35 protein-coding genes, 4 rRNA genes and 1 CRISPR repeat array (2 of these 40 only partly in view) are annotated in these 57,671 nt (G+C 69.3%); of the genes, 22 read left to right on the forward strand and 17 right to left on the reverse strand.

Annotation, left to right across the window (positions count from 1 at the left end):
- From AC0VXQ_RS00555 to AC0VXQ_RS00615, 13 genes are all read left to right on the forward strand, one after another.
- Positions 1–1,468 (forward strand): 16S ribosomal RNA (locus AC0VXQ_RS00555) (it extends 63 nt beyond the left edge of the window).
- Positions 1,469–1,891: 423 nt separating this feature from the next.
- A 23S ribosomal RNA gene (locus AC0VXQ_RS00560) occupies positions 1,892–4,985 on the forward strand.
- A gap of 175 nt (positions 4,986–5,160) precedes the next feature.
- Positions 5,161–5,278 (forward strand): 5S ribosomal RNA (gene rrf, locus AC0VXQ_RS00565).
- A gap of 220 nt (positions 5,279–5,498) precedes the next feature.
- Positions 5,499–5,616 (forward strand): 5S ribosomal RNA (rrf, locus tag AC0VXQ_RS00570).
- Together the 16S, 23S and 5S rRNA genes form the textbook arrangement of a ribosomal RNA operon.
- A gap of 114 nt (positions 5,617–5,730) precedes the next feature.
- Positions 5,731–6,216 (forward strand): GNAT family N-acetyltransferase, encoded by a 486-nt coding sequence (locus tag AC0VXQ_RS00575; RefSeq protein WP_475528730.1) that lies wholly within the window; start codon positions 5,731–5,733, stop codon positions 6,214–6,216.
- Positions 6,217–6,543: 327 nt separating this feature from the next.
- On the forward strand, positions 6,544–8,589 hold the full coding sequence (locus tag AC0VXQ_RS00580) for a DUF6541 family protein (RefSeq protein ID WP_475528732.1): 2,046 nt from the start codon (positions 6,544–6,546) through the stop codon (positions 8,587–8,589).
- 83 nt (positions 8,590–8,672) lie between these two features.
- Positions 8,673–9,428, forward strand: coding sequence for a glycosyltransferase family 2 protein (locus AC0VXQ_RS00585; RefSeq protein ID WP_058730269.1), 756 nt, complete (start codon positions 8,673–8,675; stop codon positions 9,426–9,428).
- Positions 9,425–9,943, forward strand: coding sequence for a DUF2304 domain-containing protein (locus AC0VXQ_RS00590; protein ID WP_244884138.1), 519 nt, complete (start codon positions 9,425–9,427; stop codon positions 9,941–9,943). Before AC0VXQ_RS00585 ends, AC0VXQ_RS00590 begins: the two co-directional genes overlap by 4 nt.
- Positions 9,940–10,815: a glycosyltransferase family 2 protein gene (locus AC0VXQ_RS00595; protein ID WP_061225876.1), complete on the forward strand. Its 876-nt coding sequence runs from the start codon at positions 9,940–9,942 to the stop codon at positions 10,813–10,815. The genes AC0VXQ_RS00590 and AC0VXQ_RS00595 overlap by 4 nt, the downstream gene beginning before the upstream one ends.
- Before the next feature lie 13 nt (positions 10,816–10,828).
- Complete coding sequence (locus AC0VXQ_RS00600) at positions 10,829–12,262, forward strand: hypothetical protein (protein WP_174520384.1); 1,434 nt, start codon at positions 10,829–10,831, stop codon at positions 12,260–12,262.
- A 68-nt stretch (positions 12,263–12,330) separates the two neighbouring features.
- A complete protein-coding gene (locus AC0VXQ_RS00605) occupies positions 12,331–12,804 on the forward strand; it encodes a DinB family protein (protein WP_081101694.1) in 474 nt (157 codons plus the stop codon).
- Positions 12,805–12,965: 161 nt separating this feature from the next.
- Positions 12,966–13,517, forward strand: a complete 552-nt coding sequence (locus AC0VXQ_RS00610) for a hypothetical protein (RefSeq protein WP_131800610.1) — start codon at positions 12,966–12,968, stop codon at positions 13,515–13,517.
- Positions 13,518–13,541: 24 nt separating this feature from the next.
- Positions 13,542–14,027 carry a lamin tail domain-containing protein gene (locus tag AC0VXQ_RS00615; RefSeq protein ID WP_129358106.1) on the forward strand — a complete coding sequence of 162 codons (486 nt, stop codon included), beginning with the start codon at positions 13,542–13,544 and terminating at the stop codon, positions 14,025–14,027.
- Positions 14,028–14,121: 94 nt separating this feature from the next.
- Here AC0VXQ_RS00615 and gdhA read toward each other — a convergent pair whose 3' ends face one another.
- Both gdhA and AC0VXQ_RS00625 read right to left on the reverse strand, forming a co-directional pair.
- The gene (gene gdhA, locus AC0VXQ_RS00620) at positions 14,122–15,471 is read right to left on the reverse strand and encodes an NADP-specific glutamate dehydrogenase (protein WP_279752169.1); all 1,350 of its coding nucleotides are present in this window, start codon (positions 15,469–15,471) and stop codon (positions 14,122–14,124) included.
- A gap of 57 nt (positions 15,472–15,528) precedes the next feature.
- On the reverse strand, positions 15,529–15,888 hold the full coding sequence (locus AC0VXQ_RS00625) for an EamA family transporter (protein WP_081275584.1): 360 nt from the start codon (positions 15,886–15,888) through the stop codon (positions 15,529–15,531).
- 112 nt (positions 15,889–16,000) lie between these two features.
- On the opposite strand from AC0VXQ_RS00625, the gene AC0VXQ_RS00630 reads away from it, so the two are divergent.
- Positions 16,001–21,067 (forward strand): NAD-glutamate dehydrogenase, encoded by a 5,067-nt coding sequence (locus tag AC0VXQ_RS00630; RefSeq protein WP_475528739.1) that lies wholly within the window; start codon positions 16,001–16,003, stop codon positions 21,065–21,067.
- A gap of 229 nt (positions 21,068–21,296) precedes the next feature.
- On the opposite strand, the gene AC0VXQ_RS00635 is transcribed toward AC0VXQ_RS00630, so the two are convergent.
- Both AC0VXQ_RS00635 and AC0VXQ_RS00640 read right to left on the reverse strand, forming a co-directional pair.
- On the reverse strand, positions 21,297–21,500 hold the full coding sequence (locus AC0VXQ_RS00635; protein WP_058730262.1) for a cold-shock protein: 204 nt from the start codon (positions 21,498–21,500) through the stop codon (positions 21,297–21,299).
- Positions 21,501–21,825: 325 nt separating this feature from the next.
- On the reverse strand, positions 21,826–22,650 hold the full coding sequence (locus AC0VXQ_RS00640; RefSeq protein WP_224800000.1) for a class I SAM-dependent methyltransferase: 825 nt from the start codon (positions 22,648–22,650) through the stop codon (positions 21,826–21,828).
- A gap of 126 nt (positions 22,651–22,776) precedes the next feature.
- On the opposite strand from AC0VXQ_RS00640, the gene AC0VXQ_RS00645 reads away from it, so the two are divergent.
- Positions 22,777–23,487, forward strand: a complete 711-nt coding sequence (locus AC0VXQ_RS00645) for a TetR/AcrR family transcriptional regulator (protein WP_061225882.1) — start codon at positions 22,777–22,779, stop codon at positions 23,485–23,487.
- A gap of 210 nt (positions 23,488–23,697) precedes the next feature.
- Positions 23,698–25,470: an oleate hydratase gene (locus AC0VXQ_RS00650; RefSeq protein WP_475528746.1), complete on the forward strand. Its 1,773-nt coding sequence runs from the start codon at positions 23,698–23,700 to the stop codon at positions 25,468–25,470.
- 94 nt (positions 25,471–25,564) lie between these two features.
- Here AC0VXQ_RS00650 and AC0VXQ_RS00655 read toward each other — a convergent pair whose 3' ends face one another.
- The gene (locus AC0VXQ_RS00655) at positions 25,565–26,416 is read right to left on the reverse strand and encodes a 3-hydroxyacyl-CoA dehydrogenase (RefSeq protein ID WP_475528748.1); all 852 of its coding nucleotides are present in this window, start codon (positions 26,414–26,416) and stop codon (positions 25,565–25,567) included.
- A gap of 289 nt (positions 26,417–26,705) precedes the next feature.
- On the opposite strand from AC0VXQ_RS00655, the gene AC0VXQ_RS00660 reads away from it, so the two are divergent.
- On the forward strand, positions 26,706–27,113 hold the full coding sequence (locus tag AC0VXQ_RS00660) for a cupin domain-containing protein (protein WP_129358104.1): 408 nt from the start codon (positions 26,706–26,708) through the stop codon (positions 27,111–27,113).
- A 64-nt stretch (positions 27,114–27,177) separates the two neighbouring features.
- On the forward strand, positions 27,178–27,849 hold the full coding sequence (locus AC0VXQ_RS00665; RefSeq protein WP_196826329.1) for a GAP family protein: 672 nt from the start codon (positions 27,178–27,180) through the stop codon (positions 27,847–27,849).
- A 219-nt stretch (positions 27,850–28,068) separates the two neighbouring features.
- Here the strand turns inward: AC0VXQ_RS00665 and AC0VXQ_RS00670 are convergent, their stop codons facing one another.
- The 9 genes from AC0VXQ_RS00670 to cas7g form a co-directional block, all read right to left on the reverse strand.
- Complete coding sequence (locus tag AC0VXQ_RS00670) at positions 28,069–29,364, reverse strand: M20 metallopeptidase family protein (protein ID WP_475528751.1); 1,296 nt, start codon at positions 29,362–29,364, stop codon at positions 28,069–28,071.
- Between the two features lie 588 nt (positions 29,365–29,952).
- A complete protein-coding gene (locus AC0VXQ_RS00675) occupies positions 29,953–31,530 on the reverse strand; it encodes a PTS ascorbate transporter subunit IIC (protein WP_279752163.1) in 1,578 nt (525 codons plus the stop codon).
- 45 nt (positions 31,531–31,575) lie between these two features.
- Entirely contained in the window at positions 31,576–32,406 is an 831-nt protein-coding gene (locus AC0VXQ_RS00680) for a PTS sugar transporter subunit IIAB (protein ID WP_475528753.1), read from the reverse strand.
- A gap of 164 nt (positions 32,407–32,570) precedes the next feature.
- Positions 32,571–37,630: a CRISPR direct-repeat array (repeat unit 36 nt; unit sequence CCCTCAACGAAGGCCTCCCCACGAAGGGGAGGCGAG).
- Between the two features lie 202 nt (positions 37,631–37,832).
- Positions 37,833–38,135 carry a CRISPR-associated endonuclease Cas2 gene (gene cas2, locus AC0VXQ_RS00685; protein WP_198489631.1) on the reverse strand — a complete coding sequence of 101 codons (303 nt, stop codon included), beginning with the start codon at positions 38,133–38,135 and terminating at the stop codon, positions 37,833–37,835.
- Positions 38,132–39,748: a CRISPR-associated endonuclease Cas1 gene (gene cas1, locus AC0VXQ_RS00690; protein ID WP_358292183.1), complete on the reverse strand. Its 1,617-nt coding sequence runs from the start codon at positions 39,746–39,748 to the stop codon at positions 38,132–38,134. The genes cas2 and cas1 overlap by 4 nt, the downstream gene beginning before the upstream one ends.
- Positions 39,745–40,833, reverse strand: coding sequence for a hypothetical protein (locus tag AC0VXQ_RS00695; RefSeq protein WP_358292180.1), 1,089 nt, complete (start codon positions 40,831–40,833; stop codon positions 39,745–39,747). Before AC0VXQ_RS00695 ends, cas1 begins: the two co-directional genes overlap by 4 nt.
- Complete coding sequence (gene cas3g, locus AC0VXQ_RS00700; protein WP_358292178.1) at positions 40,830–43,766, reverse strand: type I-G CRISPR-associated helicase/endonuclease Cas3g; 2,937 nt, start codon at positions 43,764–43,766, stop codon at positions 40,830–40,832. The genes AC0VXQ_RS00695 and cas3g overlap by 4 nt, the downstream gene beginning before the upstream one ends.
- Complete coding sequence (gene csb2, locus AC0VXQ_RS00705) at positions 43,763–45,355, reverse strand: type I-G CRISPR-associated protein Csb2 (protein ID WP_279752159.1); 1,593 nt, start codon at positions 45,353–45,355, stop codon at positions 43,763–43,765. Before csb2 ends, cas3g begins: the two co-directional genes overlap by 4 nt.
- Before the next feature lie 4 nt (positions 45,356–45,359).
- The gene (gene cas7g / locus AC0VXQ_RS00710) at positions 45,360–46,583 is read right to left on the reverse strand and encodes a type I-G CRISPR-associated RAMP protein Csb1/Cas7g (RefSeq protein ID WP_279752158.1); all 1,224 of its coding nucleotides are present in this window, start codon (positions 46,581–46,583) and stop codon (positions 45,360–45,362) included.
- 304 nt (positions 46,584–46,887) lie between these two features.
- Between cas7g and AC0VXQ_RS00715 the strand changes: the two genes are divergently transcribed.
- Complete coding sequence (locus AC0VXQ_RS00715) at positions 46,888–47,979, forward strand: Fic family protein (RefSeq protein WP_279752157.1); 1,092 nt, start codon at positions 46,888–46,890, stop codon at positions 47,977–47,979.
- Positions 47,980–48,088: 109 nt separating this feature from the next.
- Here AC0VXQ_RS00715 and AC0VXQ_RS00720 read toward each other — a convergent pair whose 3' ends face one another.
- Complete coding sequence (locus AC0VXQ_RS00720; RefSeq protein ID WP_475528759.1) at positions 48,089–49,981, reverse strand: FAD-binding monooxygenase; 1,893 nt, start codon at positions 49,979–49,981, stop codon at positions 48,089–48,091.
- Positions 49,982–50,142: 161 nt separating this feature from the next.
- Here AC0VXQ_RS00720 and AC0VXQ_RS00725 point away from each other — a divergent pair, with 161 nt between their 5' ends.
- Positions 50,143–51,903, forward strand: coding sequence for a thiamine pyrophosphate-binding protein (locus AC0VXQ_RS00725; protein ID WP_318247407.1), 1,761 nt, complete (start codon positions 50,143–50,145; stop codon positions 51,901–51,903).
- Between the two features lie 118 nt (positions 51,904–52,021).
- Here the strand turns inward: AC0VXQ_RS00725 and AC0VXQ_RS00730 are convergent, their stop codons facing one another.
- On the reverse strand, positions 52,022–54,073 hold the full coding sequence (locus AC0VXQ_RS00730; protein ID WP_224800005.1) for a phosphatase PAP2 family protein: 2,052 nt from the start codon (positions 54,071–54,073) through the stop codon (positions 52,022–52,024).
- A 200-nt stretch (positions 54,074–54,273) separates the two neighbouring features.
- Positions 54,274–55,707 carry an MFS transporter gene (locus tag AC0VXQ_RS00735; protein ID WP_081101680.1) on the reverse strand — a complete coding sequence of 478 codons (1,434 nt, stop codon included), beginning with the start codon at positions 55,705–55,707 and terminating at the stop codon, positions 54,274–54,276.
- 176 nt (positions 55,708–55,883) lie between these two features.
- Between AC0VXQ_RS00735 and AC0VXQ_RS00740 the strand changes: the two genes are divergently transcribed.
- Both AC0VXQ_RS00740 and AC0VXQ_RS00745 read left to right on the forward strand, forming a co-directional pair.
- Positions 55,884–57,491: a fumarylacetoacetate hydrolase family protein gene (locus tag AC0VXQ_RS00740; RefSeq protein WP_224800006.1), complete on the forward strand. Its 1,608-nt coding sequence runs from the start codon at positions 55,884–55,886 to the stop codon at positions 57,489–57,491.
- Positions 57,470–57,671, forward strand: partial view of a GntR family transcriptional regulator gene (locus tag AC0VXQ_RS00745; protein ID WP_081046228.1) — the beginning only. The gene runs 530 nt beyond the window's last position; the window shows 202 of its 732 coding nt (coding positions 1–202); it begins with the start codon at positions 57,470–57,472; its stop codon lies off the right edge, out of view. The genes AC0VXQ_RS00740 and AC0VXQ_RS00745 overlap by 22 nt, the downstream gene beginning before the upstream one ends.

Consider the following 57,671-nt stretch of genomic DNA (forward strand, 5'->3'; position numbering starts at 1 on the left):
GAACGCTGAAGCCTGGTGCTTGCACCGGGTGGATGAGTGGCGAACGGGTGAGTAATACGTGAGTGACCTGCCTTTGACTCTGGGATAAGCCTGGGAAACTGGGTCTAATACCGGATGCGACTACTGCCCGCATGGGCTGGTGGTGGAAAGGGTTATGTACTGGTCTTAGATGGGCTCACGGCCTATCAGCTGGTTGGTGGGGTAATGGCCTACCAAGGCGACGACGGGTAGCCGGCCTGAGAGGGTGACCGGCCACACTGGGACTGAGACACGGCCCAGACTCCTACGGGAGGCAGCAGTGGGGAATATTGCACAATGGGCGCAAGCCTGATGCAGCGACGCCGCGTGAGGGATGACGGCCTTCGGGTTGTAAACCTCTTTCAGCAGGGAAGAAGCGGAAGTGACGGTACCTGCAGAAGAAGCGCCGGCTAACTACGTGCCAGCAGCCGCGGTAATACGTAGGGCGCAAGCGTTGTCCGGAATTATTGGGCGTAAAGAGCTCGTAGGCGGCTTGTCGCGTCTGCTGTGAAAGCCCGGGGCTTAACTCCGGGTGTGCAGTGGGTACGGGCAGGCTAGAGTGCAGTAGGGGTAACTGGAATTCCTGGTGTAGCGGTGAAATGCGCAGATATCAGGAGGAACACCGATGGCGAAGGCAGGTTACTGGGCTGTTACTGACGCTGAGGAGCGAAAGCATGGGGAGCGAACAGGATTAGATACCCTGGTAGTCCATGCCGTAAACGTTGGGCACTAGGTGTGGGGGACATTCCACGTTTTCCGCGCCGTAGCTAACGCATTAAGTGCCCCGCCTGGGGAGTACGGCCGCAAGGCTAAAACTCAAAGGAATTGACGGGGGCCCGCACAAGCGGCGGAGCATGCGGATTAATTCGATGCAACGCGAAGAACCTTACCAAGGCTTGACATACACCGGATCGTTCCAGAGATGGTTCTTCCCTTTTGGGCTGGTGTACAGGTGGTGCATGGTTGTCGTCAGCTCGTGTCGTGAGATGTTGGGTTAAGTCCCGCAACGAGCGCAACCCTCGTTCTATGTTGCCAGCACGTGATGGTGGGGACTCATAGGAGACTGCCGGGGTCAACTCGGAGGAAGGTGGGGATGACGTCAAATCATCATGCCCCTTATGTCTTGGGCTTCACGCATGCTACAATGGCCGGTACAATGGGTTGCGATACTGTGAGGTGGAGCTAATCCCAAAAAGCCGGTCTCAGTTCGGATTGGGGTCTGCAACTCGACCCCATGAAGTCGGAGTCGCTAGTAATCGCAGATCAGCAACGCTGCGGTGAATACGTTCCCGGGCCTTGTACACACCGCCCGTCAAGTCACGAAAGTTGGTAACACCCGAAGCCGATGGCCTAACCCTTGTGGAGGGAGTCGTCGAAGGTGGGACTGGCGATTGGGACTAAGTCGTAACAAGGTAGCCGTACCGGAAGGTGCGGCTGGATCACCTCCTTTCTAAGGAGCTCAACTTTGGTTGGCCCTGTTCGTGCCCGAGTGTGGTGCGTGGGGTTTGCTCATGGGTGGAATGTGCGCCTGTTCTTGTCATGCTGCTGGCTTGTGTGGCTGGTGGTGTGGTGAGTGGAGTGGATGGAGCATGCTGTTGGGTTTTGAGGCAATGAGCTTCTGACCCGTGCTGGTGATGGGTTTCCTGTTGCTGGTGTGGGTTGGGGTGGTTGTCTTGGGTTTGCCTGGCTGCTGCTGGTGCTATGCGTTGTGTGTGGTGTTGGTGGTGGTGTGGGTTGTTGTTTGAGAACTATATAGTGGACGCGAGCATCAATTTTATTCTGGTATGCCGTGTCTGGTGACTGCTGGGTTTCTGGTGGTTGCTGGGTGTGGTGTATCTGCGATTGTTGAGTGTATCTGTGATTATCTGTGTGTGGCTAAGTTGTTTAGGGCGCACGGTGGATGCCTTGGCACAAGAAGCCGATGAAGGACGTGTGAATCTGCGATAAGCCTCGGGGAGTCGATAACAGGACGTTGATTCGAGGATTTCCGAATGGGGGAACCCCGCCACTTGTCAAGGGTGGTGACCTGCACCTGAATGTATAGGGTGTGTGGAGGGAACGAGGGGAAGTGAAACATCTCAGTACCCTCAGGAAGAGAAAATAACTAATGATTCTGTGAGTAGTGGCGAGCGAAAGCGGATGAGACTAAACCTGTGGTGTGTGATACCGGTGAGGGGTTGCATCATGGGGGTTGTGGGAGTGATGCGTGCCAGTTCTTACCGGCTGGTGGTGTGGTGTGTTGCGGTAGGCGAAGCGCCTGGGATGGCGTGCCGTAGAGGGTGAGAGTCCTGTAGCTGAAACCGTGGCTGCTGCATGGTGTTGTTTCCCGAGTAGCACGGGGCCCGTGAAATCTCGTGTGAATCTGCCAGGACCACCTGGTAAGTCTAAATACTTTCTTGTGACCGATAGTGGATCAGTACCGTGAGGGAATGGTGAAAAGTACCCCGGGAGGGGAGTGAAATAGTACCTGAAACCGTGTGCCTACAAGCCGTCAGAGCCTTTTGGGGTGATGGCGTGCCTTTTGAAGAATGAGCCTGCGAGTTAGTGTTCTGTCGCGAGGTTAACCCGTGTGGGGTAGTCGTAGCGAAAGCGAGTCTGAAGAGGGCGTGTGAGTGGCAGGATCTAGACCCGAAGCGGAGTGATCTACCCATGGCCAGGTTGAAGCGTGTGTAAGAGCGCGTGGAGGACCGAACCCACTTCAGTTGAAAATGGAGGGGATGAGCTGTGGGTAGGGGTGAAAGGCCAATCAAACTCTGTGATAGCTGGTTCTCCCCGAAATGCATTTAGGTGCAGCGTTGCGTGTTGCTTGCTGGAGGTAGAGCTACTGGTTGGCTGATGGGCCTTATCGGGTTACTGACGTCTGCCAAACTCCGAATGCCGGTAAGTTTTAGCGTGGCAGTGAGACAGTGGGGGATAAGCTTCATTGTCGAGAGGGAAACAGCCCAGACCATCAACTAAGGCCCCTAAGCGTGTGCTAAGTGGGAAAGGATGTGGAGTTGCTGAGACAACCAGGAGGTTGGCTTAGAAGCAGCCATCCTTGAAAGAGTGCGTAATAGCTCACTGGTCAAGTGATTCTGCGCCGACAATGTAGCGGGGCTCAAGTACACCGCCGAAGTTGTGGCAACAGCGTTTTGTTGTTGGGTAGGGGAGCGTCGTGTGGCCGGTGAAGCTGCCGTGTGAACGAGTGGTGGAGGCTATGCGAGTGAGAATGCAGGCATGAGTAGCGAATGATGCGTGAGAAACGTATCCGCCGGATGATCAAGGGTTCCAGGGTCAAGCTAATCTTCCCTGGGTTAGTCGGGGCCTAAGGCGAGGCCGTCAGGCGTAGTCGATGGATAACGGGTTGATATTCCCGTACCGACGAAGGACCGTCCATACTGAGCTGGTGATACTAACCACCCGAACCACTGTGGCCGCATTTTGTGTGGCTTCTGGTGGGGAGCGTGGGGCCTGAGCCAGGGAGGTAAGCGTGTTAACAGGTGTGACGCAGGAAGGTAGCCGGGCCACGCGGTGGTTGTCGTGGTCTAAGCATGTAGGGTGGGGTGTTGTTAAATGCGCGCCCCGTGTGCCTGAGATGTGATGGGACCCCCTTTGGTGGGGGGATTCGGTGATCCTATGCTGTCGAGAAAAGCATCGGCGTGAGGTTCTAGTTGCCCGTACCCTAAACCGACACAGGTGATCAGGTAGAGAATACTAAGGCGTTCGAGAGAATCATGGTTAAGGAACTCGGCAAAATGCCCCCGTAACTTCGGGAGAAGGGGGACCTTGAGCGTGAACCGGGCTTGCTCCGGGGAGCGTGTATGGGTCGCAGAGACCAGGGGGAAGCGACTGTTTATCAAAAACACAGGTCCGTGCGAAGTCGCAAGACGATGTATACGGACTGACTCCTGCCCGGTGCTGGAAGGTTAAGAGGACTCGTTAGGCCCTTCGGGGTCGAAGCGGAGAATTTAAGCCCCAGTAAACGGCGGTGGTAACTATAACCATCCTAAGGTAGCGAAATTCCTTGTCGGGTAAGTTCCGACCTGCACGAATGGAGTAACGACTTCCCTACTGTCTCAACCATGAACTCGGCGAAATTGCAGTACGAGTAAAGATGCTCGTTTCGCGCAGCAGGACGGAAAGACCCCGTGACCTTTACTATAGTTTGGTATTGGTGTTCGGTGTGGCTTGTGTAGGATAGGTGGGAGACTGTGAAGTCATCACGCTAGTGGTGGTGGAGTCGTTGTTGAAATACCACTCTGGTCATATTGGATGTCTAACTTCGGCCCATGATCTGGGTCAGGGACAGTGCCTGATGGGTAGTTTAACTGGGGCGGTTGCCTCCTAAAGAGTAACGGAGGCGCCCAAAGGTTCCCTCAGCCTGGTTGGCAATCAGGTGTTGAGTGTAAGTGCACAAGGGAGCTTGACTGTGAGACTGGCAGGTCGAGCAGGGACGAAAGTCGGGACTAGTGATCCGGCGGTTCATTGTGGAATGGCCGTCGCTCAACGGATAAAAGGTACCTCGGGGATAACAGGCTGATCTTGCCCAAGAGTCCATATCGACGGCATGGTTTGGCACCTCGATGTCGGCTCGTCGCATCCTGGGGCTGGAGTTGGTCCCAAGGGTTGGGCTGTTCGCCCATTAAAGCGGTACGCGAGCTGGGTTCAGAACGTCGTGAGACAGTTCGGTCCCTATCCGCTGCGTGCGTTGGAGAATTGTGGAGGCCTGTCCTTAGTACGAGAGGACCGGGACGGACGAACCTCTGGTATGTCAGTTGTACCGCCAGGTGCATGGCTGATTGGCTACGTTCGGGAGAGATAACCGCTGAAAGCATCTAAGCGGGAAGCTTGCTTCGAGATGAGTTCTCCTTGCCCTTTTGTTGGGTGTGAGGCTCCCTGTAGATGACGGGGTTGATAGGCCAGGTATGGAAGCCGGGACTGAAGACTGGTGGAGTTGACTGGTACTAATAGGCCGAAGACTTATCTACACATCATGGTGATCATGGTTGTTTGATGGTCGTGTGTTGGTGTTCGTGTTCACTGTATGGTTTTGGGATAGCAACCCGTGTGGGGTGCTGACCATGAACCCGTGACCCTTGGGGGTGTTTCCCTGGTGGGTGGGGTTGGTGGTGGGTGCCTGGATGGTGGTTGGCCCGTGTTTTTCTCGGTGGTTATGGCAAGAGGGGTACACCCGGTCCCTTTCCGAACCCGGTAGTTAAGGCTCTTAGCGCTGATGGTACTGCACCCGGTAGGTGTGTGGGAGAGTAGGTCGCCGCCGAGATTCATTTTTTGATGGTGGTGGGGGTCCCCGGTCGGGGATCCCCACCCTTTTTTGTGCCCGCGGGATGCCCGGGGCGCGCCTGCAGGTCCCGACGCGGCACCTGGAAGGGCTGCGGAGGAACCGCCCGGCGTCGGGGTTGCCCGTCCGGCCGGGACGGCCTAGACTGGGAAGCGTCGAGAACGACGAGACTTGCCGACGCCGCGGCGTCGAGCTCGAGGTTTTCGGTGGTTATAGCCAGAGGGAGACACCCGGTCCCTTTCCGAACCCGGTAGTTAAGGCTCTGAGCGCCGATGGTACTGCACCCGGTAGGTGTGTGGGAGAGTAGGTCGCCGCCGAGATACACCACCCGAAGGGGCGGATCCGATGGAGGACCCGCCCCTTCGTCGTCTCCGGAACCCATTCCCGCTCCCGCGCTGTCTCCGCCCTCTGCCGCGGGCCGGTAGAGTGCCGGTATGCCGCAGACCCCTCCGCAGACCCAGACCACCCCGACCGTGCACCGCGGGAACTGGCTCACCCTGGACCCCCGGCTGGCCTATGGTCTCGCGCAGCTGCGCTGCGAGGTCTTCGTGATGGGCCAGGGCATCACCTCGGAGCCTGAGCTGGACGGCCGGGACCTGGAACCGGAGGCCGTCAGCTACTGGATCGCCGATGAGACGGGGCGGCCCGTCGCCACCCTGCGCACCCTCGCCGGGGATCCGGAGACCAAGGAGGTCGTCATCGGCCGGGTCGCCACCGGCGCCTCCCACCGCGGGCGCGGACTGGCCGGGGCGCTGCTGCGCGCGGTCATCGCGGACCACCCCGGCCGGGTGCTCACGATGCACGCCCAGGCCCACCTGCGCGACTGGTACGCCCGCTACAGCTTCCTGCCGGTCGGGCCCTCCTTCCAGGAAGCCGGCATCGAGCACCTGCCCCTGCGGCGGGAACCCTCCGGCGACTGAGGTCGACCCGAGCGGGGAGGCCAACCCTTGTCCGGGGTGCTGTTCCCGCCCGTCGCGCAGCCTCCGATGCCGCCTCCGGCCTCACCCGCCCGAGGGAACGGCGGCGGCCCGACGGGCCGGGCTACACTGGACGGGTCCCGCGCCCCGGCAGCCCCCGGTCGTGTTCGGGCGCGTCCCAGCCCCGTGCCGCCGACGACGGGCCGGCCCTCCGGTTCTGCGCCGGGGCTGCCGTCGTCGACGGACGACGCCCGAGCGGCGGCTCGCGCCCACCCAGCGCAGACCCGTCGGCACACCGAAGGAACCCCACGGAAACGGAGCCCGCACCCCATGGCATGGCTGAGCCTCGTCCCCTCCCTGGCCCTGTGCGCCGCGATCCTGGTGATCCCGGGGCTGCTCGTGACGCTGGCGGTGCGGGTGCGCGGCTTCGACGCCCTGGCCCTGTCCCCGGCCGTCTCCGTGGCCGTGATCGCCGTCAGCGCCATCGTCGCACCGCATCTCGGTCTGCGCTGGGCGCTGTGGATCCCCCTGCTGGGCGCACTGCTCCTGGCCCTCGTGCTGGGGGCCGTGCACCTGCTGCTGACCCGCACCGGCCTCGCCGATCGACCCGCCCCCCGGCCCACCGACCGATCCGCCGAGACCCCCGCCTCCGCTGCCGCCGGGAGCTGCCGGCCCGCGTCCCGGTGGTTCGACCGCGAACAGGGTCGATACTGGGTCGCCCTGGTCCTGGCCGGCGGGCTCATGCTGCGGGTGCTCACCAATGCGGTCGGCAGCCCCCAGTGGTTCTCCCAGACCTTCGACAACAACTTCCACCTCAATGCCGTGCGGTGGATCGCGGACACCGGCGACGCCTCCTCGATGACCCTCACCGCGATGACCTCCGGGGACGAGGCACCCGCGTTCTACCCCGCGGCCTGGCACGACGTCGTCTCCCTCGTGTTCATGACCGGAGGGGACACCATCCCCGCGGCCACCAACGCGATGATCCTCGTGGTCGGCGCCCTCGTGTGGCCGCTGAGCGTGCTCTTCCTGCTGCGCAGCATGCGCCGCTTCGGGCTGCCCGCCGTCCTCTGCTCCGCGCCCCTGCTGGCCGGATTCAGCGCCTTCCCCCTGCTGCTGATCTTCTTCGGGGTGCTCTACCCCAACGTCCTGGGCCTGGCCCTGATCCCGGCCGGCCTCGGAATCGTCCTGGAGCTGTTCCGCCTGGGGGAGGCCCGCCGACTGGACACCGCCCAGGCCGTGCTCCTGGGCCTGCCGTCCGCCCTCGGCGTCGCCCTGGCCCACCCCAACGCCGTCATGTCCCTGCTGGTCATGGCCGTTCCCATCCTCGTGCTGCGCGCCCTGCGCCAGATCCGCCGCGCCGCCGCCGGAACCACCCGTCCCCTGGCCGCGCTCGGGCAGGTCCTGCTGATCGCGGGACTGCTGTGGTTCGTGTGGTACCTGTGGGGCGTCGTGCGCCCGCAGGAGAGCGCGGCCGCGTGGGGCCCGTCCACCAGCGACAGCCAGGCCTTCGGCGAGGCCCTGCTCAACGCGCCGCTGAGCCTCGTGTGGGCCCAGTGGACCGTGAGCATCTTGGCGGCGCTCGGCGTCGTCGCCGCCTTCCGGGCACGCACCAACCGGTGGCTGCCCCTGACCTACGGCGTGCTCATCTACTACTACGTGGCCGTGCGCTACCTGCAGTGGGACCAGGATCGCATGTGGGTGACCGGGGTCTGGTACAACGATCCGTACCGCCTGGCCGCGCTGCTGCCCCTGGCCGCGATCCCGCTGGCCGTGCTCGGGGTGCAGATGATCGCGGAGGACCTCGCCCGCTGGCGCCCCCTGCAGGTGCTGGCGCGCCGCTCGCCCCGGGCCGCCGGGCGGGTCGGTCTCGGACTGGGTGCGGTCAGCCTGATCCTGGTCACCGCCCTGACGCAGTTCGCCCGGCCCCTCACCCAGATGATGGACAACTCCTACTGGACCTACTACCCTGGCCCCGGGGCGGCCCTGGTCTCCGCGGACGAGCTGGACGTGCTGGAGGCCATGGATCGCTGGGTGCCCGCGGAGGACGTCGTCGTCGTCAACCCCTTCACCGGCGGTGCCCTCGCCTACGCCCTGGCCGACCGGCGCACCACCGCCGAACACACCCTCTACACGCCGACCCCCGCCGAGCGGACCATCGACGAATCCCTGAGCGAAGCCCGCGAGGACCCCGCCGTGTGCCGGGCGGTGGAGGAGGCCGACGCCCGCTGGGTCCTGGACTTCGGGGATCGGGAGGTCAACAACGGGGACTCCGATCGGTACCGCGGCCTGGAGGGTCTCGAGCAGGCCGGGGTCGCCCGCACCGTCTACCGCGCGGGAGACGCCAAGCTGCTGGAGATCACCGCATGCCGCTGACCCCGTGTACCCGCCGCGCCGCGTCCGGTCCCGCTGCGCAGGCGCCGGTGCCATCGGGTTCGGCCCGGTAGACTGGAGGCACTATGGCACAGACTCCCGAGGCCCCGCAGCAGCCGAGCTGCCTCATCATCATGCCCGCGTGGAATGAGGAAGAGGTCATCGACTCGACCCTGCGCGAGCTGCAGGACACCATGCCCGGCCATGACCTCCTCGTCGTCGACGACGGATCCACCGACGCCACCGCCCGCGTGGCCCGCGCCGCCGGCGCCAACGTGCTCCAGCTGCCCTACAACATGGGGGTCGGCGGGGCCATGCGCGCCGGGTACAAATACGCCCAGCGCCTGGACTACGACCGCGCGATCCAGGTCGACGCCGACGGCCAGCACGACCCCCGCGATATCGAGCGCGTCCTGGCCGGGCTGGAGCACGCCGACATCTCCATCGGGGCGCGCTTCGCCGAACGCGGCACCTACAAGGCCTCCGGGCCCCGGCGGTGGGCCATGAGCCTGCTCGCCCGGATGTTCTCCCGCGTGGCCGGGACCCGGCTGACCGACGTCACCAGCGGCTTCCGGGCCGGCAACCGCCGGGCCATCGCCCAATACTGCCGCTACTTCCCCGCCGAGTACCTCGGCGACACCATCGACTCCCTGGCCATGGCCCTGCGCGCCGGACTCAACGTGACCCAGGTGCCCGTGGAGATGCGCGAACGGCAGGCCGGCACCCCGTCGAACAACCCCTGGAAGTCCGCGGTGTACCTGGTCCGCTCGCTGTTCTCCTTCCTGCTGTCCATGACCCGGCGCCGCATCACCCCCCACGCAACCGAAGGAGGGCAGGCGTGAGCATCTCCACCGTCTTCTTCCTCATCCTCGGCCTGATCGTCCTCGTCGCCGTGGTCAGGCTCGTGCGGAACCTCAAGCTGCGCGAGAAGTACGCCGCCCTGTGGCTGTTCCTCGGTCTGATCACCGTGGTCCTCATGCTCTTCCCCCGGCTGCTGGACCGGCTCGCCTCCTGGGTGGGGGTGGCCACGCCCGTGAACCTGCTGTTCCTCATCGCGATCCTGCTGCTGCTGGGCATCTGCCTGCACCTGTCCCTGGAGATCTCCCGGCTGGAGGATGAGACGCGGGTGCTCGCCGAGGAGTGCGCGATCCAGCGCTCGCTGCTGATCCGGGAGCTGGAGCGCACCGGGCAGCGACGCAACCCCACCGCCTCCCTGCCCATCATCCACCCCGATGACGTCCCCCGCCCGGACATCGCTGAGGCGGGTGCCGCCCGCGGCGGCGCCTCCGGCCGACCGGGTCGCACCGGGGCCGGGCCGACCGAGACCCCTGACACCGACACCCCGGAGAAGCCATGACCGTCGACATCCTCTTCCCCTACTACGGCGACGTCGCCCTGATGAAGCAGGCCGTGAAGTCCGTGCTCGGCCAGACCGAACGCGACTGGCGCATGGTCGTCATCGACGACGGCTACCCGGATGACTCGATCCCCGGCTGGTTCGACTCCCTCGGGGATGAGCGCGTCACCTACCTGCGCAACGAGCAGAACCTCGGTGCCAACGGCAACTACCGCAAGGCCCTGACCTTCGTGGAGAACGAGCTCGTCGTCGTCATGGGCGCCGACGACGTCATGCTGCCCAACTACATCGAATGGCTGGTGGCGGCCGCCCAGGCCCAGCCCGAGGCGCAGATCTTCCAGCCCGGGGTGTTCGTGATCGACGAGCACAACGCCCCTTCCAACACGCTCGTGGAGAAGACCAAGGCCGTGTACCGGCCCAAGCGCACCACCCTCCTGAAGGGCGAGGACCTGGCCGTGTCCATCCTGCGCGGGGACTGGCTGTACTTCCCGTCCCTGGGGTGGCGGGCCGAGACCATCACCGAGCTCGGCTTCCGCGAGGGCCTGGACGTCGTGCAGGACATGGCGCTGGTCATGGACGTGGCGATGAGCGGCGGGGCGCTGTACTACGACGAGACCGTCGCGTTCATGTACCGCCGCCACCAGGCCTCCGACTCCTCCTGGCGCGCCCTGGAGGGCACCCGCTTCGACGAGGAGCGACGGTTCTTCCAGACCATGGCCGATGAGATGGGGGCCCTGGGCTGGACCAAGGCCGCCGGAGTGGCGAAGCTGCACCTGTCCTCGCGCCTGCACGCCGCGACGCTGCTGCCGCGCGCCGCACTGGCCCGGAAGTGGAACGGTGTGCGAAACCTCGCCGCGCACCTGGTGAGATAGCGGAGCCACCGCGGTGTCAGCGGGATCCGAGGAACCGGTGCTGATCGGGCAGCGGGAGCTGGCCGCCGAGCGCCCCGGGACGGGCCGGGGCATCACCGCCCGGGAATCCGGGGCCATCCTCGTGGCTTCCGCGGTCACCGCCGTCTCCGCGCTGGGGGCGACCGTGATCGCGCAGTACGCGCTGCCGGCCGGGCAGGTCTCCGAGTTCCTGGTCTTCTGGTCCCTGCTCTTCGGCCTCTACGGGGTCATCGCGGGCATCCAGCAGGAGGCCACCCGCGCGGTCGGCGCCGCGCGGCTGTCCTGCGCTCCTGGAGGCGAGCCGATGCACCGGGGCGGTGAGGGGGCCGACGGGGCTCGCCCCGGGGCGCGGGTGGTGCCGGTCGCGGTGGGCATCGGCGCTCTCCTCGCGGTCCTCGTTGCGCTGAGCTCCCCGGCCTGGGCGGATGACCAGGTGCCCTCCGGCAGCACCCGGGCGGTGCTCCTGGTGTGCCTGGGGGTGTGCCTGTACGCGGTCCACGCCGCGATGAGCGGGGCGGCCGCCGGGCGCCAGCGCTGGTACCAGTTCGCCGGGCTCGGCGGCGGGGAGGCCGCGTGGCGGCTGCTGGCGATGCTCGGCGTCGGCGCCGCGGCCGGCACCCTGGGAGGGCTGGAGGCCGCGGTGGTCTCCCCGGTGCTGCTGTGGGCGGTCCTGGTGCTCCTCAGTCGGGAGGGACGGCGCACCTTCGCCGCCCGCGCCGACGTCCCACCCGGGCGTCTGACGCGCAACACCTTCCTGGCGATGGGCTCCTCCGCGGCCTCCGCGGTGCTCATGGTCGGGTTCCCCGTGGTGCTGAAGGCCACCGAGGGGGAGCACCCGGATCAGTACCGCTCGATGGTCCTCGGGGTGCTGATCCTCGGGATCTCCATCACCCGCTCGCCCATCATGATCCCGCTGCAGGCCTTCCAGGGGGTGGCGATCAGCGCGTTCCTCAGGCAGCGGCACCGGCCCCTGGCCGCGATGCTCCGCCCCGCGGCGGCGCTGCTGGGCATCGGGCTCCTCGGCGGCGGGCTGGCCTGGGTGATCGGGCCCGTTCTGTTCCGCCTGATCTACCGCCCCCAGCCGGAGCAGGTCCGGGTCTACGACGACGTCGTGCACGGTTGGCTGCTGGGCCCGCTGACCTTCGCCTCCGCGATCATGGCGCTGCTGGTGCTGACCGGGACCGCGGTGCTGGCCTTGGACGCCCACCGGACCTACGTGCTCGGCTGGGCGGTGGCCGCGGTCGTCGCCGTCGGGCTGCTGCTCCTGCCCCTGGGGCTGATCCCGCGGGCCATGATCGCGCTGTACCTCGCCCCGGCCTGCGGCGTCGCGGTGCACCTGGTCGGCATGGTGCGCGCCGCGCGGCGGTACCGAATTCAGGAGTCTTCACAGACGGCAGTTCCTGGCGGTCAGCTGGCGGCCCGGTCGTGAGCGGGCGCGCGATCGACGGACAGGGCAGGGCGGAGCCCTCAGGCATCGGCGACGAACTGAGCCTGCTCATGCAGTTCCTGGAATTCCACCGGGCCACGGTGGCTTGGAAGTGCAGCGACGTGGATGATCAGCGGCTGCGGCAGAAGCTGCCGCCCTCGGAGCTGAGTCTTGCGGGTCTGCTGAACCACCTGGCCTTCGTGGAGGACTACTGGTTCTCACATGTGGTCGCATCGGCCCCACTGCGGGAGCCATGGGTGTCGATGCCCTGGGGGCGGGATCCGGATGCGGAATTTCATCAAGCGCATAAGCTGACCGGGATTGGGCTGCGACGGCGGTGGGGGGAAGCCTGCGATAGGAGCCGCGATGTCCTCGATGGCCTCATCGCTGGTGGTTCCCACCTCGAGACGGCGTATCGGCGCCCGGGGGACAGCTCTCCCCGCTCCCTGCGCTGGATCCTGCTCCACATGATCGAGGAATATGCGCGCCACAATGGACACGCCGATCTGCTGAGGGAGGCTGTCGATGGGCTGACCGGCGAGTGAGGTCTCGGTGGGTTCCTCCGACTCCCCGGAGGGGTGCCCGTGGACGGGGGCAGTCCTGGTCTCAGGTACGATCCTGAACTGTGAGCAGAAGATCACTCGCATTGTCCTTCGCTGTCCTTTCCCCGCTTCTGCTGGCTGGTTGCGGCCAGGGGTCAGACGATGTGGAAGAGACCCGGTCACTCTTGGCGGTGGACGCGCCGGCGTCCGCCGATTCCGAAGAGGCGCAGAAGCGGGGGACGTCCATGCAGAAGCTCGGTGACGAGGTGGCGGTGGAGCAGGACGGCGAGATGCTCTATCGCTTCCGCGTGAACTCCATGGAGACCATGACAGTGGAACAGTGCCCCAATGGCGGTGGAAGCATGGGAGACCTGGTGGAGAATGGTCGTCTGATGAAGCTGTCGATCGACGAGGAGATCGGAGACGTCGCGGGGTCGGACAACCCCACGATCCGTTCCTTCGATGGCGACGGTCTTCTGGGTGTCAGCCAGGCGTCGTGGACCTACACCACCGACAAGGACACCAGGGTCAATGAGATCATGACACCCATCACGTACAATTGTCTCGGTCCGGGTGAATCGCTGCCGGACATGATGCAGTCCGGCGAGAAGGCCTCCGGCGACATGATGCTCGATCTTCCAGGCGACGCCGGGGTCCTGACCTACACGGATGCTTACACCTCCCAGAGATTCCGATGGGAGGTCTCCGCCCAGTAAGCCCCCACACGACGGATGGAACCGATGCCTTTCCTCTACTCCCGCTCCCTGCGCACGGCCGCCGCTGCCGCCGCGCTCGCCGTCCTGATCCCCGCCGCGACGATGGCCCCGGCCGACGCCGCCGTCGGCAAGCCCGTGGACATCGTCAAGATCCGCTACGACCTGCCGGGAAATGACGGGAGCGGCAACCGCCAGTACGTCCAGGAGTTCATCCAGCTGCGCAACGTCAGCGGCAGACCCGTCAACCTGACCGGCTACCGCGTCCAGGACGACGGCGCCAAGCACACCTTCGCCTTCCCCCGGAACTTCGTCCTCGGCGCGGGGAAGACCGTGGAGGTGCACAGCGGGAAGGGCCGCGCCACCGGGTCCATCCAGTACTGGAACACCACGAGCTTCGTCTGGAACAACGACCATGATCGCGCCACCCTGCGCGACGGCCGCGGCAAGGTCCTGGACACCTGCGGCTACGTCGGAACCCACGCGAAGGGCGGAGCCACCAAGACCTGCTGACTCCCCGGCGATGCGCCGCCCTCCCGGCGGTACGGCCCTCGGCAGCCGTCGCACCTGGGGGGACGGCGCATCGCCCACCGCGCCCGGCGTCCGGTCAGATCACGCCCTGCGCCAGCATCGCGTCCGCGACCTTCCGGAAGCCGGCGATGTTCGCCCCCGTCACGTAGTCCCCGGTCCGCCCGTACTCCTCCGCGGTCTGCTCGCAGGCCGTGAAGATGTTGGTCATGATCTGACGCAGCCGCTGATCCGTGTACTCGAAATCCCACGTATCCCGGGTCGCGTTCTGCTGCATCTCCAGGGCCGACGTCGCCACCCCGCCCGCATTCGAGGCCTTCCCCGGGGCGTAGGCGATCCCCTCCTCCCGGTACACCTCGATCGCCTCCTGCGTGGAGGGCATGTTCGCGCCCTCCGCGACGAAGCGGCACCCGTGCGAGGCCAGCAGACGCGCCGCCTCGCCGTCGAGCTCGTTCTGGGTGGCGCACGGCAGGGCGATGTCGCACTCCAGCTCCCACACGTTCCCGCCCTCGGAGAATCGGGCGCCCGAGACCTCCTCGGCGTAGGCGGACACGCGCTCGCGGCGCTGCTCCTTGACCCGGCGCAGCAGATCCACGTCCACCCCGTCCGGGGTGTGCACGCACCCGGAGGAATCCGAGAAGCCGACGACGGTGGCACCCAGCTGCTGGGCCTTCTCGATCGCGTAGATCGCCACGTTCCCGGAGCCGGAGACCACGACCCGCGCGCCGTCGAAGGAGGCGTCGTGCGCGCGCAGCATCTCCGCGGTGAAGTAGACCAGCCCGTACCCGGTGGCCTCGGTGCGCACCAGGGACCCGCCCCAGGCCAGGCCCTTGCCGGTGAGCACCCCGGACTCGTGCCGGTTGGCCAGGCGCCGGTACTGCCCGAACAGGTACCCGATCTCCCGGGAGCCGACGCCGATGTCCCCCGCGGGGACATCCGTGTACTCCCCGAGGTGCCGGTGCAGCTCGGTCATGAACGACTGGCAGAAGCGCATGATCTCCGCGTCGGAGCGGCCCTTGGGGTCGAAGTCCGAGCCGCCCTTCCCGCCGCCGATCGGCAGGCCCGTCAGGGAGTTCTTGAAGATCTGCTCGAAGCCCAGGAACTTCACGACCCCCAGGTTGACCGACGGGTGGAAGCGCAGACCGCCCTTGTACGGTCCCAGGGCGGAGTTGAACTGCACTCGGAAGCCCCGGTTGACCTGCACGCGCCCGTGGTCATCCACCCACGGCACCCGGAAGATCAGCTGCCGCTCCGGCTCCACGAGCCGCTCGATCAGCCCGTGCTCCCCGTAGGCCGGGTCCTGCTCCAGGAGCAGGCCCAGGCTGCCGAAGACCTCGCCCACCGCCTGGTGGAACTCCGGTTCGCCCGGATTGCGCCGCAGCACCTCCCGGTAGAAGCCGTCGATCTTCTCGCTCACGTCCGATGCCACGGTGTGCTCCTCATCTCTCGGCTGCCGTCCGCCGCCCACTCTACGGGGACAGCCGGATCATCCGGAGATCAGGGCGACCCCGCCGAGCACCACCGCGGCCCCCAGCAGACGCCGGCCCGGGTTCGCCTCCTTGAAGATCAGCCACCCCAGCAGCGAGCCGATGACGATGCTCGTCTCCCGCAGCGGGGCCACCAGGGACACCGGCTGGGTCTGCATCGCGATCAGCACCAGCACGTACGCGGCGGGGGAGAACGCCGCGATCGCCAGGATCGGCCACACGTTCTCCCGGAGGGTCCGGCCCAGCACGTACCACCACACGAACACGAAGGAGTCCCCCGTCTTCGCCTTCGCCGCGAGGTTCCAGATCGCGTGGAACACGGCGGCCGTCAGGACGAGGCCGAGGGCTGCGGGTGTCATGGGCCGAGTCTAGGAGCTCGCGCTCGGACCGTCACCCGGCGGAGGCTATCCTGGGACGAGGCCGAGACGACCACAACGACGTGTCCAGTCTTCCAGGAAGGTATCCGCCACCGTGCCTCTGAACCCGAGCACCGAGTCCACCGACCCCCTCGCCGATCCCCGGATCGACCCCTGGATCCGGCGGTACTACCAGCACTCCACCGCCGAGGACCTGGCCGAGAGCACCCGGGAGGAGCTGCTGGAGCGGGCCCGCCTGCACCGGGACCTCGCCGAGCATCGCCGGCCGCAGGAGGCCTCCGTGCAGGTGGTGCGCACCGGGCGCGGCTGGACCTTGATGATCGTCACCGACGACATGCCCTTCCTCGTCTCCTCCGTGACCGCGGAGGTCGCCGGGAACCACGGCGGCTCCGACGCCCTGTTCCACCCCGTCTTCCTCGTGCACCGGGACCCGGACACCGGCGCCCTGGAATCCCTGCGCGGACTGGAGACCAAGCAGCCGGTGGCCAGCGGGGACACCGCCGCGATCCCGTCCCTGGGGCCGGCCGTCGGCAAGGCCTCCGCGATCGAGTCCTGGATCAGCATGGACCTGTCCGACGTCGACGACGAGCGCTCCGCCCAGCACCTCACCGCGGCGATCCACCGGGTCCTGGCCGATGTGCGCCGGGCCCACCGCGACGCCGAGGCCGTGCGGGAGAAGGTCCTGGACCTCTCCGAGCGGGTCGGGACCCTCGCCGACCCGGAGCAGGGCACCGGGCCCCTGCGGGTCCAGGACGCCGCCCCGGACGCCGCCGAGCATCCGCAGGTGGTGCGGGAGTTCCTGGCGTGGCTGGCCCGGGAGAACTTCCTGTTCTTCGGGTACAAGGAGCGGGACCTGCGCGAGGGCCCCGACGGGCTGAGCATCTCCGACCGGCCCGGCACCGGCCTGGGCATCCTCGCCGAGGAGGACGGGCACGACGTCGACCCTGAGCCGCGCCTGCTCACCGGACGCTCCCGGGACAACGCCGCCGACCGGAAGATCGTCTACATCACCAAGGCCAACTCCCGCTCCACGATCCACCGGCACGAGTTCCTGGACTACATCGGGCTGCGGGACCTCGACGCCTCCGGGCGGGTGATCGGGGAGTACGTGATCCTGGGACTGTTCTCCCTGCGGGCCTACTCCCTGCCCGCCACCGAGACGCCGCTGATGCGCGAGCGGGTGCGGGTGGTGCGCAACCGGCTGGGATTCCAGCCCGGCTCCCACTCGGACAAGACCCTCACCGGCATGATCGAGGAGTACCCGCGCCTGGAGCTGCTGCAGGCGGACCAGGACACCCTCACGGACACCTTCGCGGGTATCATGGGCCTGGAGGAGCGGCGGCGCACCCGGCTGTTCCTGCGCCCGGACGAGTTCGGGCGGTTCGTCTCCGCCGTCGTGTTCCTGCCGCGGGACCGGTACAACACCGGGGTGCGCCAGCGCATCGAGGCCGTGCTGCACCGGGAGATCGACCTGGCCTCCAGCGACTTCGAGGTGCACCTGTCCGTCTCCGCCCTGGCCCGGATCTTCTTCCGGCTGCGCCTGGCGGACCCGGATCAGGTCCCGGACCTGGACGTCGCCGCGATCGAGCGGAAGCTGCAGGCCGCGACCCGCTCCTGGCCCGAGGCCCTGGAGACCGCGCTGCATGCGCAGGGCACCGCCGACGCCGCCTCCTGGGCCGACGCCGCCCCGGCCACCTACCGCGCGGACTACGAGATCGAGGACGCGGTGGCCGACGTCGCCGTGTTCACCCGGCTGCTGGCCGCCGGAGCGGACCGCCCGGCCGCGGTGCGCCTGCACCGGCCCGACGGGCACGGGCAGCACCACCCGGACCAGACCCGGGAGCTGCGCCTGAAGACCTACCTGCGCGAACCCCGCACCCTCACCGCCCTGCTGCCGCTCATGCAGCACCTGGGCCTGACCGTCGTGGATCAGCGCCCCTACGACCTGCGGGCCCCCGGCGGGCAGGACGTGCTGCTCTACGACTTCGGGGTGATCTTCCCCGACGGGGTGGATCCGGAGGCCGTGCTCGAGCTGTACGAGGACGCCCTGTGCGCGGTGCTGTCCGGGCGGGCCGAATCCGACTCCCTGGACCGGCTGGTGCTGGCCGAGGCCCTGCCGTGGCGCACCGTCGCGATCCTGCGCGCCTACACCCGCTACCTGGTGCAGCTGGGCACCGGGTTCACCCCGGCGTTCATGGCCGACACCCTGCTGGCCCACCCGCGGGTGACCCGGCTGCTGGTGGAGCTGTTCGAGGCCGGCTTCGCCCCCGCGGCTTCCTCCCCGGCCGACGTCGACCCCGACGCCGCGCCGACGCAGGCGGACGACGTCGCGGCCCGGCGCGCCGCCCGGGAGGAGATCCGGGAGCGCATCGGGCGGGCTCTGGACGAGGTGCCCACCCTGGACGCGGACCGGATGCTGCGCGCGCTCGCGGAGGTCGTCGCGGCCACGGTGCGCACCAACGCGTACCAGGACCGGGCGAGCATCGCCTTGAAGGTGCGGCCCCGGGAGATCTCCTTCGCGCCGCTGCCGCGCCCGGCCTTCGAGATCTGGGTGCACTCCCCGCGCGTGGAGGGCGTGCACCTGCGCTTCGGGGAGATCGCCCGCGGCGGGCTGCGCTGGTCCGACCGGCGCGAGGACTTCCGCACCGAGGTGCTCGGGCTGGTCAAGGCGCAGATGGTCAAGAACGCCGTCATCATCCCGACCGGCGCCAAGGGCGGATTCTACGCCAAGCAGCTGCCGGACCCGGCCGCGGACCGCGAAGCCTGGATGGCGGAGGGGCGGGCCGCCTACTCCCTGTTCATCCGCTCCCTGCTGGACGTCACGGACAACCTCGTCACCGACGACGCCGGGCACCAGAGCGTGCGGCGCCCGGAGGGCGTCATCGCCCTGGACGCGGAAGACACGTACCTGGTGGTCGCCGCGGACAAGGGCACCGCGACCTTCTCGGACCTGGCCAACTCCATCTCCGCGGAGTACGGGTTCTGGCTGGGCGATGCCTTCGCCTCCGGCGGATCCGTGGGCTACGACCACAAGGCCATGGGCATCACCGCCCGCGGCGCGTGGGAGTCGGTCAAGCGCCACTTCGCGGAGCTGGGCATCGACTGCCAGGCCGAGGAGTTCACGGCCGTGGGCATCGGGGACATGTCCGGGGACGTGTTCGGCAACGGGATGCTGCGCTCGGAGCACACCCGGCTGGTGGCGGCCTTCGACCACCGGGACATCTTCATCGACCCGGACCCGGACCCCGCCTCCTCCTACGCCGAGCGGCAGCGGCTGTTCACCACCCCGCGCTCCAGCTGGCAGGACTACGACCGCTCCCTGATCTCCGCCGGCGGCGGGGTGTTCTCCCGCCGGGAGAAGTCCATCGAGCTGACCCCGCAGATCCGGGAGGCCCTGGGCATCGAGGAGGAGGTGGCGCGGCTGTCCCCGCCGGAGCTGGTCTCCGCGATCCTGAAGGCGCCCGTGGACCTGCTGTACAACGGCGGCATCGGCACCTACGTGAAGGCCTCCGGCGAGACCCACGCCGAGGTGGGGGACAAGGCCAACGACGCCCTGCGCGTGGATGGTGCTGACCTGCGCTGCCGCATCGTCGGGGAGGGCGGGAACCTGGGCTTCACCCAGCGCGGGCGCATCGAGGCCGCCCGCGCCGGGGTCATCCTCAACACGGACGCGATCGACAACTCCGCCGGGGTGGAGACCTCGGACCGGGAGGTGAACCTGAAGATCCTCGTGGACCGGCTGGTGGCCCGCGGGCTGCTGGAGGCCGAGGAGCGGGCGGGGTTCATCGAGGAGCAGACCGACGCCGTCGCCCGCGCCGTGCTGGAGACCAACCGGGAGCAGAACGTGCTCCTGCAGGCCGAGCGCCTGGGCACCATGCCCACCCGCTCCTCGGCCGTGCGGCTGATGCACCACCTCGAGGAGCACGCCGGGCTGGACCGGGGCATCGAGGACCTGCCCTCCGACGCCGAGCTGACCGCGCGCTTCGAGGACGGCTGGGGGCTGACCGGGCCGGAGCTGTCCGTGCTCGCCGCGTACGCGAAGATCGACGTGACCGCGGCCCTGCTCGACGCCGGCTTCGGCGAGGACCCGTGGCTGGCGCGCATCCTCGAGGAGTACTTCCCGGAGGAGGTGATCCGCCGCTTCGGCGGTGAGCTGGACGAGCACCCGCTGCGCCGGGAGATCATCTGCACCCGGGTGGCCAACGAGATGGTCAACACCGCCGGCATCACCTTCGCCTACCGGGTGCTGGAGGAGACCGGGGCCTCCGCGGCCAGCGTGGCCGCGGCCTTCCTGGTGGTGCGCGAGCTGTTCGGGATCCGCGGGCTCATGGAGCGCTTCCGCGCCCTGCCGGCCGACGTCGCCCCGGAGGCCTGGCGGGCCGTGGGCCGGGAGATCCAGCGGCTCGTGGACCGCGGCACCCGCTGGTTCATCGACGAGGGCACCCTGGCCGCCGGGGAGGTCGCGCAGTCCGTGGCGGAATCCCAGCGGATCGCCGCGGTGATCCGGCGGTACCGCCCGGCCCTGGAGCTGGCCGGGGACGTCCCGGAGCTGCTGGGGCCCGAGGCCGCCCGGCGCTGGACCGAGCGCTTCGAGGACGCCCGCTCCTGGGGGGTCCCGGAGGATCTGGCCCGGGACTGGGCCGGCCTGCTGGAGGCCTACCCGCTGCTGGATGTGGCCCGGCTGGCCGAGCAGGCCCCGGTCGGTCTGCGCTCCTGCGCCCTGGTGCGCTACGCGGTCGCGGACCGGTTCGACGCCGAGCTCCTGCTCGAGGCGATCACGCATCTGCCGCGAGGGGACCGCTGGGAGACCCTCGCCCGCTCCTCCCTGCGCTCGGACCTGTACGAGACCCTCGCGGACCTGACCCTGGCGGTGACCGAGGAGATCGGCGGCGCTGCGGCCGGTGACGGTGACGCGGCGGGCAGTGCTGGTGGCGACGGCGGGCCGGCTGAGGACGGCGCGGCGTCGTCCGGTGCCGACGAGGTGTCCGGGCCTGAGGAGGCCGAGCGCGCCGTGGCCGCCTGGGAGGAGCGCCACCCGGTGCACACCGCGCGGGTCGAGCGGCTGATGGAGGAGGTGCGCGCGCAGCTGGAGCACTCCCCGGATGCCCCGCGCCTGTCCACCCTGTCCGTGGCGGTCCGGGCCCTGCGCGACCTGGTGTAGCCGCCCTCCCCTCCCTCCCCTCACGCCGAACCGTCACTGGCGTGGCGCATCCGGGGCTCAGAAGGCACGCGAGTGACGGTTCGACGCCGTCACGTGCGCCGAGCCGTCACTCACGTGGGCTATCCGGGGTCCGGAAGCCACGCCGTTGACGGTTCGGTGCGCACGGAAAAAGGGGCGGCCCCGGGACTGGTGAGTCCCGGGGCCGCCCCCGTCGCATCGGGTGCGAGGATCAGATCGCGCGGATCGAGCTGGCCTGCATACCCTTGGGGCCGCGCTCGGGAGTGAACTCCACGGCCTGACCCTCCTCGAGGTTGCGGAAGCCGTTGCCCTCGATGGCGGAGTAGTGGGCGAACAGGTCGTCCGAGCCGTCGTCGGGAGCGATGAAGCCGTAGCCCTTTTCGCCGTTGAACCATTTCACGATGCCAGTGGCCATAATCTCTTGCTTTCGTTGGGGTGGCCGCGGAAGCGGCCGGTGCTGCTTCGCCGGCGGGGATGCCGGCGCGGGCGTCCTGCTCCGTGGGCGGCCGATCACCGGGACGCACGGCAGGTGCAGGAAGTCAGATGGAGAACTCATCGAGAAGTCCGGCCGGGCGCACCGGCCTGGGACTGCGAAAAGACCGCATCAGGGTCGTCATGAAGATCATGGGCGGTCCGTGCGAAGGTGATCTCCGAACCGCCGGATCACGTGCACCGTCAACACTACCAGCTCCAGGCCGCCGGCGGGGGAGCGTCGGTGAGTCCCTCGTCCCTCCGGCGTGTCACCGGGGTCGACGCAGCACCAGGGCCATGCCGCTGAGGTGGCGGCGGTGATCCCAGAACACCCGGTGCATCCGCTGCGCCCGCCGGGCCGCCCGAGGCCGACGCGCCATGTTCCCCAGGATCCGGAGGACTCCGGCGGCACCTTCGTCCACCAGCATCCGCCGCGGCTGCAGCATGGACATCGGCACCAGCTTCATCTGCTCCGGCCGCAGCCCCTGCGACTGGGCGAGGTCCTCCCAGTCCGGCACGGTCAGCGGACGGGCCGGCAGGCGCAGCTCCCGCGTCAGGTTGCGGCGGATGCCCTCCTGCTCCAGCGCGGAGAGCTGACCGGGGCGCAGGGCCAGCTCGTGCACCCCGCACACCCCTCCCGGACGCAGGATCCGGTGGGCCTCGGCCAGCACCGCGGCCTTCTCCTCGTCTCCCAGGGTGGACAGCACCGCCTCGATGAGCACGACGTCGGCGGATGAGGCGGGCAGGCCGGTGCGCTCGGCGCGGCCGATGACCGCCCGGTATCGGGAGCCCTCCGGCAGCAGGTCCGCGATCATCTGCTGGGTCTCCTCGTCGGACTCCACCCCGGTGTACCCGGCGGGCGCGTCCGCCAGGATCGCCCGGGTGCCCAGACCCCGGCCGGGGAGGATCTCCACGACGTCGCGTCCTTCGACGGCGAGCTGAGTCAGCAGCCAGCGGGTGGTCTCCAATCCTCCGGGGCGCAGGACGCGCTTGCCCAGCTGAGCCAGAATCCACGGGTCCCGCGCCGCGGCCGATGGGCCGGCCCCTCCCCGATCACGGGCGGGATGAGTGCCGGTGCTCTCCGGGGGAGTCATCGTGCGGGCTTCCTCTCGGCGTCGATGCTGATGGGGGCGCTTCCAGCTTAGGCCGAGCGGAGTGCGCTCCGGGAGAGCGTGACGTTCTCCCCCGCGCCCTTCGGGCGACCCCGGTACCGTGGTGCCATGAGCACCGCCGCCCACGCCTCCGCCTCCTCCGCCCCTCGCGTCGCCGTCGAGCCCGCTGCCGATGCCGCCGCCGGGCCGGCGATCCCCGAGCCGGCCCTGGGCAAGCGGGCCGCGCAGCGCCAGCGCAAGACGGCCGCCATCGTGGAGGCCGCGACCCAGCTGTTCCGCAGCCGCGGCTATGAATCCGTGACCACCCAGCAGATCGCCGAGGCCGCCAGGGTCACCAACGGGGCCTTCTTCCGGCACGTCGGCTCCAAATCGGATCTGCTGGTGCGGGTGGTCAACGACCAGCTGCGCACCGGGCACGACCGCGCCCTGGCCTCCCTCGAGGAGGGGGCCGACCCCACGCAGGCGATCCTGGACCTGATGGTCCCGCTGCGGGACCTCTCCCTGGAGCACCCGGAGCTGGCCACCGCCTACATCCGCGAGGTGGTCTTCGCCCGCAGCACCCTGACCGAGGGCTCCCTGGAGCAGATCGATCGGATGCGCTTCGCGATCGAACGGATCCTGCGTCACGCGGATGCCGCGGCCGACGCCGACCGGGCCGGGCAGCGCCCCGCGGACTACTGCGCATTCGCCGCGGACACCGTGTTCTCCTCGATCTGCATCGAGCTGGTGCGCGCCTCCCTGGGCCGCTCCGACGTGCTGAGCCTGCCCGAGCGCTTCCGCACCATGATCACCCGGCTGGTGGAGATGCTGCTGCGCTGAGGCCCGCGAGTCCGGACGGTGCGACACCCCGTGCATCGCGCCGTTGCTCGGCTCGTCATCGACGATGGCGCTCGGCCCGACCGGGCGGGGTGATGGGGGAGACCGACGGGCGTCATCGTGCTCTCAGGGCGACCCCTGCGTCGAAAAAGCGGAGTACACTCCGAATTGAGGGCGGGCCCGATGGAGCGACTCGCCGGAAGGAGACGAACCATGTACTACAGCAGCGGCAACTACGAAGCATTCGCCCGGCCCCGCAAGCCCGAGGGGGTGGAGCACAAGCACGCCTACCTCGTCGGCGCCGGACTCGCCTCCCTGGCCGCCGCCGGATTCCTCGTCCGCGACGGGCAGATGCCGGGGGAGAACATCACGATCCTCGAGGCCAGCGACATCGCCGGCGGGGCCCTCGACGGCGTCGAGGACCCCCACCGGGACGGCTTCCTCATCCGCGGCGGGCGCGAGATGGAGAACCACTTCGAATGCCTGTGGGACCTCTTCCACTCGGTGCCCTCCCTGGAGACCGAAGGCGCCAGCGTGCTGGATGAGTTCTACTGGCTGAACAAGGACGACCCCAACTACTCCCTGATGCGCGCGACCCGCAACCGCGGCGAGGACGGGGGCACGGACGGGAAGTTCGACCTCAGCCTCAAGGCCCAGAAGGATCTCCTGGACCTGTTCATGTCCCGAGACGAAGACCTCTACGACAAGAGGATCAACGACGTCATGGGCCAGGACTTCTTCGACTCCACCTTCTGGCTGTACTGGCGCACCATGTTCGCCTTCGAGGAATGGCACTCCGCCCTGGAGATGAAGCTGTACGTGCAGCGGTTCATCCACCACATCGGCGGCCTGCCGGACTTCTCCGCCCTGAAGTTCACCAAGTACAACCAGTACGAATCCCTGGTGAAGCCGCTGATCGCCTGGCTGCAGGAGCAGGGCGTGAAGGTGCAGTTCGACACCCGGGTGACCAACGTCGTCTTCGACATCACCGCGCAGAAGAAGACCGCCCGGCGCATCGAATGGCTGCGCGGCGGCGAGAAGGGCGGCGTCGACATCGACGAGGACACCCTCGTGTTCGTCACCAACGGCTCCCTGGTGGACAACTCCTCCTGGGGCACCAAGGACACCGCCCCCGAATGGGATTACAGCACCCCTGAGGGCGGGGCCTGGAGCCTGTGGAAGAACATCGCCCAGCAGGACCCGGACTTCGGGCGCCCGGACAAGTTCATCCACGCCCCCAACGTCCACGCCGAGCACGAGACGGCCTGGGAATCCGCGACCATCACCACCCTGGATGACAAGATCACCCCGTACATCGAGAAGATCTGCCGACGGGACCCGCATTCCGGGCGCGTGGTCACCGGTGGCATCGTCACCGCCCGGGACTCCGCCTGGCTGCAGTCCTGGACCATCAACCGCCAGCCGCACTTCGCCGCGCAGAAGCCCAACGAGCTGACCATCTGGTTCTACGGACTGTTCATCGACACCCCCGGCGACTTCATCAAGAAGCCGATGCGCGAGTGCACCGGGGACGAGATCTGCCAGGAATGGCTCTACCACCTGGGCGTGCCCGAGGAGCAGATCCCGCAGCTGGCCAAGGAATCCTGCATCACCCGGCCGTGCGCGATGCCCTTCGTCACCGCGTTCTTCATGCCGCGCACCGCGGGTGATCGTCCCCAGGTGGTGCCGGAGCACGTCACCAACTTCGCGTTCCTCGGGCAGTTCGCCGAGACCGTGCGGGACACGATCTTCACCACCGAGTACTCGGTGCGCACCGCGATGGAGGCCGTGTACCAGCTGCTCGACGTCGAACGCGGCGTGCCCGAGGTGTGGGGCTCCGTCTACGACGTGCGGGACCTGCTCCACGCCACGACCGCCGTGCGCGACGGCAAGCCCCTGCCGGTGCCCGGCTGGCTGCGCAAGCAGCTGGATAAGACCATGGTCGGGGACATGCTCGAGCGCTACGGCGTGATGAAGCCGGCCTGATCGGCTCCGCCCGCCCAGCGCGACGCCGCCCGGGCCCTCCTCTGAGGGGGCCGGGCGGCGTCGTCGTGTCCGCCGGGCAGATGGGTGCGTCGGGTCAGTAGGAGTAGAACCCGCCGCCGGCGTCCCGGCCGCGGCGGCCGCGGTCGATGAACTCGGTCTTGATCCGCTGAGCCACCTTCTTCGACTCCTCGGTCCCGGCGTTGAGGTTGATCTGGTAGACCGTCTCCATCCCGACGACGTCGAGGATCTGGAACGGGCCCAGCGGGGAGCCGGTGGCGGTGCGCCAGGTCTTGTCGATCTCCTCGGGCTCCGCGATGTCCTGGACCCACAGGTGCGTGGCGGCGTTGAGGAACGGCACCAGCAGCGTGTTCAGCACGTAGCCGGGCTGTTCCTTCTCCACGTGGATGGGCACCAGCCCGATCTGTCCCGCGAACTCCAGCACCTGCTGCACCGCCTGGGGGTCCGTGCCCGCGTGGCCCATCACCTCGCCGGTGTTGTTCTTCCACACCTCGTTGGCGAAGTGCAGGGCAAGGAACCGCTCCGGGTGTCCCGTGGCCGCGGCGATGTCGCTGGGCAGCAGGGTCGAGGAGTTGGTGCACAGCACCGCCTGCTCCGGGGCCGCTGCCCCGATCTGCGCCCACACCTTCCTCTTCAGCTCCAGGTTCTCCGGCACGGCCTCGATGACGACGTCGGCCTCGGCCAGCGCCTGCGCGAGATCGGCGCTGTGGTGCAGCCGGGAGCGGGTCTGCTCCAGCTGGTCCTCGGTGGCCTCCATGTCCCGAACGTAGAATCCGGCCAGCCGATCCCACCGGGTGGGGAGCTCGGCGAGGATCTCCTCGGAGATGTCATAGACCATCACCTCCTTCCCGAAGAACGCCGCCTGGAAGGCGATCTGGGAGCCCAGAACCCCTGAGCCGATGACGGTGACGTGCGTGAAGCCGCTCATGGTGTGCCTCGATCCTCGAATCGGTCCGGGAGCGCATCCTCGCGCCCCTCGCCGCCCACGATAGTCCTTCCGGAGTGCGCTCCGGAATGGGGTCAGGGTGGGTGGGTCCTGGGCTGATCCCCGGCGATCGGTGCCTTCCGGGGGCTGCGGCTGACCTAGAATCGGTATAGAAGATACCGAATATCTGGGAGGGGTCATGGCTCGAACGGGCATTCCAGGACGCGGCCCCGGTGCGCAACAGCCACGCCGAGCTTCTGCGCAGGGTCGGGCTGAGCTCGAGGAGGCGCAGATGAGCTCCGGAACCGCTGTCCACCTGCTCGACGCCGCCCCCGTTCCGGACCCCGGCCGTCCTCGCCCTGCAGTGGCCCGCGTGCTGCAGGGAGCCGGGGCGAATCTGATCCTGTTCGCCTTCGCCCCGGGGCAGAGTCTGCCCGAGCACCGGGCCGCGCACCCGATCACGGTGCAGTGCCTGCGCGGCACCCTGGACTTCACCTGGGGCGGACGCACCGAGCGGTTGGACCCCGGCACGGTGGTGCACCTGCCCGCACACGTCACGCATCGTGTGGACCGCCCGGACGACGACGCGTCGAACCCCCGTGACGGGGAGATCTCAGCCGTGCTGCTGCTGACCATGCTGACCGGCGCGCCGGAGACGGTGCCGCATCAGGCGGACCCGGGCTCGGCGTCGAAGAGCTGACCCCGGTGCCCGCCCCCGTCTGCCATGATGGTGCGCGACGTCGAGGAGAGCGGGGTGAGGGGCGATGGTCGCCGCCGGAGCGTCCCTGGTGGGGCTGGGACTGGTCATGGGGTTCAGCCCCAGCATGTACGCCGTCGTGCTGCACCTGCTGACCACCGAGAACCGGCCCGCCCGACTGATCCGGTGGCTGACCCTCGGCATCGTTCTGGGGGCGACGATCCTGATGTTCGCGTTCCGCGCCGTGGATCCGGATGTGCTGGCCCGGCTGCTGGAGGACCGCACCCGAGAGCTGTTGGTGCGCCGCGGCGTGGACCTCGCCGCGGGCCTGGTGTTCCTGCTGCTGGCCGCCTGGCAGTGGCACCGCTCCCGCCGACCCCTGAAGCCCCACCGCCCGCCGTCCCCGGGGGACGCCCGACCCTCCCGGATGGTGCTGATCGGGCTGGCCAACACGTTCATCGGCTTCAGTGGCCCCGCCACCATGTACGTGGCCGGGCGGGCCATCCGCGGGGCCGGGCACCATCACCTGTGGGTCGAGGTGCTCCTGTACCTGGTGTTCCTTCTCGGGGTGGTCGGGCCGTACCTGCTGGCCGCCTGGGCGTGGGGCGCGTTCCCCCGCGCCGCCCGGGCCGTGCGCACCGGCTCCGCGTGGGCGGCTCGCCAGGACATCCGCCCGGCCGTGGCGATCCTGCTGGCCGCGGCCGGCGTCGTCTTCCTGGTGCTGGCCGCGGTGGGGTGAGACGGCGGCGCCGGGGCGTGGCGTGGCGTGGCGGGGCGTTGTGGGAGTGGTTTCGGTGTGTGGGAGCCTCGAGGACGCTCCCGAACACCGATACCCCTCCCAAAACCGGCTCGCTCGGCGCACCGGCGGGCCTGGCGCAGTGTGGGAGCGGTTTCGGTGTGTGGGAGCCTCGAGGACACTCCCAAAGGCCGAAACCCCTCCCAAAACCGGCGGCTGGGCTCAGCGCACCGGCGCACCGGCGCACCCGGCCAGGCGGTCGTGGGCGAGCTGGGCCAGGCCCGCGGCCATGACGGGCAGGACGACGTCGTCGAACCGCACCCGCGCGGAGTGGTTGGTGGGCGAGGCCGCCGGGTCCTCGTCCGGGTAGGAAGCGCCGACGTGCAGGAACGCGCCCGGCACCCGCTCCAGGACGTAGGAGAAGTCCTCGGACCCCATCCGGGAGTGCTCCCGCTGCGTCACGGCGTCCTGCCCGAGCAGGCCCCGCAGGCTCTGCGCGGCGAAGGCGGCCTCGGCGGGGTCGCAGATGGTGGCCGGGTACAGCTCGGAGAAGTCCACCGTGACCGTGCAGCCGTGGGCCGCGGCGATGCCCTGCGCCAGCTCCTCCACCATGCTCCCGAACCGCTGCGTGCCCGCCCGATCCATGGTGCGCACGGACCCGCCGATGAAGGCCTCATCCCCGATCACGTTCTCCGCGGCACTGCCCGCGCGCAGCTGCGTGATGGTCGCGACCACCGGCTCCGTGGCCGGGAAGGTCTGCTGGATCTTCGCCGGCAGGGCGGCGGCGATCTCGACGGCGGCCGGCACGGGGTTGCGCGCGTTGTGCGGTTGCGAGCCGTGCCCGCCGGCCCCGTGCACGGTGATGCCCAGGATGTTGGCCGCGGCCATGTAGGTGCCCGGTCGGTACTGGAAGGTGCCCCGCCGACCGGGGTGCACGTGGAAGCCGTAGGCGGCGACGACGCGCGGGCCCGCGGCGTCGAGCACTCCCTCCTCGATCATGGGCAGCGCGCCGCCCGGGTTCTCCTCGCCCGGCTGGAACATGAACACGACGTCGCCGGCCAGCGTGTCCCGGTGGGCGCTGAGGATCCGTGCGGCCCCGACCAGCCCGGCGGTGTGCAGGTCGTGCCCGCAGGCGTGCATGGTGCCGGTGGCGGCGGCGAACTCCTCCCCGGATTCCTCGAGGACCGGCAGCCCGTCCATGTCCCCGCGCAGCAGGACGGCGGGGCGGGTGGTGGTGTCAGCGGATGCGGCGGCGGGCCGACCCTGCCCGCGCAGCACCGCGGTGACGGAGGTGAGGGATCGGCCCGTGGTGATCTCCAGGGGCAGGACCTCCAGCTTCTCCAGCACCCGCTGCTGCGTCCACGGCAGGTGGGTGCCCAGCTCCGGCTGGCGGTGCAGCTCCCGGCGGAAGGCCCGCAGCTCGGGGCCGATGGTCTCGGCGGCGGGCAGGAAGGCTGGGGAGGGGTGGGTTGTGTCGGTGGTGGAGGTGGTGTCGTTGGCGGGGGTGATGTGCGGCATGGGGGTGATGGTAGCGGGCTGGTGTTTCGGGGGTCGGGGCGCGGGGGAGCGCACTTGGAAGTACATATCATTTATCTGGGTACAGGGTCTTGAACTACCGGATTGGAGGCCGTAGTGTGTGTCCCACAGGGAGCCCGGCACCGGGCCGGCTCGCGGTCGAAGATGGAGGAAAGCTCATGGCGAGGCGGATCGACTCGGCGACGCGAGGACGTTGCGTGGAATTTTGCATGCTATTCGGACCGCTGTTCCGTTCGGACAAGGCAACCAACGTCGCAGCCGCGCTTCTGCACGGGATCTCGGAGGAGTCAGTGAGACGGATGCGGAAGGGCAATCCGGGGAAGTATGGAATCCAGCCTCCCCTTCCTGGGTTGGGTGATGACCTGCTCTAGGCTGTATGGGTGGAGCGGGGCCCTTCGTTGAGGGATATCCTGCATCTGGGTGCAGTGTCGCTCGTTTCCTAGGCCCCGCTCCTCCCCCTGCTAGCGGTCCTCTGAGACGCGCACGCGCTTGTACATGAACAGAGAGGTCCGCGCTCCCTTCCCTTGGAGAACGCCGTGATTCGTAAGGGTCTCCTGCGTTCAGAGATGCTCAGGCCGACGGCGGTGTCGGGGCGCCGGCCGGCGGGGCGATGCGGGGGTAGCGATCTGCGGCGTCGGTTTCAGGCCGGGCGGTCGGTGCGCCGGTCTCCGCCGTATCCCCGGTGATCTCGGCGGTGTCTCCGCCGGGTGCCGAGGCGCGGGCCGGTGCCGGGTCCCAGGGGCGGTCCACGAGCCGCTTCTGCACGAGGATGGCGGCGCCGAGCAGCACCAGACCGATGATGATGAGGATGATCGATCCGAGGACCACCCCGGGCTTCGCTCCGTAGCCGATGAGGATGCCGAACCACCCGAAGTCGGTGTCTCCGAACGTCGTGTTGGCGGAGCCGAAGGACCCCAGGACCTTGAGCAGCAGCGCCGGCAGGAAGGTCAGGAGCAGGCCGTTGACGAAGGCCCCGGCGACGGCGCCGCGTCGTCCGCCCGTGGCGTTGCCGTAGACGCCGGCGGCACCGCCGGTGAAGAAGTGGGGGACCAGCCCGGGCAGAATCAGGGCGAGGCCGAACATCGGGCCGAAGACGGTGCCGAGCAGCAGCAGCCCGATCAGGCCTCCGGCGAAGCTGGAGAGGAATCCGATGAGCACCGCGTTCTGCGCGTACGGGAACACGATGGGGGCGTCCAGGGCGGGGATGGCGCCGGGGACGATCTTGGCGGCGATCCCCTGGAAGGCCGGTACCAGCTCACCGAGGATGGTGCGCACCCCGAAGAGGATGACGGCCACGGCGATGCCGAACTGCAGCCCCTGGGTCACCGAGAGCATCATGTAATTACCGACGTCGGTCGCTCCGCCGTCGAAGGCCTGGAACGCGGTCTCAGATCCGGCTCGGACGAGGTAGATGACGGCGACGATCACGTACATGACCACCATGGACAGCGCGGTGGCGACCATGGAATCGCGGAGGAACCGCAGCCCTTCCGGGACCTTGATGTCCTCGGTGGAGCGGCTCTTGCCACGGGGGTCCACGAGGCGCCCCACGGCTCCGGAGGCGATGTATCCGGCGGTGCCGAAGTGCCCGATGGCGATGGAGTCGTCACCGGTGACTTTGCGGGTCCAGGGCTGCGCGAGAGCGGGCAGAGCGACCATCAGGATGCCCAGCAGCACCGCGCCCAGGCAGACGACGAGCGTCCCGGGCATCCCGGCGGAGGCCATCACGATGGTGATGAGCGTGGCCATGAACAGCAGGTGGTGTCCGGTGAGGAACACGTAGCGCAGGGGCGTGAATCGGGCGAGGAGGATGGCCACGAAGAACCCGAGGATCATCAGCCAGGACACCTGGGCGCCGTATTCCTGCTGAGCAATCCCCGCGATGGCCTCATTGGTGGGGACCACTCCCTGGGCGCCCAGGGCCCCCTGGATCATGGTCCCGAGTGGGTCCAGGGAGGCGGTGACGAGGGTGGCTCCGGCGCTGATGAGGAGGAATCCGAGCACCGCTTTGATGGCGCCTCCGACTACCTGGCCGGCGCTCTTCCGCAGCGCGATGAGGCCGACTGCCGTGATGATGCCGATCAGATAGGCGGGGACGCTGAGGATCTCATTGACGATGAACTGGCTGATCGCGATGAGGACGTTCATGGGGTGTGCTCCGGTTGGCGGGTGGTACGGATGTGCCGGGGGACCTCAGATGGCGTAGCGGCGGCGCAGGGCGGCGTCGACCTCTTCCTGGGAGGAGAAGTTCTCGATCACCTCGACGGGCACGCCGACATCCCCCAGCGTCTGGGCGATGGCCCCGGAGGTGAGGAGGAAGTCGGCTTCCTTGGCTCGGCCCTTGGCGGAGATGGTGTCGGTGGCTTCGACGGAGAGGTACGGGGACCAGCCCCAGCGGTCCAGGACCTGCTCGGTGGTGTTCTTGAGGAAGAGACTGGTGCCCAGGCCGTTGCCGCAGACCGTGAGCAGCAGGTTCTTGGAGGGGATGGTGTCGCCGGATGCGGCGGGGTCATCCGGCGTCGGCCTCTGCTGTGCGCTGTGCTGCCGCGGTGCTCCGGTGCTGGGAGCTCGTGTGGGGGCTGAGGCGAAGACCTCGAGAACCTCCTCCGGGGTGGCGGCGTCGTCCAGGGCGGCTCTCTTCTGCGTATCACCCAGGACCTGAGCGAGGGAGGCGAGAGCCTGCTGATGGGCGCCAGGGTCCTGTGCGGCCAGCGCCATCACGATGGTGACGGGGTCGTTGGAGGCGTGACCGAAGCGCACGGGTGCGGCCAGGCGGACGAAGGACAGGCCGGTGGCGGTCACCGAGGCGTCCGGTCGGGCATGAGCCAGGGCGAAGCCAGGCGTGATGACGATGTACGGCCCGTTCTCCTCGACGACGTCGACCATGGCCTGGGTGTAGGACGGCCCGGCGACGCCGACGTCGGCCAAGAGCGCTCCGGCGTGCTGGATGGCGCTGCGCCAGTCCTCGGCATCGACCTCCAACTGGATCGCTGGGACGGAGATGAGGTCGCTGAGGCGGACCATCGCTGATCGCTCCTTGCTCGGTGGCGCACGTCGTTGTGGCTTCGATTCTACTGTGGCGGACGTCGACGATGCCTGAGGTGCGTCCGGCTGTTGGAGCGGGCGAAGGCCTCCCCCTAAAGGGGAGCGTGGGTCGCGTGTGCTACCTGCACCTCGGCGTCGACATTTCCTCAACGAAGGCATCCCCACGAAGGGGAGGCGAGCCAGGCACGGCAGGCACGCGGACCAGATCTCAGGGGCCCTCAACGAAGGCCTCCCCACGAAGGGGAGGCGAGCCATCCCACCGCAACTCCTCGCCGGCCGAGGTGGTCCCTCAACGAAGGCCTCCCCACGAAGGGGAGGCGAGGTCCAGGGTGCTGCCGAGTTCCGCCATCGTGAGCGCCCCTCAACGAAGGCCTCCCCACGAAGGGGAGGCGAGGTCCGCACCACCGCCCAGACCCTCGAGCCCGGCGACCCTCAACGAAGGCCTCCCCACGAAGGGGAGGCGAGTCAGCGGCAACTTGTCGACGGGCTTGGACTGGCGGCCCTCAACGAAGGCCTCCCCACGAGGGGGAGGCGAGGTTTTCGCTCAGGGACTCAGCACTGAGACCAGCGCTCCCTCAACGAAGGCCTCCCCACGAAGGGGAGGCGAGGCACCTCCGGTGAGCATCTGGAACAGCGCCACGCACCCTCAACGAAGGCCTCCCCACGAAGGGGAGGCGAGGATGATCCCGGGCTCATTCGTCCCCTTCTTCCCGCTCCCTCAACGAAGGCCTCCCCACGAAGGGGAGGCGAGCGACGGCCCGGCCCTGGTGCCGGTGACCATCCTCATCCCCTCAACGAAGGCCTCCCCACGAAGGGGAGGCGAGCCCACGGCGATGCGGATAGGTGCCACGGTGTGCGCCCCTCAACGAAGGCCTCCCCACGAAGGGGAGGCGAGAGGCGGCCCTCGATGTGGGCGCGCAGGACCGTGATCCCTCAACGAAGGCCTCCCCACGAAGGGGAGGCGAGTTTCCTCGTTCCGTCCCCTGCTCGGGTCGGCGGGTTCCCTCAACGAAGGCCTCCCCACGAAGGGGAGGCGAGCAGGGATTCGCCGCCGGATGGGACGTGTCCCGGAACCCTCAACGAAGGCCTCCCCACGAAGGGGAGGCGAGTGGGCCCGCAGCGCCCCACAGCGGCCTTCACGCCGCCCCTCAACGAAGGCCTCCCCACGAAGGGGAGGCGAGCCGCGCTCCGGCATCTGCACCACACCGTCCACGTCCCCTCAACGAAGGCCTCCCCACGAAGGGGAGGCGAGATGGTGCTGGTGGTGTCATGGTGGGGCTTCTCTCTCCCCTCAACGAAGGCCTCCCCACGAAGGGGAGGCGAGGGCCCAGAGCTCCAGACCGTGCCGGTTGCGGCGCACCCTCAACGAAGGCCTCCCCACGAAGGGGAGGCGAGTTCTGGGCCTGGTAGTAGGCGCCCACCCGGGTCATCCCTCAACGAAGGCCTCCCCACGAAGGGGAGGCGAGCAGGGCCGTGATCATCGGGTCGTGCCGTGCGTCGGGGTCCCCTCAACGAAGGCCTCCCCACGAAGGGGAGGCGAGAGCAGCCGCCCCAGCACGCCCACAGGGTGCTCCCGCCCTCAACGAAGGCCTCCCCACGAAGGGGAGGCGAGATGGCGCGGAGGGACATGCCGGAGGTCTGGGTGATCCCTCAACGAAGGCCTCCCCACGAAGGGGAGGCGAGGGGCACCTACCAGGTGAACTACGGCGGTAGCGAGGGCCCTCAACGAAGGCCTCCCCACGAAGGGGAGGCGAGGACATGTGGCTAGTTCTGGTCCAAACTAGCCACATCCCTCAACGAAGGCCTCCCCACGAAGGGGAGGCGAGCCCGCGGACTACGCCCGCAAGCAGGTCGAGCTTGGCCCTCAACGAAGGCCTCCCCACGAAGGGGAGGCGAGCACCACATGTCGCAGCACTGATCCACAGCCACCCGCCCCTCAACGAAGGCCTCCCCACGAAGGGGAGGCGAGCATCGGCCTCTCGGCGGAGAAGGGCCGCGCGTCCGCCCTCAACGAAGGCCTCCCCACGAAGGGGAGGCGAGGACCGTATCAAGCGCGGAACGCCACTCAAGCACTTCACCCTCAACGAAGGCCTCCCCACGAAGGGGAGGCGAGCACAGGAACGCTCCGCCGTCCCGGCCCGGGTCGCCCCCTCAACGAAGGCCTCCCCACGAAGGGGAGGCGAGCCAACGAGCAGACCGAGAATCGCACCGAAAGCTGCCCTCAACGAAGGCCTCCCCACGAAGGGGAGGCGAGATCTCCCCGGACTGGGCCTGCTTCTCGGCGATCGTCCCTCAACGAAGGCCTCCCCACGAAGGGGAGGCGAGCGTGCCGTAAACGCCGCCGCGCTGTTTATCCGGCGCCCCTCAACGAAGGCCTCCCCACGAAGGGGAGGCGAGTTGAACATCCGACCCACAGACCGGGCGACCGACTGCCCTCAACGAAGGCCTCCCCACGAAGGGGAGGCGAGTTCATCGACCACCAGCGGACCCGCCCCGACTACGTCCCTCAACGAAGGCCTCCCCACGAAGGGGAGGCGAGCCAGCTCGCCAGCGCGCCCACGCATGAGGTTGATCCCTCAACGAAGGCCTCCCCACGAAGGGGAAGCGAGGTGCCGGCGGTCCCACTCCTCGCCCGGCACCTCCGGCCCTCAACGAAGGCCTCCCCACGAAGGGGAGGCGAGGACCGTGTCGAAGTGCGCGTGGATCCATGCGCCGATCCCTCAACGAAGGCCTCCCCACGAAGGGGAGGCGAGGTGAGGGCGCGGATTACCGTGGAGGCGAACGGATCGTCGGACCCTCAACGAAGGCCTCCCCACGAAGGGGAGGCGAGCTCAAGGAGCGCAAGCCCGAGGTCAAGGTCATCGCGGCCCTCAACGAAGGCCTCCCCACGAAGGGGAGGCGAGGGACATCGGAAGGTGGCGGCGTGATGAAGCAGCCCCTCAACGAAGGCCTCCCCACGAAGGGGAGGCGAGGCGGGTCATCCGAGGGGACGAAGGTCTTGTCGGTGAGCCCTCAACGAAGGCCTCCCCACGAAGGGGAGGCGAGACCTCGTCCGCGGTGAGCTCCACCGGGCCGGGCTTCCCTCAACGAAGGCCTCCCCACGAAGGGGAGGCGAGGGGGGCCTTCGAGAGGAGAGGTCTACGCGGCGTTTTTGGCCCTCAACGAAGGCCTCCCCACGAAGGGGAGGCGAGCCGTGGTCGCCCCGGCCTGCGCCCGCTCCGCGAGCCCTCAACGAAGGCCTCCCCACGAAGGGGAGGCGAGGGTGACGTGCGCCCTGATCTCCGTCAGGGTCGCATCCCCCTCAACGAAGGCCTCCCCACGAAGGGGAGGCGAGACCAGCCGCTCGGCGGCGATGACTTGGGCGGAAGGCCCCTCAACGAAGGCCTCCCCACGAAGGGGAGGCGAGCGAACGTGTCCATCACCTCCAACCCGTCGCTGGCCGCCCTCAACGAAGGCCTCCCCACGAAGGGGAGGCGAGAGGGGCCTCCCTGGCGCGGGGGTGCAGGGGGGCGGCGCCCTCAACGAAGGCCTCCCCACGAAGGGGAGGCGAGCAACCCTATGCGGGGACGCCCCGTTATCGTTCGCTCCCTCAACGAAGGCCTCCCCACGAAGGGGAGGCGAGCGCCCTGCTCGGGCTGGACCCCATCTGGGGCGGGATCCCTCAACGAAGGCCTCCCCACGAAGGGGAGGCGAGCTCGGTCGGCCGCTGCCGGGTCTGCTGTGGATCCTGCGCCCTCAACGAAGGCCTCCCCACGAAGGGGAGGCGAGAGCGGCAATCTCGTCACTGTCCACCTCACGGAGCAGAGACCCTCAACGAAGGCCTCCCCACGAAGGGGAGGCGAGATGTTGGTCGATTTCCGGGCGGGTACGGTCATGTCCCCTCAACGAAGGCCTCCCCACGAAGGGGAGGCGAGGGCGGACGATCCTCTGGGATGACGCCATGCGTCGCCTCCCTCAACGAAGGCCTCCCCACGAAGGGGAGGCGAGAGGGATTGCACGGTGAGCAGGTCGCGCCGGTGCGCCCCTCAACGAAGGCCTCCCCACGAAGGGGAGGCGAGGGACAGCTTGCGCGAGACGGTGACAGCGGTCGCCGCCCCTCAACGAAGGCCTCCCCACGAAGGGGAGGCGAGGAGCCTGGGTAAAGGCAAGTCCCGATGGGACTTCGCCCTCAACGAAGGCCTCCCCACGAAGGGGAGGCGAGGCCGGACCTGACCTTTTCCTGCCACTGGTCGCCGTGCCCTCAACGAAGGCCTCCCCACGAAGGGGAGGCGAGGTCCACCGTCGTCACGGTCCCGTCAGTCTCACCGTCCCTCAACGAAGGCCTCCCCACGAAGGGGAGGCGAGTCCCAGTCGTTGGGTACGTCGTCCTCGGTGAGGACGCCCTCAACGAAGGCCTCCCCACGAAGGGGAGGCGAGCCCCGGCTGAGAGGTGGCGACGACAGGGGCCATTCCCCCCTCAACGAAGGCCTCCCCACGAAGGGGAGGCGAGGTTGACCTTGGGAGTCGCGTCGCCGGTGATGTGCCGCCCTCAACGAAGGCCTCCCCACGAAGGGGAGGCGAGCCGGACCGGTACATCTTAGGGTCCTGCCTGCGGGTCCCTCAACGAAGGCCTCCCCACGAAGGGGAGGCGAGCTCAGCGCACGGCGGCGGTGCGCGAGCACATCCGCCCTCAACGAAGGCCTCCCCACGAAGGGGAGGCGAGTCTCGATCACCGCTGACTCGGAGGAGGACCTGGACCGCCCTCAACGAAGGCCTCCCCACGAAGGGGAGGCGAGGCCGGGGAACGTCAGGAGCTCACCCACGACGGCCCCCCCTCAACGAAGGCCTCCCCACGAAGGGGAGGCGAGCGTGGATCGACCCCAAAAAGGTCGAGGCGATCAACCCTCAACGAAGGCCTCCCCACGAAGGGGAGGCGAGGTAGGGTTGACGGCATCCGGCAGATCAGCCCAGGGCCCTCAACGAAGGCCTCCCCACGAAGGGGAGGCGAGGTGCCCAGGGCTGTCCACCAAGCGGGCCGACTGCCCCTCAACGAAGGCCTCCCCACGAAGGGGAGGCGAGACCGGGGGCGAACGCACCGAGGGTGCAAGTCAGGAGTCCCTCAACGAAGGCCTCCCCACGAAGGGGAGGCGAGGTCGATCCTTCCGATGATGCGGTTCAGCTCGGCCATCCCTCAACGAAGGCCTCCCCACGAAGGGGAGGCGAGCCTGACCGAAATTGACGCGGTCTGACTATGGGAAACCGAGGGTCATGCGAGCGCTCGCTCCACAGCCTAGCGGAAGCCGGCCGTGTCACCCCGGGATGGGGCGCTCCGCCGCGGAATACCGGGGAAAGCAGTGGCGCGACGGCTCGCCGAGGATCCGCTACCGCCGGAGCGCTCGCGGTTCCTCGAGTACGCACCAGGGCCGTCAGAAGATCATCACGGAGTCGTCCGTGATCGGACGCTCCACTCCCAGGTACTGGAAGTTCTTGTCGGAGACCTCGGACTTCAGCCCCAGATCGCAGATCAGCACAGAATCCTCACCCACATCCACCAGATCCAGGATCTCCGTCTTCAATCGCAGCATCGCCGCCGGTGAGACGTCGAAGAGGAACACGCTGTACTGGATCCTGTCCCCATAGTGCTCCAACTCCTTCGCCAGCCGAGTCCGGCGCCGGTCCTGAGCCACGTCATAGGTGACGAGATACCGGCGGACGTCATCCCGGCTCATCGGGTGACCACCCCGCGGTACGTCTGCTGGGTGCCGTCGATCACCCCGAGAACGAGCCGGGCCTGGATCTCCAGTGCTCGCCGCCACGTCACCGAATAGCCGAACAGCGGATGTCGGAACTGCGCGGTGATTCGCTGCTCCACCGCCCGGATGATGGCCTTGCGTCCCTGATCTGTCAGCCGGGCTGACCCCAGACTGACGTCGAAGGACTCCTCCCGCAGCTCCCCGTTGTTGAAAGCTCGGAACACCGCCGAGTCCGCCACCGGCGCCCGGAACTCCTCCATCAGATCCAGTGCCAAAGCAGGCTTGTTGCGGCCGCTGCTGTGGAGAAAACCCGCATGGGGATCCAGGCCACAGGCGGCCACGGCGCGGATGGCTTCCGCAGTGAGCATGCCGTAGGCATAGTTCAGCGCCACATTCACCGGATCCACCGCGCCGCGCCCCACCCGGCCGGTGAACCTCCCCAACCACGGCTGGTTCTCGAAGCCGCCGAGGAACAGCGGAACCTGCTCGAAATACACCGCCGCGGCCTGACCCTCGACACCCATCAGCGCGGTCAGCGAGATCGCCGAAAGCGCTTCTCGCTGCAGAGCCCGGAGCCGCTTCACGGCGGTCTCCGGGGCACCGTAACGACGCGCGATCGTCGCCTGATTGGCGATCTTGGCCGTGATGAACTGCGCCGCCAGCGCCAGGTCCCCGCGAGCGCTGGCCACATGCTGCTCCACCCGCGCCAAGCCGTTCGCCGTGCGGGCCGTCTGGGACCACCCGACCACCCTGCCGGAGCCTGTGCACCAGACGATGGGCAGGTTCCGCCACAGGCACTCGCGGATCATCGCACCGGACAGATCCACATTTCCGTGAACCACCATCGCCTGGACCTTCTCAATCGGCACCGACGCCAGCTGCTCATCCCACTTCTTCACCAGCACCCGCCCCGAGGAGAGCGAGACTCTGGACCCATAGGTCGCGGCATGAAGCACCGCTCCTTCCGGGTCAGGGACCAGGATCCTCCGCTGGATCTCCCGGAAGGTCCGCTCCTCCGGAAGGCAGATCGATGCGTGAGAGCAGCTGCGGCACCGGGGATCATCCTCCAAGGGTTCAGGAGCCGTGGAAGACGAGACGGTGGCGCGGGTGGCCGCCACAGCCTGCCGGGCCGCGGCCTCATCCGCATCATCCAGCTCTACGAAGACCCGCCGCTTGTGTCCGGTGAAGTACACCGCCTGATCGAGCACCGCAACACCGGCCTCCTCCAGGGCCTTCCGCTGGAGTGTCAGCTGGATGCGGTTGGCCACGGTGACCTCGGGGATGCGCCGCACCGGGGTGGCCTTGTACTCCACCAGCACCACCCCGGTCTCAGGGTCGCCCTCAGCCACGTCGATGCGCCCATGGATCCCCAGAGAGGGGGAGCGGACATCGATGCCTCGCGCCGTCCCCTGATCGCTGGCACTCGGATCGTGGGCGCGTCGATGCTCGAAATGCCCCTGCTCGATCTGCGAGGACTGGCGGATGCGCTCCCCACTGGCTTCCAACCACGCCCGCCGCGGACAGAACTGATGATGAGCCACCCAGCCGATGGGGATCGAGTCATCCTCCTCCAGGGATTCGACGGTCATAGGATCGTCACCACCCCGGTCTCCGCCCGGCGCTCGGGGGCACTGGGGTTGTCCGATCGGGACACCTCGAAGAGCACGACGGCCGCCGCCCCCTCTTCAGCGAGACGGGCCTGGGCCGTCTCCGCCACCGCCGGATCCACATCCTTCCTCGCCGGGAATCGCACCAGGGGCGCGCTGCGCTGGAGTCTCGCCCACCGCATCGGAGAGATCAGCTGCCCGGGCATCACCGTGAGCAGCCGCTCCTTCCCGTCCGCGCTCTGTGCCCCGGTCACCCGACCCGCGAAGGACGAGGGGCGGGGGCGTACCAGACCCCTGCCGTGGGGATTGCTCAGCTGGGTCCGATGCAACGGCGGCTGCATGGCCATCCCCCACAGGGCGCACCACGCCAGCGCGTTGTCACACGGCCCGGGAGGGGCGAAGCCCGTCGCCGTCCGGGACTCGGCCTTATTCCCCCCGACGGCGTCGTCCCGGGACTCGCCCGTCAGCCCGGCGATGATCTTCTCCGGATCCCACGTCGCGACCTCGGCCGCCAGGGGCAGGAAGCGATTCTTCAGAAACTCCTCGCCGCGGTTGCGCGTCTTCATCTCCCAGGGTGAGGCCCCCAGATCAGGGCGGAGCCCGGAGGGCTCGGACAGCCACCAGGAGCGCTCACCCAGACCGCGCACCAGCTCCTGCTCCAGGGGTGTGAGCTCCGCCATGATCGACGCGCGACGATCCTCCAGCTGCTGCCACCATCCGGGAGCCTCACCGGAGAGGTCCTTGAACTTCGGCAGACCCGTGCGAGGGGTCAGCAGGCTCACGGTGTGCTCCTTGGCGTCGCGCCAGGCCACCTGAGACGCCCAGTGCTCGCTGGCTGAGACCCGCAGCGCCAGCCCCTGGATGATCCGGCCGATCTCGATCTCGGAGACCCCGTCCGCCTCGATGACGGCCTGAGGATTGAGCAGCGCAGCCGACCCATCCTCATCCAGCCATCCCGCACGCACACGGGACGGTCCGAGGTCCTCGGTAAGGATCATCGCCGTCCCCCACAGCGCCGCGTGGGTCAGCAGGGTCTGGTGGTCTCCGGTGATGGTGATCCGTGTCATCGTCCCTCCTGGGAGATCGTGACGTCCGCCGCTCGCAGCAGCGCTTCCAGGTAGCTCGCGCCCCAGGGCCCGAAGGTCCGCTCCATGAGAGCGGCCAGGTCCTCCCAGAGGCCGACGCCGTAGAGCAGCCGCACCGCCTCCTCGACGCCGTCCTGCCTCTCCTCGGCGGAGAGAACGCCCAGCAGCTGGGCTACCCCGACGGGGAAACCGCACCGACCCAAGCCATGATGGGTGCCGATCAGCCAGGCCGTCAGCTCCGTCTGGCCGGCGGTCTCCGGCAGGACGGCGGGGTTCCCCACCGTCTGGTCCGCCCAGAACATCGCGGCGGAGACCATCTCGTGGCGCCAGCCCTTCGGAACGGGATCCGCCTGGGTGCGGGACAGCGGCAGCAGACCCTCGGATTTCGCGTAGCTCATCTTTCGCTGCTTCTTTCGGAAGTCTCCGCGTTCCTGTGCGCTGAGACCCTCTCCCCGATGGTTGCCGCCAAGGAACAGCCGCGTCTGGAATGCCGACGTCTTCTTGCCGGCGTCGTGCTTCAGGCCGGCTTCGCGCAGGGCATCTCGAACGAACGGCGGCAGGGCGAGGAGCTCACCCAGCGCCTTCGCGCGAACCGCCACATCCTCCTGATGGTCCTCCAGCAGCACCGGCTCTGGGTCCTGCCCGCCCTCCGACAGCGCCAGACGCTCATCCTGGACGGCTTCCCGCCGGATCGTGCAGGTCACCCAGGCCGGTTCCCCTTCGGTGGCTTCGATGACGGGGCCGAGGAGCACGTCGTAGGCACCCTCCGGGAGGCCCTCCCGGAGAGGGAGGTCTTCGACGGCGATCCGCCCGTCCTCGTCCGGCTCCGCCTCACCTGCGGCACGGCAGATGCGGGTTTCCTCCGTCTCCTGATCCGCGGGAACCGCGGGAATCTGGTGCAGGAAGGTCCAGACCCCCAAGGCCTCGGGGTGGCTGTGATCCCCGATAGGACGATCTCCTTCAGGCAGGAGGACGGTCCCCGGACCCTGGGCCCCGGCGGCCTCATCGGCGGAGATCCCCAGTGTGCAGGGGAATGCGGCATCCAGCACCACCAGATCCCCGCCGCGCAGCGGGAAGCCGCTTGCGGCCACCGCGTGAGGCAGACCCTCACTGCTGCCGGGTCGGAGCAGCGTCCATTCGCCGTCCCGCTGGACCCAGGCCTGATGCACCGGGTCCATGCCCTTCCTGGTGAGCACCGCTCGAACCCGGGCGGGGGTGCTGGGGTAGATCTCCTGATCCTCATACTCCAGCTGATGCAGCAGCTGATATGCGGCGTCGACGACTTCGCCCTGCAGCCCCGGATCCAGGTTCTGGTCGAGTCTGGGGAGCGTCCGACCGATCACCCGCACCTCCTGCTCATCGCTGTCCAGGCTGTCCCGCAGCCAGAAGGTCAGATCCGGTTCCGCGAAGAGGTGTTCGCTGGTGCGGCTGAGCAGGCGGGCGTCCGCATCACCCAGATGGGAGAGCACCGGGCGGTCCGGGGCCGTAGCGAGGATGGCCCGATCCCGCAGCGCCCGGGGGCTGATCCCCGCGGGATCCTGAGACAGCCCCCGGATCCATTCCCGAGCCTGACGCAGGTCATCTCCCTCATAAGGCAGCGCCTCGGGCGGAGGAACCGCCCCGGAGCCCTCCGGCCCGATCACGATGACGCGCCCCTGCGCGCGCTCACCTCGACGGTTCACCCGGCCCGCACGCTGGATGAGCGCGGAGGCGGGAGCCAGATCCGTGACCATCCCCGCGAAGTCCACGTCCACGCCGACCTCGATGGTCTGCGTGGCGACCACCAGATCCGCCTCCTCCAAGCGCAGGTCACGGGGTTCGCCGACGCGCTGGGGGCCGACGAGCAGCCTGGTGCGCAGCCCGCTGCGGTGGGCCAGCTCCTGGATCTCCACCGCCGTCTTGACCCGATTGACCACGACGCCGATGGTCCCGGAGGATTCTGCGCGCAGCGCTTCCACCTGCTCCAGGACAAGGGAGGCGTGGTCAGCCAGCGCCTTCTTCGTTCCGCTGTTCCAGCCCTCCAGCCCCAGGTACTCCACGGGTTTGGGCTGAGTGAGGATCCTGGCCAGGGGCTCCTCCAGCTGATCCCAGTCCAGACTGATGCGCTCCTGTACCGCGTCCTCCCGCCCGCCCGGGCCCTGGTCAGCTGGAACGTGGGTGGCGGTCGCGGCGCAGACCTGCAGAGCGGGAACCTCGGCGGTGGCCGGATTCCAGCGCCCGCACATGCGGCTGACCCTCCGGAACGTGTCCAGCAGCTGCCGGCTCAGATGCGCCTCGTCCAGCACGGCCACGTGGTCGTACCCGAGCAGGCCGGCGGACCTCGGTTGGGCCCGGGAGGTGACGCCGTAGCCGCGGTGGAGCAGACGCGATCCGATCATGTCCGGGGTGCCGCACAGGATCTGCACGGCCGCCGGATGGTGGATCCACTCGTCGCGGCGCCTGCCCAGGGAGCCGTCACCGGTGACGGCGGCTGACCCGCCGCGCAGCAGGTGGACCCGCAGCGCCCTCTTCTCCTCGTCGCGGATGTCGGTGGGGTACCCGCGGCGCACCAGGAGGTCGCGGACCTCGGCGAGGATGCCGCCCTGAGCGTGATCGAGCGCCTCCATGAGGGTGGAGGCTCTGGTCAGGTGGTCATCCACGACGGCCCGCCGGGCCACGATCATGCTCAGCCGCCGCGGAACACGAGGGGCATCTTCCCGACCCTCCTCCGTACGCTGCTGGGCGACGGCGTTGGCGAAGACGTGGATCTCGATGGCGGTGCTCTTGCCGCCGCCGGTCGGGATGTCCAGCTGCTGGGGCCAGCGCCCGGTGGACAGCAGCCGCTCCAGGAGCTCGCGCTGCCAGCGGTAAGGTACGCGGTCCTGCCCGTGCAGGGCCGCGAAGAACTCGTCGAAGCGCTCGATGGTGAGGCTCATCGTCCTCCTCCTTCAGTGGATGGAATATCCTCCGGCAGGAGCAGGCCTCCGCCGAGGTGTCTGCTCTGCCCGAGGGCGACGACGCCGCTCTGCGAGAGCAGACCGGGAGCGTGCAGCTCGGCGTCATAGGGGCGGATGGGCATCCGACCGTTGGTGCGGTGCACCAGGCGATACGGGGCGGTGGTGACGTGGTGCCGGGTGCTCAGGGAGGCGGTGTCCTCGTCGTCACTCATCGCGGCAGCGGTGGCGAGGAGCCGCTCCGCCGGGGTCCGGTCCTCGATCAGGTCCTCGCGGCGCAGGTCCCGGAAGACGTTGCCCAGGCTCCACAGCACCGTGACGTCCAGGTCGGACAGGGACCCCAGGCGCTTGGTCCGCCGCTCCGCGACGGCCGGGCTCTGGGTCTTCCACCGGCGGACGGTTCCATCCGCCGGCTCGGCCCAGAAGGAGGCGCCGTCCAGGATCCGCTCGGACCCTTCCACGATGCTCAGCGCCCCGGCGTCCCGGTCGTAGATCCTGCGCAGCCTGCCCGCGGCGGAGAGCACCTGGTCGATGTCCTCGCCCGTAGCGCCGTGCGGCACCATGATCGCCAGATGGCTGGCACGGACCCCGGCTGCGGTGCGGCGGCTCTGCTCCTCGTCGAGCAGGTGGATCGCCAGACCGTTCGCCAGCGCCCGCCCGGCACCGCCCACGCCGGTGAGCAGCGGACTGATCTCCCCCTGCCCCGCGAGGCGGACGAGACTGCGGTGAGCCGCCGTCGCCAGTCGGACCCGGTGCGCGGGGGAAAGATCCGGATTCAGCCCCGTCACCTGGAGGAGCAGCACGATCTCCCACGGGGCATCCACGACCTCCCGGTCCACCGGCGAGTACAGCGCTCGGCGGACCCCGTCCCTCGGTGCGGATGGCGGCGGGGGCGGAGCGGTCCAGGCGGACTTCTCCGGTTTGAGGGCCTTCTTTCCCGTGGGATTCAGGGAGTCATGCCAGGCGTCCAGGATGTGCCGCCGCCCCTCGGCAGCCACCGGAAGGACCGTCCCCAGGCGGAGGTCCTGCGGGGTGGGAGCGGGGGTGAGCAGGTGCGTCGGCTCCAGATCGCCCACCACCCCGAGGAAGGCCGGGCTGTCCGTCTCCCCGAGGTGGCCGATATCGGCGCACAGCGCATCCAGGGCCAGGGCCACATCCTCGGGGATGTCCGTGCTCTGCCACCCCCAGGCGATGCGGTCCCCGAGGGTGAAGCCGTCGGAGAGAGGCTTCTTCGACTTCTTGTTGCGGATGCTCTTGGAGGCCGCCTCCTTCTCCAGCCACCCCTCGTCCCGGTAGGCCGCGCGATCCGCCGTGGAGACCGGCAGGACCTCGGGGACCTCCAGGCAGTCCGGAGGGTTGGCTTCCACCCAGGCCAGGGCGCGCAGGGCGTCCTCGGACGGGCGCAGCCGGCGGGGGTCCTTCGGATCCGGCACGGCGGTGGCGCCGGTGTAGGCGGCATGGACCAGAGCGGAGTACAGGCGGACCGGGGTGGGCAGGGGCTCGGCGGACCCGCTGGGCCCGTGGCCCCGATAGACCGTATGCGGGAATTCGGCGGCGATGGCGGAGGTCATCGGCTCACGCCTCCGGCTCATCCGTGGATGCCGAAGCGGTGATCGCCGAGTTCCCGGTGATCTCCAGGACCTCCCCGTTCCACTCGACGCCGGCCACCTCCTTCAGGTGAGCCAGGGCCTGCTCCAGCAGGGCGACGCCGTCCTCCACCTCGATGGGCGCCAGCTCGAGCTTCTTCCCCCGACGCTGGTCCAGCACCACGTTCGGCGCGTCGTCCTCCACCAGGTCGCAGTTGGCCCGCAGCACCAGCTCACTCTCGGAGAGCGCGGAGGCGAGCAGACCGTAGGCCGCCAGCACCGCCCGGTGGGCGGCATCAGCCGCCGCGGTGCCGCCGAAACGCAGCTGCCGCAGCGCGGCGAAGGAGAGCACGCGGGTGCGGATGATGCGGGAGCACGCCACACCGCCGAGGTTCTGATCCACGCTCGGCGGAATGCTGCCCAGGCCCAGTGCGGCCAGGGAGATCGGCTTGTCCTTGGCCTTCTTGACCTGGGCCTCGATCTTCCCGAGGTTGGTCGCGGAGAGCTCGTCCTTCTGACCGGCGACGATGCTCTCGAGGGTCTTGGCATCCAGCTTCACGCTGGGGGAGATGACGTCCGTGCGCCCTGCGCCGCGGGTGGGGGAGGCGGTGGCATAGCCCTCTCGCTGCTCCGCGGTGACTCCGATGACCTCACCGGTGAATGCGGTGCGGAAGCGCGCCTGATTCGATTTCCTCGTGGCGTCCCACCCGCCGTAGAGGGCGGTGGTGGGGGAGGTGGTGAACACGGCCGCAGCATTGCTGGGGGAGGCGTTGCGCACCGCCAGGTACTTCTCGTGGTGGGTGGCCGGGGTTCCGTCGATGGTCCCGGCGCGGAAGTGGCCCTCGTAGGCGCGGGCCGGGACCTCGAGGTCCGTGTAGGTCCCCCCTTCGTAGGACACCTGGATGGTCGGCACACGGGAGAGCACCTCGTGGGCGGGGGAGTCCTCATCCTGCCGAGCCTGGAGGACCGCCATCTCGTCTCGGTTGCTGACGGACTGCTTGGCATCCAGGATCACCGTATTCACCGGTGCTCCGTCGATGAAGCGGGTCTCGAAGGCGAAGGTCGGGGTGTTTCCGCCGGAGACGTACCGTGGCGGAGCCACAGTGGCGTGCTCACCGCCGGCGGGGGCCAGGTCCGTCCGGATGGTCAGGGCGGTGGCTCCTCCGGCGGAGCAGGCTGTCAGAAGGTGGTCGAAGGTCAGCTTCTCGGTCATGGGATCTCCTCGGAGTCTCAGCGTGGGTGGTGAGGGCGTCGGGTCGCTGGCCTCGGCGCTTGATGTGAACGGTAACACCCTTTCCGACTGTGTGCAATAGAAGTAGTCCCTGGGAACCAGTAGAACAATTCAGTAGATGAAATTAACGGTGGAAGGGTGTGGGAGGCGGGGTCGCCTCCCCCGCGTAGAGTGCCAACCAGGTGGGGCGGCCTTCGTTGGGGGTGGATTGCTCTCCGGGTGCCGATCGGCCCCGCTTCATCGCCGTCCCGCCTCTTTGCTTCCCGCCCACCGTGAGGAGCCTCCGATGCCCTGGTCTCCCGAGCATCCCCACAACGATCTCCCCGGACTGCCGCCCGACGTCGAGCTGGAGACGGCACCGGTGCTGCGCGCCCTCATCGCTGCGCGCGCCGAGCTGGCCGGGTTGGAGGAGAGCCTCTCCGCGCTGCCCAACCCCCAGGTCTTCATCCACTCCCTGGCGCTGCTGGAGGCCCAGGCGAGCTCGGAGATCGAAAACATCGTGACCACCACGGACGAGCTCTTCCGGGCCGAGACCCTGGCGGCCGAGGCCAGCCCCGCCACCCGCGAGGCCATGCGCTACCGCCAGGCGCTGTTCGCCGGGTTGGAGCTGATGCGGCGTCGGGAAGGGCTCATCACGGCCTCCACCGCCGCCGCCATCTGCACCCAGCTCCGCGGCGTCAGCACCGAGGTGCGCGCGGACCAGGGCACCTTCATCGGCAACCCGAGCACCCAGAAGCGCATCTACACGCCTCCGGAAGGCGAGTCCGTGATCCGGGAGAAGCTCGACGACTGGACGGCCTTCGTCAACGGCGCGGACGGGCTGGACCTCGATCCCCTGGTGCGCATCGCCGTCGCCCACTACCAGTTCGAGGCCATCCATCCGTACCCGGACGGAAACGGTCGCACCGGGCGCATCCTCAACGTCCTCCAGCTGGTGGCCTCCGGGCTGCTGAGCCGGCCGGTCCTGTACGTCTCCCGGGCGATCATCGAACGCAAGGGCAGCTACTACCGGCTGCTCAACCAGGTCACCGAGCAGGGTGCGTGGGAGGAGTGGATCCTGTTCATGATCGAAGCCTTCCGGAGCACGGCGAGCTCCACGCGCGGGAAGATCAAGCGCATCCAGGAGCACCAGCTGCACCTCTCGGACAGCATCCGCGCCCTGTTGGGCGTGCACGTGCCGGCCACCTTCGCGGAGGTGCTCTTCGAGCACCCCTACTGCCGGATCGCCGATGTCATGACCCGGTGCGAGGTCTCCCGGCCCACAGCCACCAAGTACCTCGCGACGCTGCAGGGGGCCGGGCAGCTCGCCGTCGAGCAGGCAGGGCGGGAGAAGCTCTACGTCAACACCGGCTTCCTGGAGATCCTGCGCGGAGTCTGAGGCGGCTCGCACCCGGGGCATATGACAAGCGAGTTGGCACGTTCCCGGGACGTGTAAAAAATCCCCGGAGATCTTTACACGTCCTCGGGTGCCGGGCCGCCCCTGCCCCCTACACCAGCACCCCGTCGAAGTACCGGCCGATCCCCGCGACGTCGTCCAGTGCGTACACCCCGGCCACGTACTGGTCCGGGCGGACCACCACCACGGCACCCTCCCGGGAGATGCCCCGCTCCGAGAACGCATCCTCGCCCGGCAGGCTCGCGTAGACCCGGTCCCAGTACTCCAGGTCCAGCTCGCCCACCCGCGGGCGGAAGGCCTCCGGCGCGTCGGTGATCTCGAACTCCGTGTGCTCCTGCTGGTAGACCACCACCGGCTCGATCTGCGCGGAGAAGTCCTCGCCCTCCCGCCGGTGCTTCACGAACGGGGAGTCGGGGGAGCCCACCAGCCAGTCGGACAGCACCCGCACCCTCGAGTCCTCGGCCGCCGGGTGGGCGGCGTCGGCGAACACGTACAGGCGCCAGCGCCCGTCGGCCACGGCCTCGTGCCCGATGTGCACGGGGAACGCATCGCAGCGCCGGTTCGCCCGCACTGACTTGAACCGCTTCCCCACCGGGAAGCCCTCCGCCAGCTCCTGCCGTGAGCCCGACGCGACCGACGCCGTGACCAGCGAGGGCCGGTACTGGGTCATGAACCCGGCGGGGAACTCGGCGGTCTTCACGTAGAAGTCCTCCAGGTAGGAGGCATCCGGCAGCTGATCCGCCGGGGTGGCCATCAGGGTGGACCACTCGCGGTCGAAGTCGATGAGGTTCTTCGCGATCTCCTGCCGCTCCGCGGAGTACGTGTCCAGCAGCGCCGCCGGAGACCTCCCGGAGACCACCTGCCCCAGCTTCCAGGCGATGTTGAACCCGTCCTGCAGGGATACGTTCATCCCCTGCCCGGCCTTGGCGGAGTGGGTGTGGCAGGCGTCCCCCGTGATGAACACCCGGGGGCAGCGGGTGCCGCGCTCGGCGTCGTCGACGTCGTCGAAGTGGTCCGTGAGCCGGTGGCCCACCTCGTACACCGAATGCCAGGCCACCGAGCGCACGTCCAGGGTGTACGGGGTGAGGATGCGGTTGGCGCGGTCGATGATCTCCTCGATGCTCGTCTGGCGCACCCGGTGCTCGTCATCGGCCGGCACCTCCCCGAGGTCCACGTACATGCGCACCAGGTGCCCGCCCTCCCGCGGGATGTGCAGGATCGAGCCGTGCCGGGAGGAGATCGCGCACTTGGTCCGCAGGTCCGGGAAGTCGGTGTTGGCCAGCACGTCCATCACGCCCCACGCGTGGTTGGCCACGTCCCCCTCGAGCTTCCGGCCGATCGCCCGGCGCACCCCGGAGCGGGCGCCGTCGCAGCCGATGACGTACTTCGCACGCACCGTGCGCTCCTCGCCCGCCCGCGGGCCGGCGGTGTGCTTCACCCGCACGACGACGGGCCGCTCGCCCTCCCCCTGCACCTCCAGGCCCAGGAACTGCACCCCGTAGTCCGGGGTGATCCGCCCGGGGGAGCGGCGGGCGAACTCGGCGAAGTAGTCCAGCACCCGCGCCTGGTTGACGATCAGGTGCGGGAACTCGGAGACGCCCGTCGGATCATCCGGGGTGCGGGAGGTGCGGATGATGTGCTCCGGGTTGTCCGGATCCGGCTTCCAGAAGCACATCTCGGTGATGTGGTACGCCTCGGCGATCACCTCATCGGCGAAGCCGAAGGCCTGGAAGGTCTCCACGGAGCGGGCCTGGATGCCGTCGGCCTGCCCGATCTCCAGGCGCCCCTCCCGCTGCTCGATGATCCGCACGTCCACCTCCGGGTACTGTGCCAGCTGCGCCGCGGCGATCATCCCGGCCGGCCCGGAGCCCACGATCAGCACGTCCGTCTCCTCCGGCAGCTCGGTCGGGCGGTCCAGCCCGTGCCCGCGCGCCCGCTGGGTGCGGGGGTCCTCGGAGACGTATCCGTGCTGGTGGAAGTGCATGGTGGACCTCTTTCGCTGGACCGACATCATCGTCGCCACGGCGCGCCGACAGTGGCGTGCGTCATAGATGACTCGGATCATATACAATCCACCGGGGAGGGGCAAGGACCCGCCCGCCGGGTCCGCCGGACCCGCTCGAGGATGAGAACCGAGGAGACCCCGTGCCAGCTTCCGCCGCCCCGCGCCCCAACACCCCCGAGGAGCGGCCGGACCAGACCGTCTCCGAGGTCATCGCCCGCGCGCTGATCCCCCGCGTCGGGGCCTTCTTCGGGCTGATGGGCAACGGCAACTCCTTCTTCGTCGACGCTCTCGAGCGGCTCGGCCCCGGCGTCATCCCCGTGCGCCACGAGGTCGCGACCGTCGCCTCGGCCGACGCCTACCACCGGGTCACCCGCCGCCTGGCGGTGGCCACCGCGACCTACGGCGCCGGATTCACCAACACCCTCACCGCCCTGGCCGAGGCCGCGCAGTCGCGCACCCCGCTGGTCCTGGTGGTCGGGGACGCCCCCACCTCGGGTCCGCGCCCCTGGGACGTGGACCAGGTGGGAGCGGCCGCCGCCCTCGGGGCCCCCACCCTCGCGGTCTCCGCCGACGACGCCGGGGCCACGGCCGTGCGGGCCGTGGACCGGGCGCTCACCGAGCGGACCCCCGTGGTCCTGGCGATCCCCTACGACCTCGTCGCCGCCCCCGTCCAGGGCGACGGCGCCCGGATCCCCGAGCTCGGCCTCCCCGCGCACGCGCTGCCCGCCCCGGAGGAGGCGGCCGTGGAGCGCTTCGCCGACGCCCTGCGCGGGGCCGAGCGACCCCTGATCCTCGCCGGGCGCGGAGCCCGCGGCGCCGAAGCCGACCTGCGGGTCGTGGCCGGCCTGCTGGGCGCCGACCTCGCGACCACCGCCCCCGCCCAGGGCACCTTCACCCCCGCGGCGGGGGAGACCACCGGGTACCGGGACCTGGGGATCTGCGGCGGGTTCGCGGCGGCCGGCTCGGCCGAGCGGATCCGGGCGGCCGACGTCGTGCTGGTGGTGGGCGCGGGGCTGAACCAGTTCACGATGTCCTTCGGCCGCTCCTTCGGCCCCGAGGCGCAGGTGCTGCAGATCGACCTCGCCCCCGCCGCGACCCACCCCCGGGTGGACGAGCACCTGCGGGCCGAAGCCGCCCCGGCCCTCACCGCCCTGCGCAGCCTGCTGGAGGACGACGACGCCGCCCGCGGTCTGGTCGACTCCGGGTCCGCTCCCGACGCCGTCGTCGCCGATGCCGAGCCCGACGCCGACCCCGGCGCCGACCCGACCACCCGCCCGGACGGGGATCCGCTGGCCCCGGACGGCCGACTGGACCCGCGCAGCCTGATGCGCCGCATCGACGCGGCCCTGCCCGCCGAGCGGATCGTGAGCATCGACGGCGGACACTTCATCGAATGGGCCGTGACCTACCTGCCGGTCACGGCCCCGGACCGGATGATCATGCTCGGCACCCAGTTCCAGTCCATCGGCCTGGGGTTCCCGGCCGCCGCCGGGGTCAACGCGGGCGCGGGGGAGGCGGTCTCGGTGCTGGTCACCGGCGACGGCGGCGGCCTGATGGGCATCGCGGACGCGGAGACCTTCATCCGCACGGCCCGGCGCGGCGTCATCGTGGTGATGAACGACGGCGCCTACGGGGCCGAGATCCACCAGTACGGCTCCCGGGGCCTGGCGGAGGCGCCGATGCGCATCCCGGAGATCGACTTCGCCGGGATCCTCGGGGCCCTGGGCGCCCGCTTCCGGGTGGTGCGCACCCTCGAGGACCTCGCGGACTTCCAGCGCTGGGCCGAGGCCGGCTGCGACGGCGTCTACGCCCTGGACTGCCGCATCTCCGGGGACGTCATGGCCCCGCACATGCGGGAGGTCCTGGCCCAGGCGAAGGGCGCCCGCACCCGCCGCCCCTGATCCCGGCCAGGCCAGCGGTAACGGTTTCGGGACGGGTTCGTCGTTTCGGGACCGGAATATCCCGGCCCGAAACGACGAACCCGTCCCGAAACGCTGATGGGGGTGGGGTGGTGGGCCGCTAGGAGGCGCGGGTCCGACGACGCCGCACCAGCGCGGTCAGCAGCGCCCCGGCGAGGATCGTTCCGCCGGCGATCCCGAGGGTTCCGGCCGCATCGACGCCGGTGGAGGCCAGCCCGGTATTACTCGAGCCGTAGGTGCCGGAACCGTAACTCTCAGAGCCGTAGCTCCCGACGCCGCCCGCCGCGGAGCCGCCGGTGCCGCCGCCGTTCCCGGAGGTGCCGGTGAGGGTGAAGCCGGAGCCGTCGCCGGTCCCGCTGCCGCCGCCGCGGTTCCCGCCGTCACCGTCACCCGGCACGGGGGCCACGGCTGCACTCGCGGAAGGCTCCGGGCTCGCGGAGGGAGAGGTACTGGGCTCGGTGCTCGGCGAGGCGGTGGGCTCAGCAGTGGGAGCACCGGTCGGTTCGACGCTGGGCTCGTTGGTGGGATTAGCGGTGGGAGCGGCCGTCGGGGTCGCGGTCGGTCCCGCCGTCGGCTGCTGGGTGGGCTCGGCGGTGGGGGAGCCAGTCGGCTCGCTCGTCGGCGTCGCGGTGGGCTCCGCCGTCGGGGACGCGGTGGGCCCGGCGGTGGGTGTGGCCGTCGGCTCGGCGGTCGGCGTCGGGCTCGGGGCGGGGTCGCTGCGGACCACGCTGGCGCGGGCCTGGCCCGGGACCACCGAGGTCACGGTCCCGGCGGCATCCACGGTCACCTCGGAGCTCATCGCGGCGGGCAGGTCGATGCGCTGCCACCCGTCGGAGGAGGAGTCCAGGGCGTAGCCGGAGGGGATCTCCGTGGCGGCCAGGACCTGACGGCGCTGCTCTGCGGTCAGGGTCGGGAAGGCCGTGGCCAGCAGAGGCTCCGCGCCGGCGGGCACCCGCGGGGCCTGGCCGGTGGTGCCGACGGCCGGGAAGCCGTAGGTCATCCGGGCCCGGTAGGCCTGCAGGGCGGAGGCGCGATCGGTGACGGGTGCCGTGGAGACGGCGTCGGTGAACACGTTGCGGTACCCGCCGGAGTCGTTCGCGCGGGTCGCGTCGATGCACGCGGTGAGGGTCTGACCCAGTCCGGCCTCCTGGCACCGCTGGGTGAGGTAGTCGGTCAGCTCGGCGCGGGCCGGGGCCAGGGCGGTCTGGGCGTAGTCACCGGAGTACAGGGCCGTGGTGCCCAGGTGGCCCTCGATGCGCCCGCCCATCACATCCAGCGGGTAGTGCACGCCCAGCACGATCCGGTTGTTGCCGGCCTCGGAGGAGCGGGTCAGGATCTCCGGGCCGAGCTCCGGCAGCACCATGGCCAGGCCGATGCCGATGCCGTAGGCGTAGGTGGTGTGCCCGGAGGGGAAGGCCTGGGAGTGCCCGGCGAGCATCGCGTCATAGCTGGCGGTGTGCAGCCGACCAGTGGCCGGGTCCAGCCAGTCCGACACCCGGGTGGTGTTCAGGTCCGGGGCCAGCCCGCGCAGGTCGTTCTTCCCGCCGAGGCTGCGATCGCTCATGTAGGGGCGGGGGTAGTTGTAGTGCTTCTTCGCCGCCCCGGTGCTGATCGCGGAGCCGGAGTCCTTCACGACGGCGGTGGTCAGGGGCAGCTTCCCCTGGGCGACGCCGTCCTCCAGGTACCCGCCGAGCACCGGGCCCAGCGCGTCGGGCAGGGTCTCGGTCCAGTCCATGTCCGCGTCGATCAGCGCCCGGTGGGCCTGGGTGGTGTCGGCCGCGCCGCGGTGGTTGATGGCCGCGTACTGCTCGTCGTTGGTCTTCAGCACGGAGGCGCCGGCCTCGGTGACGCTGCCGCGGAAGGCGGTCCCGGCCGGGTCTGCGGCGTCGTAGGCCACCGGGGTCCACCACTGCTCGAACTCCGCCATGGGGGCGACGCCGTCCGGGGCGGTGGTCGCGGCGGCCGCGAGGGTGGGCGCGGAGGTCGCGGTGACGGCGGTCGGGGTCGCGGTGGTCTGGGTCGTGTCGTCGGCGGGTGCGGCCAGTGCTGGGCCGATCGCGGTGCTCAGGGCGAGGACGGCCAGCGCCCCGGCGGCGCCGAAGCGGCGACCGCGCGGGCAGGAGGCGGCGGTGCGGATGCTGATGGGTTGCATAGCGATGAGATTAAGCGCGGTCGGTGAACCGCATCACCAGCCTCGGTGAAGCCCGGGTGAACACCCCCGCCCGGCGGCCCCCGCCCACCCCCGGGAAGCGTATTCGGGACGGGTTCGTCGCTTCGGGACCGGAATATCCCGTCCCGAAGCGACGAACCCGTCCCGAACCGACGGTGCGAGGAGGAGAGGGTGGGCGCCGGTCAGCGGCCGATCATCAGCGGGCGGGTGGCCTGCTCCTCCTCGTGTCCGGGGCCCAGGGGGATGCCCTGCCGGTCCCGCATCATCAGGGTGGCCAGCGCCCCGATCGCCGTCATCGCCCCGAGGTAGATCACGATCGCCGTCGTCGTGCCGGTGGCCTGCAGGAGGTACTTGGCGATGGTGGGGGCGAAGGCTCCGCCGAGGATCGCGCCGATCGCGTAGGAGATGGACACCCCGGAGAAGCGCACCGAGGCCGGGAACATCTCTGTGTACGCGGCCGGCTGCTGACCGTAGGTGAACCCCAGGCCCACCGTGAGGATCGCCAGGCCGAGGAACAGCTTCACGGGGTCCCCGGTGTTGACCAGGGGGAACAGCGTGAGCACGCCGATCAGCTGCAGCGCCCACCCCAGCAGGTAGGAGCTGCGCCGCCCCATCCGGTCCGCTGCCCATCCGGCCATCAGGGTGAACGTCAGCCACGTCACGGCCGAGCCGGTCACGGCCAGCAGCACGGGTCCGCGGGCCATCCCCAGCGGGCCGTCGGGGTCCGTGGTGTAGTTCTGGATGAAGCCGCCGGTGGTCATGTAGCCGACGGCGTTGTTGCCGGCGAACATGAGTGCTGCGACCACCACCAGCGCCCCGTGGCGGCGGAACAGCACGCCGATCGGCGCGGAGCGCTTCTGGCGGCGGTCCGCGATCTGCTGGAACACCGGGGATTCGGCGACGCCGTGGCGGATCCAGTATCCGACGCCGATCAGCACCACGGACAGCAGGAACGGCACCCGCCAGCCCCACTGCAGGAAGGCCTCGCCCGGGGCGATCGCGCTCATCAGCGCGAGCATCCCGGAGGCCATGAGCAGACCCAGCGGCACCCCGACCTGGGGGCTGGCGCCGTAGAGCCCGCGCCGGTCCACGGGGGCGTGCTCCACGGACATCAGGGCGGCCCCGCCCCACTCGCCGCCCGCGGAGATGCCCTGCAGGATGCGCAGCGCGAACAGCAGGATCGGAGCGATCACCCCGGCGGTGTGGTAGCTGGGCAGGACGCCGATCAGCGTGGTCGCGGCTCCCATGCCGATCAGGGTGATCATCAGGACCCGCTTGCGCCCGATCCGGTCCCCGAAGTGCCCGGCGAGGAAGGCGCCCAGCGGGCGGAACAGGAAGCTCAGCCCCACGGTGAGGAAAGAGACGAGCACCGCCGCCTGGGGGCCCAGCGGCTGGAAGAACAGCTGCCCGAAGACGAGGCCGGCGGCGGAGGCGTAGAGGAAGAAGTCGTACCACTCGATGCTGGTGCCGATGATGGTCCCGGCGATGACGCGGCGCTGCTCCCGGCGCTGGTCGATGGTGCGCAGGGCGGCGGTCGTGGTGGTGGGGTCGTGGTGGGCGGCCTCGGATGAGACGTCCTCGGGCACGGGTGGGGTGTCGGGGGGTGTGGCGACCATGTCGGTGACTCCTTTGTCAGACGAGCGGCGGAAGCTGCGGATGAGCTGCATCACAGATCGGCAGCTTGCGCCAGATCATATACGGTGTGCGGCTCAAAGGGGACCCTTGTCACACTTCGGCAGGATGATATACGATCCTGACAGATCCATCGGAGCATCCACAGGCAGGACCGCGCATGAGCATCGACCCCCGCAGCGACCGCGACGACGGCGCCCGCGATTCCGCCTCGACCGCCGTCCCCGTCCCCGAAGGCGCCCAGGTCATCGCGGTGCACGTGGCCTACGAGTCCCGGGCCGCCCAGCGCGGACGGCGCCCCGAGGAGCCCTCCTACTTCCTCAAGCCCGCCGGCTCCCTGGCCGGTTCCGGCGGCGTCGTCGAGCGGCCCGAGGGCACCGAGCTGCTGGCCTTCGAGGGCGAGATCGCCCTGATCATCGGCGCCACCGCGCACCGCGTCGGCCTTGCGGAGGCCTGGGCGCACGTGGGGGCGGTGACCGCCGCGAACGACCTCGGCCTGTACGACTACCGCGCCGCGGACAAGGGCTCCAACCTGCGCTCCAAGGGCCGAGCCGGGTACACCCCGCTGGGCCCGGAGCTGATCGACGCCCGCGCCGTGGACCCCGCCGCGCTGCGCGTGCGCACCTGGGTCAACGGCGAGCTGCGCCAGGAGGACACCACCGCCGACGAGCACATGATCTTCCCCCTGGCCCGCTTCGTCGCGGACCTCTCCCAGCACCTCGTCCTGCGCCCCGGGGACGTGATCCTCACCGGCACCCCGGCCGGGTCCTCCGTGATCGCCCCGGGCGACGTCGTGGAGGTGGAGGTGGACGCCCCCGACGCCGCGGGGCACCCCACCAGCGGCCGGCTGAGCACCCGCGTGGTCGCCGGGCCCGGCGGCTTCGACGCCGCCCTCGGCTCCCTGCCGACGACGGATGAGAAGCAGCGCGAGGAAGCCTGGGGCTCCCGGGAAGCCGCGGGGCTGGTCCCCGACGACGCCGTCCCCGCCGAGTCCGCGACAGCCGAGTCAGCTCCGGCCGCGACCGCCCCCGCCGCCCCGGCTTCGGCCCGGCAGCCCGGCACCCCCGCCCCCCTGAACCCCGAGCTGCGCGCCCTGCTGGAGTCCACCCCCACCGCGGGACTCTCCGCCCAGCTGCGCGCCCGCGGCATCCACGGCATCGTCATCGAGGGGGTGCACCCGCTGACCCCGGGCACCCGGATGGTCGGGGTGGCCCGCACCCTGCGCTTCCTGCCCCTGCGGGAGGACCTGTTCGCCGAGCACGGCAGCGGGTACAACGCCCAGAAGCGGGCCTTCGACGCCGTGGGCGAGGGCGAGGTGCTGGTGATCGAGGCCCGCGGGGAGACCGGCTCCGGGACCCTCGGGGACGTGCTGGCCCTGCGCGCCCGCCACCTCGGGGCCGCAGGGGTGGTCACCGACGGCGGCGTCCGGGACTCCGCGGCCGTGGCCGGGATCGGCCTGCCCGTCTTCGCCGGCACCCGCCACCCGGCCGTGCTGGGGGAGCGGCACGTTCCGTGGGAGGCGGACACCGCCGTGGCCTGCGGGAACGCCGCCGTGCTCCCGGGGGACGTGCTCGTGGGTGACGACGACGGCGTCATCGTGATTCCGCGGGCCCTGGCCCGCGAGGTGGCCGAGGCCGCCCGCGAGAAGGAGATCCAGGACGAGTGGGTGGCCGAGCGGGTGGCCCAGGGGCATCCCGTGGACGGGCTGTTCCCGCCCGTCGGGACGTGGAAGGAGGCGTACCGGACATGGCGCAGCGAGCAGGGGTGACCGCCGTCGAGACCCCCGCCCCCACCGAGGCGGAGGCCGGGTTGAGCAAGGCCGAACGGGCCTACCGGTGGATCAAGGACCGCATCCACGGCACCTGCACCGAGCAGGTCTTCCCGCCGGGCCAGCGCCTGGTGCTGAGCACCCTGGCGGATCGGCTGGGCATGTCCGTGGTCCCGGTGC

The sequence above is a fragment of the Rothia sp. QJM3NY_36 genome (genome assembly GCF_056173115.1).

Coding starts and splice junctions, on each gene's coding strand:
- AC0VXQ_RS00735 (WP_081101680.1), bottom strand. CDS start 55,707: ATGGTCGCCACACCCCCCGACACCCCACCCGTGCCCGAGGACGTCTCA.
- AC0VXQ_RS00575 (WP_475528730.1), top strand. CDS start 5,731: ATGCCGCAGACCCCTCCGCAGACCCAGACCACCCCGACCGTGCACCGC.
- csb2 (WP_279752159.1), bottom strand. CDS start 45,355: ATGACCTCCGCCATCGCCGCCGAATTCCCGCATACGGTCTATCGGGGC.
- AC0VXQ_RS00655 (WP_475528748.1), bottom strand. CDS start 26,416: ATGAGCGGCTTCACGCACGTCACCGTCATCGGCTCAGGGGTTCTGGGC.
- AC0VXQ_RS00650 (WP_475528746.1), top strand. CDS start 23,698: ATGTACTACAGCAGCGGCAACTACGAAGCATTCGCCCGGCCCCGCAAG.
- AC0VXQ_RS00605 (WP_081101694.1), top strand. CDS start 12,331: ATGCAGTTCCTGGAATTCCACCGGGCCACGGTGGCTTGGAAGTGCAGC.
- AC0VXQ_RS00740 (WP_224800006.1), top strand. CDS start 55,884: ATGAGCATCGACCCCCGCAGCGACCGCGACGACGGCGCCCGCGATTCC.
- AC0VXQ_RS00585 (WP_058730269.1), top strand. CDS start 8,673: ATGGCACAGACTCCCGAGGCCCCGCAGCAGCCGAGCTGCCTCATCATC.
- cas2 (WP_198489631.1), bottom strand. CDS start 38,135: ATGAGCCGGGATGACGTCCGCCGGTATCTCGTCACCTATGACGTGGCT.
- AC0VXQ_RS00645 (WP_061225882.1), top strand. CDS start 22,777: ATGAGCACCGCCGCCCACGCCTCCGCCTCCTCCGCCCCTCGCGTCGCC.
- AC0VXQ_RS00680 (WP_475528753.1), bottom strand. CDS start 32,406: ATGGTCCGCCTCAGCGACCTCATCTCCGTCCCAGCGATCCAGTTGGAG.
- AC0VXQ_RS00720 (WP_475528759.1), bottom strand. CDS start 49,981: ATGCACTTCCACCAGCACGGATACGTCTCCGAGGACCCCCGCACCCAG.
- AC0VXQ_RS00615 (WP_129358106.1), top strand. CDS start 13,542: ATGCCTTTCCTCTACTCCCGCTCCCTGCGCACGGCCGCCGCTGCCGCC.
- AC0VXQ_RS00715 (WP_279752157.1), top strand. CDS start 46,888: ATGCCCTGGTCTCCCGAGCATCCCCACAACGATCTCCCCGGACTGCCG.
- AC0VXQ_RS00695 (WP_358292180.1), bottom strand. CDS start 40,833: ATGACACGGATCACCATCACCGGAGACCACCAGACCCTGCTGACCCAC.
- AC0VXQ_RS00660 (WP_129358104.1), top strand. CDS start 26,706: ATGAGCTCCGGAACCGCTGTCCACCTGCTCGACGCCGCCCCCGTTCCG.
- cas3g (WP_358292178.1), bottom strand. CDS start 43,766: ATGAGCCTCACCATCGAGCGCTTCGACGAGTTCTTCGCGGCCCTGCAC.
- AC0VXQ_RS00635 (WP_058730262.1), bottom strand. CDS start 21,500: ATGGCCACTGGCATCGTGAAATGGTTCAACGGCGAAAAGGGCTACGGC.
- AC0VXQ_RS00640 (WP_224800000.1), bottom strand. CDS start 22,650: ATGACTCCCCCGGAGAGCACCGGCACTCATCCCGCCCGTGATCGGGGA.
- AC0VXQ_RS00670 (WP_475528751.1), bottom strand. CDS start 29,364: ATGCCGCACATCACCCCCGCCAACGACACCACCTCCACCACCGACACA.
- AC0VXQ_RS00595 (WP_061225876.1), top strand. CDS start 9,940: ATGACCGTCGACATCCTCTTCCCCTACTACGGCGACGTCGCCCTGATG.
- cas1 (WP_358292183.1), bottom strand. CDS start 39,748: ATGACCGTCGAATCCCTGGAGGAGGATGACTCGATCCCCATCGGCTGG.
- AC0VXQ_RS00675 (WP_279752163.1), bottom strand. CDS start 31,530: ATGAACGTCCTCATCGCGATCAGCCAGTTCATCGTCAATGAGATCCTC.
- cas7g (WP_279752158.1), bottom strand. CDS start 46,583: ATGACCGAGAAGCTGACCTTCGACCACCTTCTGACAGCCTGCTCCGCC.
- AC0VXQ_RS00730 (WP_224800005.1), bottom strand. CDS start 54,073: ATGCAACCCATCAGCATCCGCACCGCCGCCTCCTGCCCGCGCGGTCGC.
- AC0VXQ_RS00580 (WP_475528732.1), top strand. CDS start 6,544: ATGGCATGGCTGAGCCTCGTCCCCTCCCTGGCCCTGTGCGCCGCGATC.
- AC0VXQ_RS00665 (WP_196826329.1), top strand. CDS start 27,178: ATGGTCGCCGCCGGAGCGTCCCTGGTGGGGCTGGGACTGGTCATGGGG.
- AC0VXQ_RS00625 (WP_081275584.1), bottom strand. CDS start 15,888: ATGACACCCGCAGCCCTCGGCCTCGTCCTGACGGCCGCCGTGTTCCAC.